This window comes from Streptomyces sp. NPDC107528 (assembly GCF_055639295.1).
This window is the reverse complement of sequence record NZ_JBVKAV010000002.1, coordinates 41,365-97,396: the sequence shown is the minus strand read 5'-3', so window position 1 is coordinate 97,396 and position 56,032 is coordinate 41,365. Positions and strand designations below refer to the sequence as shown.

Below are 56,032 nucleotides of genomic sequence, written 5' to 3'. Positions count from 1 at the left end.
TGCTGGTGACGGTGCTCTGCCTGAACATCCTCTCCGAGGGCGTCTCGGACGCGTGGGCGGCGCCCTCGGCTCGCGAGGTCGACGTACGGAAGCACGACGACCGCCTCGAAGCGCCGGAGCCGGGCAGCGGTGAGGTACTGCAGCTGCCGGGGCTGACGGAGGCCGCGGCGCGGCTGCGGGCACGGGCGCGGCCGTTGCCGCAGGGGCAGCTGCCGGTGCTCGCGGTGGAGCACCTGGCGATCGGGTTCGAGGGCCGGCACGACGGCGTGGACATCGTCGACGGCATCAGCTTCGAGGTGCAGCCGGGTGAGGTGCTGGGGCTGGTCGGCGAGTCGGGCTGCGGCAAGTCGCTCACCGCCCTCGCGGTGATGGGCCTGGAGCCGAAGGGCACCCGGGTGCGCGGCCATGTCCGGTTCAACCAGCGGCAGTTGGTGGGCGAGCCGATGCGGGTGCGCCGCAAGCTGCTGGGCCACGAGATGGCGATGATCTACCAGGACGCCCTGTCGTCCCTGAACCCGGCGATGACGATCCGCTCCCAGCTCAAGCAGGTCGTACGCCGCGGAGGCCACCGCAGCCCCCACGAACTCCTGGGGCTGGTCGGCCTCGACCCCGACCGCACCCTGCGCAGCTACCCGCACGAACTCTCCGGCGGTCAGCGCCAGCGCGTCCTGATCGCCATGGCCCTGTCCCGCGACCCCAAGCTGATCGTCGCCGACGAGCCGACGACCGCGCTGGACGTCACCGTGCAGGCGCAGATCATAGAGCTGCTGCTGAGGCTGCGGGAGGAACTGGGCTTCGCCCTGATCCTCGTCTCGCACGACCTCGCACTGATCGCGGACGTCACCGACCGGGTGGTCGTGATGTACGGCGGCCAGATCGTCGAGACCGGCGTGACCGCCGACCTGGTGGAGGCGCCGGCGCACCACTACACGCGGGGCCTGCTCGGCAGCGTGCTGTCGCTGGAGTCGGCACAGGAGCGGATGACACAGATCAAAGGCGTCGTCCCCTCCCCCGCCGACTTCCCGGCGGGCTGCCGTTTCGCGGACCGCTGTCCGCTGGCGAGCGAGGTGTGCCGGACGACGCCGCCCGACCTGGTGGGAACACCGACTCATACGGCGGCCTGCCATCACCCGGCGATCGTGCTGGCGCCGACAGACCGCTCGGGCTGCATTCTCCCGGGGGACAACCCCCGGACCCCCAGCAGAAAGGCAGGTCAGCTGGAATGACCGGCGCGAACTTCGCGACGCATGCCCATGTGAACGCGCTGGTGGAGCTCTCGGACGCGCACGTCGTGCACAAGGCGCGCAGCGGCGGGCTGTTCACCCGGGACAAGGTGTACGCCCTGACCGGCGCCGATCTCGTCATCGCGCCCGGCGAGACGGTGGGCGTGGTCGGCGAGTCGGGGTGCGGCAAGTCGACGCTGGCGAAGGTGCTGGTGGGGGTGCAGCGCCCGACGTCGGGCACGGTGTCCCTGCGGGGACGCGACCTGTGGACGATGTCACCGGCCGAACGCAGGACGGCGGTGGGCGCCGGCACCGGGATGATCTTCCAGGACCCGTCGACGGCACTGAACAGGCGCCTGACGGTCCGGCAGATCCTGCGGGACCCGCTGGACGTGCACGACCGGGGCACGAGGAGCGAACGCGAGGACCGGGTCAGGGAGCTGATGTCCCTGGTCGGCCTCCCGCGCGCCCTGACGGACGCCTTTCCCGGCCAGCTCTCCGGCGGCCAGCGCCAACGCGTGGCCATCGCCCGCGCCCTGGCCCTGGACCCCGACCTCGTGGTGGCGGACGAACCGACGAGCGCGCTGGACGTGTCGGTGCGGGCGCAGATCCTGAACCTCCTCCTCGACCTGAAGGAACGGCTGGGCCTCGCCCTGGTCTTCGTCTCGCACGACATCCAGACGGTACGCCGGATGAGCGACCGCGTGATCACGATGTACCTGGGCCGGATCGTCGAGGAGGCCCGGGCGACCGGCGTCACCGACGGTTCCCGGCACCCGTACACCCGCGCCCTCTTCTCGGCGACCCCGGGCCTGCTCGACCCCATCGACCCGATCCCGCTGGTCGGCCCGGTCCCCTCCGCGACGCGTCCGCCGAGCGGGTGCCCCTTCCGCACGCGATGCTGGAAGGCGGACGAGGTGTGCGCCGAGGCGATGCCGGACTTCTCGGCCGCGTCAACGCCCGAGCACCGTTACAGGTGCCACCATCCAGTGGAGGAGGGCGAGGCCACGCGCGACCTCGTACGACAGAGCCACAGTTCCAGGGAGCCTTGATCATGAACCCCACCCCGCTCACCGGTGTCATCCCGCCCGTCTGCACGCCCCTGACACCGGACCGCGAGGTGGACGTCCCGTCCCTGCTCAGGCTGGTCGACCACCTCATGGAGGCCGGGGTGCACGGCCTGTTCGTGCTCGGCTCGACGTCGGAGGCGGCGTATCTGACGGACACGCAGCGGCGGGTCGTGGTGGAGACGGTGGCCGGGCATGTCGAGGGCCGGCTCCCGGTGCTGGCCGGAGTGATCGACATGACCACGCCTCGGGTTCTGGACCACGTACGCGAGGTCACGCGGGCGGGTGCGGACGCGGTGGTCGCCACGGCGCCCTTCTACGCCCGGACCCACCCCGCCGAGATCGCCCGCCACTACCGCCTGATCGCCGCCGCGTGCCCCGTCCCCGTGGTGGCGTACGACCTCCCGGCCGCGGTCCACGCCAAACTCCCCGGCGACGTCATCCTGGACCTGGCCGCCGAGGGCGCCCTGGCCGGCCTGAAGGACTCCAGCGGCGACCTCGCCGCCTTCCGCGAGGTCGTCATCGGCGCCCGCACCCGGTCCGACATCACCGGCTTCAGCGTCCTGACCGGCTCGGAACTCATCGCCGACGCCGCGCTGGCGGTGGGGGCGGACGGGGCGGTGCCGGGGCTCGCGAACGTCGACCCGCGGGGGTACGTCCGCCTCTTCGAGCTGTGCCGGGCCGGGGACTGGGAGTTGGCCCGGGCCGAGCAGGAGCGGTTGTGCGGGCTGTTCGGGATGGTGACCGTCGGGGATCCCGGGCGGATGGGGGGTTCGTCGGCGGCGTTGGGGGCGTTCAAGGCGGCGCTGCATCTGCGGGGGGTGATCGACTGCGCGGCGACGGCGGAGCCGCAGGTGGCGTTGTCGCCGGAGGAGGTTGAGCGGGTGGGGAAGTTCTTGGCGGGGGCGGGGTTGCTGTAGGGAGTTCCTCGCCCCCGCCGCCCCTACCCGTCCCGTCCCTGGGGGCTGCCGCCCCCAGACCCCCGCTTCGGCCTGAACGGCCTCGTCCTCAAACGCCGGACGGGCTGAAAAACAGCCCCTCCGGCGTTTGAGGAGCGGGGGCGAAAAACCTACTCCAGCTCCGCCGTCGGCAACCTACGGAACTCGACCGTCTCGTAAGTCCCCTCCACCCCCGTCTCATACAGAATCCCGACCACCCGCCGCCCCAACGGCACCAGATCCGAGTACCCCGCCCGCTGCTGAGACAGCGTCAGCGCCTTCGTGAAGGTCGCCCCGCCATCCGCACTCCGCCACACGGCCATCGATTGGCGCACGGTGGGCACGGAGGGACCGGAGAACAGCAACGCGCCCCGAGAACCCGCGAGTTGGAGGACACTGCCCTCCACCACCGGCACCTCGTTCAACGCCGGCTGAACCGTGTACGGCCGGTCCAACGTCTCCCCACCGTCACTGGAGTGACTGTCGAGCCGATTCCCGGCACTCGTGCCGTGCTGGTCCCGGGCGTTGAAGTACAGCCTGCCGTCGGGAAGTTCGGCCGCGGTGGACTCGTTCGCGTTGCTGAAACCGTCGTACGAGTCGTCGACGAACCCCATCCGCCAGGAACGCCCGCCGTCGTCGCTGTAGATGGCATGCGCGCCGTAGTACTTGGGCTCCTGCCCGGTGTCCCCGGACCCCGGCGCCGGCGCAACCGAGTGGTTCGACGGGACGACCAGCCGCCCCGCGTGCGGACCGTGCCGCAGCGTGATCGCGTGACCGGGCCCCGTGGCGTACCAGCGCCAGTTCGACGGCTTCACCTGGCCCGTGATGTCCCGCGGGGAGGAGAAATGGCGGCCGTCGTCGGCGCTTCGCTGCACGAACACCCGCCGGCTCTGCTCCGGCGTCGCCTCGCCCCGCATGATCTGCGCCTCCGTCACATCCCCGCTGTTGTAGGAGGTGACCAGCACGACCGCGCCGGTGCGCGGGTCGACCACGGGAGCGGGATTGCCCCGCGTGTCCCCGTCCCCCGAGGCGACCACGGCCTGCGGGCCCCAGGTGCAGCCGCCGTCGAGGGAGCGTCTGAGGACGACATCGATGTCACCGGTGTCGCCCGCCCCGTCGTGCCGGCCCTCGGCGAAGGCCAGGACCGTGCCGCGCGGGGTCGTGACCGTCGCCGGGATGCGGTACGTGTCGTAGCCGCCCTCGCCCGAGACGTAGGGGACGGAGGACGTGCAGCCGGCCTCGCCCGCCGAGGCGTTGCCGGCCGTGACCAGTGGGGTGGTCAGGAGTACTGCGGTGACTAGGTACGTACGACTGAGTGTGCGCCTCAGGATGGCCATCGAGCTCCTTTGACGGAGGGTCAGACATTGCCCTGTCCGTCACAGGATCCCCGGTGTCACCATCCCTGACTCATAGGCCACGATGACCAACTGCGCCCGGTCCCGGGCGCCCAGCTTCCCCATGATGCGGCTGACGTGTGTCTTCGCCGTCAGCGGGCTGAGCCCCAATGCTTCCGCGATTTCCGTGTTGTTGAGCCCGCGGGCGACCAGCGTCAGCACTTCGCGTTCACGTTCGGACAGGCAATCGGGTCCGCCGGCGGTGGGCGCGGAAGGGCTGCGCAGGAACCGCTCGATCAGCCGTGCGGTCGGCCCCGGCGACAGCAGCGCCTCCCCCGCGGCCACCGTGCGGATGGCGTCGAGCAGTTCGGCCGGGCGAGTGTCCTTGACCAGGAATCCGGAGGCGCCGGCGCGCAGCGCGTCCACGATGTTCTCGTCGGTGTCGTAGGTGGTGAGGACCAGGACGCGCACCCCCGCCAGGTCCTCGTCGGCCGCGATGAGGCGGGTCGCCTCGATGCCGTCGAGGTCGGGCATGCGGATGTCCATCACGACGAGGTCGGCGCGGGTGCCACGGGCGAGTTCCGCGGCCTCCCTGCCGGTGGCCGCCTGACCGACGACCTCCATGTCGGGGGCCGACTCGACCAGCATGGCGAACGCCTCGCGCACGAGCGTCTGGTCGTCGGCGAGCAGGACGCGGATCATCTCTCTCCTCCCCGGTCGCTCCCGACAGGCAGTACGGCGCTCACCCGGAATCCCCCCTCGTCGCCCGGCCCGGCGTCGAGTGTGCCACCCACGCTGCGGGCCCGCTCCCGCATGCCTACGAGGCCGTAGCCGGGGACGGATGTGGTGGAGCCGGGGGCGGGGCGCCTCCCGTCGTCGGTGACCGACACGCGCAGGGCGCCCTGCTCCTCGTACAGCTCGACCCGTACGGCGGGTTCGGGACCCGCGTGCCGGACGACGTTCGTCAGCGCTTCCTGCACGATCCGGTACGCGGCCGCCCCGACGGCGGGCGGCGCCTCCCCCACCCGCACCTCCGACGCCACCCGTGCCCCGGCCAGCCGCGCCGCCGCCACCAGGTCCGGCACCCCGTCGATCCCGGGCAGCGGGCCGCGTGCCTCGCCCACCGCGCCCTGCTCGCGCAGGAGTTCCAGCGTCGTACGCAGCTCGCCGCGCGCCGTGCGGCAGGTCCCGGCGATGTCGTCGAGCGACTTGGCGATCGCCTCGCGGTTCAGCCGCTCGGGGTCGGCGGCCAGGACGTGCGCGGCCACCGATGTCTGCACGCCGATGAGCGTGATGCTGTGGGCGAGCAGGTCGTGCAGGTCACGGGCGATGCGCAGGCGTTCCTCGGCGACCCGGCGGCGGGCCTCCTCCTCGCGGGTGCGTTCGGCGCGCTCGGCGCGCTCGACGATGGCGGCGACGTACTGGCGGTAGTAGCGCACGTCGATGCCGCAGAAGAGGAACGCGAAGACCCAGCCGGAGATCCGCAGGATCTCCACCGTCCCGTCGGGGTTGGTGAGGGCGTTGAGGATCAGTGTCACGCCGAGGGCGGCGGCGCCGGTGAGCAGCGTGCGGCGCACCGTGCCGGTCGCCGCGACCGTGTACAGCACCACCATGGTCGCGAGGATGGGCGCGGCATGGTTGTTCTCCAGGGCGTGGTACGGGGCGATGCAGACCATCGCCGCCAGCAGGACCAGCAGCGGCCGGTGGCGCCGCCAGACCAGGGGCACGTGGGCGGCGAGCAGCAGGGTCCAGCCGAGCGCGTCGGGGCGCAGCCCCTTGTCGCCGAGCAGGGCCATGGCCGTGGCGAGAACGGCCCAGGCCACGGCCAGCAGCGCGTCGTTGCGTGTGCGGTGCGGGGCGGTGAGGGGGTCGCGGTTGATCGCCGCCATGACCCGCTCGCCGATGCGGGACCGGGCCGCTGTCGTGGTTGGCTGCACGGTGTTCATCTTCCGTGACGAGGGCGCCCCTCCGGCAGGGAGGGGCGCCGGTCGGTCAGGACACGGAGACGGCCACGTGCTCCGGTTCCTTCGGCGGGACCGGTGGCCGGGGTCCCTCGGGTGCGCGGGAGAGCCGGCCCGGCCACCACATCCTGCGCCCCAGTGCCACGCTCGCGCTGGTGACCAGGTAGGTGCGGACCAGGAAGGTGTCCAGCAGCACGCCGACGGCGATGACGAAGCCCAGCTCGACGAGTTGGACGAGCGGCATGCTGGTGAGCACCGCGAAGGTGGCGGCGAGGACGAGCCCGGCGGAGGCGATGACGCCGCCCGTGGTGCGCAGCGCGGTGAGCGCGGCCGACGCCGGTTCGGCGCCGTTCAGGCACTCCTCGCGCATCCGGTGCATCAGGAAGATGCCGTAGTCGACGCCGAGGGCCACCAGGAACACGAACGAGAGCAGCCCGAGTCCGGGATCGGTGCCTTCGAAGCCGAAGAGCGGCCCGAAGACGAGCCCGCCGATGCCGAGCGCCGCGCCCCACACGGCGACCACGGCCGCCACCAGGATCAGCGGCGCGACCAGCGAGCGCAGCAGGGCGACCAGGATCAGCAGCACGGACAGCAGCACGATCGGTACGACGACCAGACGGTCGCGGGCGTTGGTGTCCTTCAGGTCGATCTGCTCGGCGCTCGGCCCGCCGACGTAGGAGCCGTCGAGCTTGTCGCGCAGGGCCTCGATGGTGGCGGTCTCCCCGGCGGACTGGGGTGTCGCGGTGGCGAGGACGGAGATCTCCGTCCAGCCGTTTCCGGTACGGCCTTCCTGCGCGCTGTCGACGCCTTCGGTGCCGCGGACCGACGCGAGCGTCCCGGCGGCGCGGCCCTCCCGCGTGATGACGGTGATGGGCTGGGTGCCGCGCTCGGGGTAGGCCTTGCCGAGCGTCTCCATGGCGGCGACCGCGTCGGGCTTGCTGGTGAAGGAGTCCTCCTGCTTGAGGGTGCCGGGCAGGTTCAGGGCGCCGAGCGCGAGCGCGCCGAGCAGGACCGCGCCGCCCGCGAGGACGGTCAGGGGCCGGCGTCCGGCGGAGCTGCCCATCGCCGTGAACAGGGACCGGCGGGCCTTGGGCATGCTGCCGTAGCGGGGCACGAGCGGCCAGAACACGCGCCGGCCGAGCAGCACGAGGATCGCGGGCAGCAGCGTCAGCATGGCGGCCAGCGCGCACAGCACGCCGACGGTGCCGAGCGGGCCCATGCCGCGGCTGGAGTTGAGGTCGGCGGCGAGCAGGCACAGCAGTCCGGCGGCGACGGTGCCGGAGGAGGCGAGCACGGCGGGCCCGCAGCCCTTGAGCGCGGCCACCATGGCGTCGTAGGGCCGCTCGATCCGCCGTAGTTCTTCCCGGTACCGGGAGACGAGCAGCAGCGCGTAGTCGGTGCCCGCCCCGAACACGAGGATCGTCATGATCCCGGAGCTCTGGCCGGAAACGGACGTTCCGAACCCCTGGTTGAGGCCGTAGGCGACGCCCATCGACAGATAGTCGGCCATGCCCGCGACGGCGAGCGGGACGAGCCACAGGAACGGGCTGCGGTAGATGAGGATCAGCAGCAGCGCGACCACGGCGGCCGTGGTGTACAGCAGGGGTCCGTCGAGCGAGTTGTAGACCTCGCTCGCGTCCGTGGCGAGCGCGCCCGCCCCGCCGACGTCGACGTTCAGCCCGTCGCTGCCCTTCGCGATGTCCCGCACGGAGTTGACCAGTGCGTCCCGGGCGTCCTCGTCCTGCCCCGGTTCGGTGCTGGCGACCGGGTACATCAGGGTGCTGCCGTCCTGGGACGGAATGCCTTCGGGTTTCCCGGTGAGCCGATGGACCCCCGCGATCCGCTCGATCTGATCGGCGGCGCTCGCCCTGTCCCCCGCGCTCAGCCCGCCGTCCCGGTGATAGACGACCACCATCTCGGTGGCCTCGCCACCCGGCAGCCGGTCCTCGATCTTCGCCACCTGCGTGGAGTCGGCGCTCGCCGGCAGGTAGTCGACGGCACGGTCCCGCTGCACGTCCGCCAGCTTCGACGCGAACGGCGACGCCAGCGCCAGCACCGCGATCCACAACCCGAGCACGAGCCAGGGCACGGCCCGCCGCCGTCGTGCACTTGTCCTTGCGGCCCCCATGAGACGGGCCTCCCTCCGGATCGGGTGTCTGGGTCGCTTCCAGACTCCCGGCGCGGGAAGGCCGATTCGTCGGGCGGGAGGGCGAGTTGGGGCCTACTGCCGCGGGCGGCACGACGGGGCGATTACTCCCTGGGGAGTACCGCGGAACACCACGCCTGAGCATCCGTACTCAGGTGCCGGCCCTGCTCTCGGGCCATGCTGACCCTCATGACCGCCCCTGTCGGCCTCCCGCACTTCCGCGGTGCCGACGTGCCGCCCCCGCCCACCGGACGCCGACAGCTGCCCGTCGCGGCGGACATCGCCCTGGCGGCCGGGCTGCTGGTCCTCGACGTCATCGGGGCAGTCGCGGCCTTCCTGGCAGGCATCGACGTCAGCGGCGACTGGAGGCCGTTCGACCCGGGCGCGGACAACTCCGACGTCACGTTCGGGTTCACCTGGCTCTACGTGGGCGTCGCCGGCGGCGTCGTGCTGTTGACGGCCGCACCGCTCCTCCGGCTCCGCGCCGTCGTCAGCGCCGGACTACAGGTGCTCGTGGCCACGGCCGTGCTGGTCGTCGCCGTGAGTGGCGCCCGGTTCGACGACGGTCGTGACGCCGGGGGCTACGACGGCGTCCGGGCCGCCGCTGCCAGCAGCCTCGTCACGTCCTCGGCGCAGATGGTGAGGGCGGAGCCGACCGTCGCGAGGACGTCTCGTTCGGCGGGGGTGTAGGGGCCGTCGGCCAGGGCGATGCGGGCGCCCTGGAGGAGGATCGATTCGCGGCCGGGCGGCGCGAGGTGGGGGGCCAGCGGGTCCAGGGCCTCGTGGAGCTCTATGGCCAGACCGGCACCGCAGGGCTCGGAGAAGACCCGCCCGGTGTCCGCGGCCAGGGCCTCGACCAGGGCGTTGAGCTGCTCCTCCGTGCAGTCGTCGAAGCCGGCCGCCCGCACCGTGGCCGCGGCGGCCTCCAGGGACGGACGGGCACAGGTGCCGCCGGCGGCCAGCACCGCGAGGGCGACGGTGTGGACGGCGTCCCGGAGCATCGCTGAGAAGCGGGTGGTGGTGGGGTGGTCGAGGACGTCGGTGCCGAAGTGACGTTGGCAGGCCGCACACTCCACGACCGGGGCGGTCTCGCCGCGCGGCAGGACCGGCACACCGAGCAGGGTGAAGCGGCGGTGCCCGGTCAGCCGCTGGTAGTTGCGGTCACCCCCGCAGCCCGGGCAGAAGAACTCGCCGTCACCGACGGCCGACCATGCGGTGCGGGTGCCCAGAATGCGCGCAAGCCTGGCGGCACGGCCGTCTTGTCCCCGTCCTGGCAGCACGTCGCACCTCCGTAACCCCGCGGCAACATCGCCGCGCTTGCGTGATGTTAGCCACATCATGGAGGCAGAGTCAGCACCCCGGACGAGACCTTTCCGTGACCTGCACAGGTCAATGGCCGAAAACGGACGGACCCCGCCCACCCGAAAAGAGTGAACGGGGGCCTCTGAACGCCGGGCGCGACAACGCCCTCAAGGGGCGCGGGGAACTGCGCGACAAGCCACGACGGCGCGGCAGCCGATCGACAACCCCTCGCGGCACTTCCTACTGCGGCACCCCCGCGGAGCGCCCCGCCCGGTTGACGGCCGACACGACCGCCTTCAGCGACGCACGCGTGGTGTTCGCGTCGATGCCGATCCCCCACAGGACCTTGCCGTCGATCGCGCACTCGATGTACGACGCGGCCTGCGCCGACGCACCCTCGCTCATCGTGTGCTCCTGGTAGTCCAGCAGCCGTACGTCGATGCCGATGGACTGCAGGGCGTCGAAGAAGGCCGAGATCGGACCGTTGCCGGTACCGGACAGGACCGTGTCGACGCCGTCGACCGTCGCCTCCACCTTCAGCGTGTCCACGCCGTCCGTGTCCGTCGTCGACTGACCGTTCTTGACCTGGATCCGACCCCACGGGTTCTCCGGGTTCGGCAGGTACTCGTCCTGGAACACCGACCAGATGTCACCGCCGGTGACCTCGCCGCCCTCGGCGTCCGTCTTGGCCTGGATCAGCTTGGAGAACTCGATCTGCATCCGGCGCGGCAGGTCCAGCTTGTGGTCGTTCTTCAGGACGTAGGCGATACCGCCCTTGCCGGACTGCGAGTTGACGCGGATGACGGCCTCGTAGGAGCGGCCGACGTCCTTCGGGTCGATCGGCAGGTACGGCACGGCCCACTCGATGTCGTCGACGGTGACGCCCTTCGCGGCCGCGTCGGCCTCCATGGCGTCGAAGCCCTTCTTGATGGCGTCCTGGTGGGAGCCGGAGAAGGACGTGTAGACCAGGTCGCCCACGTACGGGTGGCGCGGGTGGACCTCCATCTGGTTGCAGTACTCCCACGTGCGACGGATCTCGTCGATGTCGGAGAAGTCGATCTGCGGGTCGACGCCCTGCGAGAACAGGTTCATGCCCAGGGTGACCAGGTCGACGTTGCCGGTGCGCTCGCCCTGCCCGAACAGACAGCCCTCGATGCGGTCGGCGCCGGCCATCAGCGCCAGCTCGGCGGCGGCCACGGCCGTACCCCGGTCGTTGTGCGGGTGGACCGACAGGCAGACGTACTCGCGGCGGGACAGGTTGCGGCCCATCCACTCGAACCGGTCCGCGTGGGTGGACGGTGTCGAACGCTCCACCGTGGCGGGCAGGTTGAGGATGATCTCGCGGCCCGGACCGGGCTGGTAGACGTCCATCACCGCCTCGCAGACCTCCAGGGCGAAGTCCAGCTCGGTGTCGGTGAAGATCTCGGGGCTGTACTGGTAGCCGAACTCCGTCTCCGGGCCCAGCAGCTTCTCCGCGTACTCGACGACCAGCCGCGTGCCGTCGACGGCGATCTGCTTGATGTCGTCCTTGGAGCCGCGGAACACCACCCGGCGGAAGACGGGGGCGGTGGCGTTGTACAGGTGGACGGTGGCCCGCTTGGCGCCCTTCAGGGACTCCACGGTCCGCTCGATCAGGTCCTCGCGGGCCTGGGTCAGTACGGAGATGGTGACGTCGTCGGGGATCGCCTCGGGGTCCTCGATGATCGACCGCACGAAGTCGAAGTCCGTCTGGCCCGACGCCGGGAAGCCGACCTCGATCTCCTTGTAGCCCATCTTGACCAGCTGGTCGAACATCCGGCGCTTGCGCTCGGGCGACATCGGGTCGATCAGGGCCTGGTTGCCGTCACGCAGATCGGTGGAGAGCCAGCGGGGGGCGGCGGTGACACGCTTCTGGGGCCAGGTGCGGTCCGGGATGTCGACCTGCTCGTAGCGGCCGTACTTGTGGATCGGCATGGAACTGGGCTGCTGGCGATTCGCCATAATGCTTCGGGCTCCTCAGGATGTCCGGAAGGACGGCCGACGACGCAACGCCAAGCTCCGCGGGGAGGGAGTCGACCTGGACTACAGGCCCTCGCCGCGGCAGCTAAGAAGAAGCAGCCCGAAACGCATGATGCGAAGCATGCTAGCCGAGCCGCTCCCCGTGCGGGGCGTCGTATCAGTATGCGGGACCCGGGGGACGAATAGGACAAAAAGTGCGCCATACCACTTCGTCACGGAGCGTGCTGCTCCCTATCCGCATATTTCACCAATCACGGTTGCGACTAGTGACAGCCCGCTAACGCAGTGCAATGGTGCCGGACATGACGACCAACGGGGGCTTCGAGCCCGTCTTCTGCACCGTCGTACCGCCGCACGTCCTCGACAAGCTGGCCCGGAACGACGACCCCGCACTCTCCGGCCCCGCCCGCCGGACCCTGATGCGCGACAGCGAGCTGCGCGGCAGGCGTCGCGTCACGACCGAGTTCGCCCTCGCGGCCGCCCCGGCGGAGAAGGCACCGTCGGACCAGCCGCTGCGCACCATCTACGACGCCCAGCACCGGACCTCCCTGCCCGGCACCAAGGTCCGCGGAGAGGGCGCGGACCCCGGTCAGGACGCCACGGTCAACCGCGCATACTCCGGCCTCGGCGCCACCTTCGAGCTCTTCCTCAAGGCGTACGCCCGCCACTCGATCGACGGCGACGGGCTGCCCCTGGACGCCACCGTCCACTACGACGAGAACTACAACAACGCCTTCTGGAACGGCGAGCAGATGGTGTTCGGCGACGGGGACGGCGAGATCTTCCTCGACTTCACCATCCCGATCGACGTCATCGGCCACGAGCTCAGCCACGGCGTCACCCAGTACACGGCCAACCTGACCTACTACGGCCAGCCGGGCGCCCTGAACGAGTCCATGTCGGACGTCTTCGGCGCGCTGATCAAGCAGTACACGCTCGGCCAGACCGCCGCCGAGGCCGACTGGCTGATCGGCGCGGGCCTGCTGGCGCCCAGCGTCTCCGGCAAGGCCCTGCGCTCCATGAAGGAGCCGGGCAGCGCGTACGACGACGACGTCCTCGGCAAGGACCCGCAGCCCGCGACCATGGACGACTACGTCCGCACCGGCCGCGACAACGGCGGCGTCCACATCAACTCCGGCATCCCCAACCACGCCTTCTACCTGGCCGCCACCGCGCTCGGCGGCAACGCCTGGGAGAAGGCGGGACAGGTCTGGTACGACGTCCTGACCGGCGGCGAGCTGTCGGAGCGGGCCATGTTCACCGACTTCGCCAAGCTGACCGTCAAGGCCGCCCGCGAGCGCTTCGGCGAGGGCGGCGAGGAGCTCCAGGCCGTGTCGAAGGCGTGGGAGCAGGTCGGGGTGCGGATCCAGTAAGTCCGTACTAGACAGGGACCCATGCGGATTTTGGTACGGCGCACGGGTGGATTCGCGGGCATCGAGCGGCACGCCGAGGTGGACACCTCGGGGCGGCCCGACGCCCAGGAGTGGCACGCCCTGGCCGAGCGCGCGGTCGCGTCCGGCCGGGGCACGCCCCCCGTCGGGGTTCCGGACGGCTTCAGCTACCAGATCACCGTGGACGGCAAGACGGTGTACTGCTCGGATCCCCGGCTCACGGACGAACAGCGGAAGCTGATCTCGCGAGTACTGAAGGAGGGGGCCTGACCGGCGCTCACGGAGGGCCGTAACTGCTTCTTCACGCCTGGCCGTTGACTTCCGTTACCGCTGGTACGGATGATCCGGCGCATGGCGACTGATGCGCGCGGCGCGACGAACCCGATACCTCAGTTCCCGGCCGGCTTCCTGTGGGGCGTGTCCACCTCGGCCCATCAGATCGAGGGCGCGGCGGACGAGCGCGAGCCCTCCGTGTGGGACACCTTCACGGCCGAGCCGGGCCGGGTGAAGGACGGCTCCACCGCCGCGGTGGCCTGCGACCACTACCACCGCTACCCCGAGGACGTCGCCCTGCTGGCCGAGCTGGGCGTCGACGCGTACCGCTTCTCGATCTCGTGGCCGCGGGTGAACGCGCCGAAGGGCCTCGACTTCTACGACCGTCTGGTGGACGAGCTGTGCGAGGCGGGCGTGCGGCCGGTGCCGACACTCTTCCACTGGGATCTGCCGGTCGCGCTGGACTGGCTGGAGCGGGACACGGCGGCCCGTTTCGCCGAGTACGCGGCGGTGGTCGCCGAGCGCCTGGGCGACCGGGTGAAGAAGTGGATCACTCTCAACGAGCCCGCCGAGCACACCCTGCTGGGCCACGCCCTCGGCACCCACGCCCCCGGCAGGCAGCTCCTCTTCGACGCCCTCCCCGTCGCCCACCACCAGTTGCTGGCCCACGGTCTCGCCGTACGGGCGCTGCGCGCGGCCGGCGCGAGGGACATCGGCATCGCCAACTCGCACGGGCCGACATGGCCGACGTCGCAGGAACAGGCGGACATGGAGGCGGCGGACTTCTACGACGTACTCCTCAACCGGCTGTTCGCGGACCCGCTGCTGCTCGGCCGATACCCGGACGGTATCGGCGAGTTGATGCCGGGCGACGTCGAGGCCGACCTGAAGGTCATCGCCGAGCCGCTCGACTTCTACGGCGTCAACTACTACGCGCCGACCCGCGTGGGCGCCCCGCAGGGCACCGAGATCGAGTTCGGCGGGATCAGCATGCCCGCGGAACTGCCCTTCTCCGTACGGGAGATCGAGGGCGTGCCGACGACGGACTTCGGCTGGCCGGTGGTGCCCGAGGGCCTCACCGAACTGCTCACCGGCTTCCGGGAGCGGTACGGCGACCGGCTGCCGCCCGTCGTCATCACCGAGAACGGCTGCAGTTACGAGGGCATCGACGACCAGGAGCGGATCGCCTACCTGGACGGCCACATCCGCGCGCTGCACCGGGCGGTGGAGGCGGGCGTGGACGTACGCGGGTACTTCGTCTGGTCGCTGCTCGACAACTTCGAGTGGGCCGAGGGGTACGCGCGGCGGTTCGGGCTGGTGCACACGGACTACGAGACGCTCACCAGGACTCCCAAGGCGTCCTACGGCTGGCTGCGGGACGTGCTCCGGGCCCAGAGGTGACGTCCACCCGGCCCCCGGGTGCCCTGGCCGAGCCCGTCGACCGGGTCGGCCGGGGCTGGACGGCGGCGCTGTCGCTGGCCAACGTGGCGATCTGGGTGGGCTGGTACGGACCGTTGCAGATACTGCTGGCCCAGCAGGCGGAGGACTTCGCGCCCGGCACCGGGATGTCGAAGGAGACGCTGCTGGCATGGGTGACCGGCGCGGGCGCGGTCGTGTCGCTGGCGGCGAACCCGTTCTTCGGCGCGCTGTCGGACCGCACCACGGCCCGCTGGGGTCGCCGTACGCCGTGGATCGTGGCCGGCGCGGCGGGCGGCGCGCTGTCGCTGCTGCTGCTCGCCGGGGCGGGCGGGCTGTGGGCGATGGCGGTCGCCTGGTGTCTGGTCCAGCTGACGCTGAACGCGTCCTTCGCGGCGGTGACGGCGGCGGTGCCGGACCGGGTGCCTCGGCTGCAACGGGGCGTGGTGGGCGGCTGGTTGGGGGCCGCGCAGATCCTCGGGGCGGTCGTCGGCACCGGGCTTGCGACGGCGGCGGGCGGGATCGCGGCGGGGTATGCGGCCTGCGCGGTGTTCGCGGTGGCGGGGGTGCTGCCGTACGTCCTGCGGTACCGGGATCTGCGGCTGGCGGTCACGGACCGGCCGGCGTGGTCCTGGCGTTCGTTCACACGCGGCTTCTGGCTGAGCCCGCGCCGCTACCCCGACTTCGGCTGGGCCTGGCTGACCCGCTTCCTGATCAACCTCAGCAACGCACTGGTGATCCTGTACCTCCTCTACTACCTGCGGGACCGCCTGCACCACGACGACCCCGAGCAGGGCGTCCTGATCCTCACCGCGGTGAACAGCGTGACCCTGGTGGCGACGGTCGTGGTGGGCGGCGCCTGGTCGGACCGGGTGGGCCGCCGCAAGCCGTTCGTGATGTGGTCCGGGGTGCTGATGGCGGCGGCCACGGGCCTGCTGGCCGGCTGGCAGACCTGGCCGAGCGCGATCGTCGTGGCGGCGCTGCTGGGCCTGGGCCTCGGGGTGTTCATGTCGGTCGACTTCGCGCTGATGACGGACGTCCTGCCGAAGGCCCTCGACCGCGGCAAGGACCTCGGCGTCATCAACGTGGCGAACGCCCTCCCCCAGGTGGCGGCCCCCGCCCTGGCCGCCCCGATCGTCACCCACCTCGGCGGCTACCGGGTGCTGTACCTGGTGGCGGCGGTGGCGGGGCTGGCCGGGGCGGTGCTGGTGGCACGGATCAGGGGTGTGGACTAGGGGCGGGGCGGGCGGCGATCAGCTCAGCATTCGCGGCCCCACCGTGCGCTGTGCAGGGTGACGGGGCCCTCGAAGGTCACCATGTTGGTGTCGTTCGGGTAGTGCAGGCAGCCCTTGAAGTTGCCGCCGTTCTCCGGCGTGGTGGTGAGGTTGTACCAGATGTGGTCGGCGCCCGGCCGGCGCACACCGTTGTTGACGATGGTCACCCCGTTTTCCGAGTGCAGGTCGTACAGATTCCCCTTCGACTTCCACGTCGGCTTGCCCGACGCCGTGTCGTTGTTCCACACGCAGACGTACTCCCGGGGGCAGTCCGCCGGGGCGGCCGCCGCCGAGGGCGCCGCAGCCACCCCCATGGCGGCCGTCATCAGCACTGCTGCCACACCCATGCCGGCCTTCTCGCGCAACCGTGTCTTCATCATGTCGCCCCTCCGTTTTGCGGTCACTCGGGGCAGCCGTGGTCAGTTGGGCCGCCCCCGAGTGACCCAGCATCGCGCGTGGTTCAGGGCGCCGGTCCCTGACATCTGTCAGGGAACCGGAGGCCGGTCACAGCGCTCCGGCCTCCCGGGCCGCGTAAACCGACGGAAACAGTGGCCGATACCCCAGCTCCCGCCGGATCCGCTCGGTGGACATGACCGCCAGCCACGGGTCGGGGTCCGTGCGGGCATACATCTCCTCGGGGATCTCGACCCCGTTCAGCTGATGCAACTCGACCGCCGTCACAGGCACGTCGTCGGCGATGTTGTACGCACAGCCCGCGATCCCAGGCGCGTACAGCAACCGCAGCAACCCCTGGGCGACGTCCGCATGGTGCCCCATGTGCAGCCGCTGAGTCGCCGCCCAGTCCTTGGCCCACATGAGGGACTGGGCGAGATGCGGATCCCCCTCGCCGTAGACGAAGGGGAGCCGGCCGACACGTACGTCCATGCCCTCCAGCGCGAGCAACTCCCGCTCGGCCGCCGCCTTGGACTCCGGGTAGGCACCCCACATCGCTCCGCCGGGCCGGCTCTCGTCGTCCTCGGTGAGCGGGCGGCCGCGTCCGGTGCCGTACACCAGCCCCGTGCTGACCTGCACGAAGCGCCGCACCCCGGCAGCCAGCGCGGCACGCCCCAGTTCCACGGCCGCGTCCCGGTTGACGGCCCGCGCCTCCTCGTCGGGGACCCCGCGGAAGGAGGCCGCGACGTTCACGACCGCGTCGACCCCGGCGACCGCCTTGCCGAGCGTCCCGGTGTCCCGCAGATCGCCGACCACGACCTCGGCGCCCAGCTCCGCGAACGGCTCGCCCCGCGCCTCGTCCCGCACCAGCACCCGTACCTGCTCTCCCGCCCGGGACTGCGCGAGCAGCCTCGGCACGAAGCGCCGGCCGACCTGCCCTGTCGTACCCGTCACCAACGTCAGCATGTTCTGCTCCTCTCGTCACCGACCAGCCTCGGGCCGGGCCGGCGCGGACGGGAGAGACCTGTTGATCAGGGGATCGGCAGTCCCTGGCTAAGCCGGCCGCGCTGCCGCAGGCTGGAGTGGTGAACCGAGCCGAACTCGCCGACTTCCTGCGCCGTGGCCGCGCCCGGCTGACCCCGTCGGACGTGGGACTGACCCCGGGCACCCGGCGCCGCACACCGGGCCTGCGCCGCGAGGAGGTGGCGCAGCTGGCGGGGATGTCGGTGGACTACTACACCCGGCTGGAACAGTCCCGTGGCCCGCGCCCGTCCCGCCAGATGCTGACGGCGCTGGCCCGCGCGCTGCGCCTGACCGCCGTCGAGAGCGACCACCTGTTCCACCTGGCCGGCGAGGAGCCCCCGCGCCGCGAGACGACGTCGGCGCATGTCCGGCCCGGGCTGCTGCTGATCCTGGACCGGCTGCACGACACCCCGGCCCAGGTGGTGAACGACTGCGGCGAGGTGCTCGCGCAGAACGCGATGGCCCGGGCGCTGATCGGTGATGTGATGTCCCGGCCGCGGCGCGAGCGCAATCTCGCCCGGCTCTACTTCCTGGACCCGGCCGCGCGCTCGCTCTTCCCGCAGGAGGACCTCGCGGGTCACGCGCGCGCCCATGTGGCCACCCTGCGCGCGGTGGCCGCGGCCCGTCCCGACGACCCGGAACCGGCCGCGCTGGTCGCCGAACTCCGGTCGTCCAGCGAGGAGTTCGCCCGGTTGTGGGAGGAACACGAGGTGTCGCAGCGCAACCGTGCCACCAAGCGTTTCCTGCACCCGGTGGTCGGCCTCCTGGAACTGGACTGCGAGGTCATGGTCAGTCACGAACACCACCACCTGCTGGTCGTGCACTCGGCCCGGCCCGGGACCGAGGCCTACGAGCGCCTGCAACTCCTGCGGGTAGTGGGCCTGCAGGACATGTCGCCCAGCACGGCCTGATCCGGTAGCTGACCTTCCGGTAATGGAGGCCGGAAATCACCCTTGCCGACCCTCGCCCCACGCGCATCAATGGAAACGGCGGTTCCGACGGACCGTCAGATTCAGCTCTCCACGCAGTGTGTCCGCATCCACCTGCCGAACAGTTCCCCCGCCCCCCACACAAGGAACTCCCCCACCCTTGAAAGGGACTGAATCCCCATGAGACGCATGCGCATTGGAGCAGGTGCCGCGCTGGTGGCCGGGACCCTCGCGGTCACCGGGCTGGCCTTCGCACCCGCCGCCCTCGCGGTCGCCCCCGGCTCGGCGACGATCACCGCCGACTGCGGCAGCTTCGGCGGTGGCGAGGCCACCCTCACGGCGACGCAGGACGGCACCGCCGCCACCATCACCGTCAACTCCTCCGCGATCACGGCGCCGATCGCGCTCGGCGAGGACTCCATCTCCTCGACGCTCACCCTGGTGAAGGCGAGCGGCGGCACCACCGCCTTCACCGGCACGGAGAACCCGGCGATGGCCGCCGGCGACCCCGTCCAGGTCGGCCCGCTCAGCGGCACCGTCGCCTCCGGGGACAGCCTGGAGGCCTTCGGCGGCTCGCTGACCATGACCGTCTTCGGCATCACCATCACGTGCACGGCGACCGGGCCGCAGTCGCCGGGCCCGTTCGTGTTCGACTGAGCCGCGTGACGCACTGACGCACTGACGCTCTGACGTGCTGATGTGCTGATGTGCTGAAAGGGACGCGGTCCCGGCGCTGTTACGGCTTCACAGTGCGTCGGGGCCGCGTTCGCCCGTCCGTACCCGTACGACCGTCTCGACCGGCAGCGCCCAGACCTTGCCGTCGCCGATCTTGCCGGTGTGTGCGGCCTTCACGATGGCGTCGATGACGTCCTCGGACAGCGCGTCCTCGACGACGACCTCGATGCGGACCTTCGGCACCAGGTCGACCTGGTACTCCGCGCCCCGGTACACCTCGGTGTGGCCGCGCTGCCGGCCGTACCCGCTCGCCTCGGTCACGGTCAGGCCGTGCACGCCGAGTTCCTGGAGGGCGGTCTTGACCTCGTCGAGCCGGTACGGCTTGACGATCGCGGTGATCAGCTTCATGCCTGCTTCTTGACCTTCTGCGCGGCGGGGAGGGAGGAGGAGACGGACGAGGCGAGGGACGCCGTGACCGGGGCGCCGTGCCCCAGGACCCCGTGATCGTAGGCGGTCTCGGCGTGCACCGTAAGGTCCAGGCCGGTGTGCTCCTGCTCCTCGCTCGCCCGGAAGCCCAGCACCCTGTCGATCAGCTTGGCGATGCCGTAGGTGGCGAGGAAGGCGTACGCGCCCACGGCCACGATCGCCACCGCCTGCTTGCCGAGCTGCGCGAGCCCGCCGCCGTAGAGGAGGCCCTCGGCCCCGCCGGTCATCGTGGCCGTCGCGAAGACGCCGATCAGCAGGGTGCCGATGACACCGCCGACGAGGTGGACGCCGACGACGTCCAGGGAGTCGTCGTAGTCGAACTTGAACTTCCAGCCGACGGCGTACGAGCAGACGACGCCGGCGGCGAGGCCGATGACGAGCGCGCCGAGCAGCGAGACCGAGCCGCAGGAGGGCGTGATGGCCACCAGTCCGGCGACCGCGCCGGAGGCCGCGCCCAGCGTCGTCGGGTGACCGTCGCGCTTCTGCTCGACGAAGAGCCAGCCGAGCAGGCCGGTGCAGCCGGCGGCGAGGGTGTTGAGGAAGGCGGCGGCCGCGAGGCCGTTGGCGCCGAGGGCGGAGCCGGCGTTGAAGCCGAACCAGCCGAACCACAGGAGACCGGCGCCGATCACGACCATCGGCAGGTTGTGCGGCCGCATGGCGTCCTTCTTGAACCCGAGCCGCGGACCCAGGACCAGAGCCAGCGCGAGGCCGGAGGCGCCGGAGGTGATCTCGACGGGGAGGCCGCCGGCGAAGTCGAGGGCGCCGAGCCGGTCGAGGATCCAGCCGCCGGGGCCCCAGGTCCAGTGGGCCACGGGAACGTATACGAGCAGCGCCCACACCGGCACGAACACGACCCACGCCCCGAACTTCGCCCGGTCCGCGATCGCGCCGCTGATCAGCGCGGCCGTGATGATCGCGAAGGTGAGCTGGAAGGTGGCGAAGAGGACGGTGGGGACGGTCCCCTGGACGCTATCCGGTCCGAGCCCGGCCATACCGGCGTGGTCGAGCCCGCCGATGAGGCCGCCGAGGGTGTCCTCCCCGAACGCGAGCGAGTAGCCGCAGACCAGCCACACGACGGTGACCAGGGCGATGGACACGAAGCTCATCATCAGCATGTTCAGGACGCTCTTCGTGCGGACCATGCCGCCGTAGAAGAGGGCCAGGCCCGGGGTCATCAGCAGGACGAGGGCGGTGGCGGCGAGCAGCCAGGCGGTGTCGCCGGTGTCGACGCTTGCGGCGGCGAGGGTCACGGTCGTCTCCAACGGTGCGGGGGCTCGTCAGAGGTTCACCGCTGTGCGTTTCCGGTCGTGCACGGCTGTGTTTCCGCGACGTTTCGTTGCGCGGGGGTTTCCGGAAGCTCACCGGACGGCCGGCGGTCGGTCTGTTGTGCGGCGAGGGTCTGTGGATCAGGGAGAATGGGCGCCATGAGCGTTCGCAGCCAGTCATCCGAGCCGTCCGAGGCCCCCCACCGCGCCGGCTTCGCCTGCTTCGTGGGCCGTCCCAACGCGGGCAAGTCCACCCTTACGAACGCTCTGGTCGGCCAGAAGGTGGCGATCACCGCCAACCAGCCCCAGACGACGCGGCACACGGTACGCGGGATCGTGCACCGGGAGGACGCCCAGCTGATCCTGGTCGACACCCCTGGGCTGCACAAGCCGCGCACGCTGCTCGGCGAGCGCCTCAACGACATCGTCCGTACGACCTGGGCCGAGGTCGACGTGATCGGCTTCTGTCTGCCGGCGAACGAGAAGCTCGGCCCCGGTGACCGTTTCATCGCGAAGGAGCTGGCGTCGATCAAGAAGACGCCGAAGATCGCGATCGTCACGAAGACCGACCTCGTGGACAGCAAGACGCTGGCCGAACAGCTCATCGCGATCGACCAGCTCGGCAAGGAACTCGGCTTCGAGTGGGCCGAGATCGTCCCCGTCTCCGCGGTCGGTGACCAGCAGGTGGGCCTGCTGGCCGACCTGCTGGTCCCGCTCCTGCCCGAGGGGCCGGCGCTCTACCCCGAGGGCGACCTCACCGACGAGCCCGAGCAGGTCATGATCGCGGAACTGATCCGCGAGGCCGCGCTGGAGGGCGTCCGGGACGAGCTGCCCCACTCCATCGCGGTCGTGGTGGAGGAGATGCTTCCCCGTGAGGACCGCCCCGCCGACAAGCCGCTCCTCGACATCCACGCCTTCGTCTACATCGAGCGCCCCAGCCAGAAGGGCATCATCATCGGCCCCAAGGGCAAGCGCCTCAAGGACGTCGGCATCAAGTCCCGCAAGCAGATCGAGGCCCTGCTGGGGACGCCGGTGTTCCTGGACCTGCACGTCAAGGTCGCGAAGGACTGGCAGCGCGACCCGCGCCAGCTGCGGAAGCTGGGTTTCTGAGCCGAGGGATCACTTGCGGGGGCGAAAACCCGACCCGGGGTGACGGCGGGCGTACCCGACGTGCACGGATGGGGACCGTGGGGAAAAGGCCTACGGCCTTGTCAGTCCCCCGGCGTACTCTGGAAATCGCCAGGCCGCCCACGTGGCGGGCGAGTCGTTTCGAGGAGGACGAGCAAGGCCTACGAGCCGGCCCATGACTCAGACACCCACAGCTCACACACCCGCGCAGGGGCAGGCGAGAGCACAGTTCACCGTCCCCGCCCAGCACCCCATGGTGACCGTGCTGGGGTCCGGCGACTCCCTGCTGCGCGTGATCGAGAAGGCCTTCCCGGCGGCCGACATCCACGTCCGGGGCAATGAGATCAGCGCGGTCGGCGATGCCGCTGAAGTCGCCCTCATCCAGCGCCTGTTCGACGAGATGATGCTGGTGCTCCGCACCGGACAGCCGATGACGGAGGACGCAGTGGAACGCTCGATCGCCATGCTCAGAGCGAGTGAGAACGGCGAGGGCCCGGAGGAGACCCCGGCCGAGGTCCTCACCCAGAACATCCTCTCCTCGCGCGGCCGCACGATCCGCCCCAAGACCCTCAACCAGAAGCGGTACGTCGACGCGATCGACAAGCACACGATCGTCTTCGGCATCGGCCCCGCCGGTACCGGCAAGACCTACCTCGCCATGGCGAAGGCGGTGCAGGCCCTGCAGTCCAAGCAGGTCAACCGCATCATCCTGACCCGGCCGGCGGTCGAGGCGGGCGAGCGGCTCGGCTTCCTGCCGGGCACGCTGTACGAGAAGATCGACCCGTACCTGCGTCCGCTGTACGACGCGCTGCACGACATGCTCGACCCCGACTCCATCCCCCGGCTCATGGCCGCCGGGACCATCGAGGTCGCCCCGCTCGCGTACATGCGCGGTCGTACGCTCAACGACGCCTTCATCATCCTCGACGAGGCCCAGAACACCTCGCCCGAGCAGATGAAGATGTTCCTCACCCGTCTCGGCTTCGAGTCGAAGATAGTCATCACCGGTGACGTGACCCAGGTCGACCTCCCGGACGGCACCAAGTCCGGTCTGCGGCAGGTGCAGGACATCCTGGACGGCGTCGACGACGTGCACTTCTCCCGGCTGTCGTCCCAGGATGTCGTCCGGCACAAGCTGGTCGGCCGTATCGTCGACGCGTACGAGAAGTTCGACAACACGCACGGCACCCAGAACGGCACGCACAAGGGCCGCGGCGGCAAGGCCGGGCACAAGGGGAAGTAGAGAACACGCGCGACCATGTCGATCGACGTCAACAACGAGTCCGGAACCGAGGTCGACGAGCAGGCGATCCTCGACATCGCCCGCTACGCACTCGCGCGGATGCGCATCCACCCGCTCTCCGAGCTCTCGGTGATCGTCGTGGACGCCGACGCCATGGAGCAGCTGCACATCCAGTGGATGGACCTGCCCGGCCCGACGGATGTCATGTCCTTCCCGATGGACGAGCTGCGGCCGCCCTCGAAGGACGACGACGAGCCCCCGCAGGGGCTACTCGGTGACATCGTGCTGTGCCCCGAAGTCGCCGCGAAGCAGGGGACCGAGGCACCCACGCAGCACTCCATGGACGAGGAGCTCCAGTTGCTCACCGTCCATGGCGTGCTGCACCTGCTCGGGTACGACCACGAGGAGCCCGACGAGAAGGCCGAGATGTTCGGTCTGCAGGCCGCCATCGTGGACGGCTGGCGCACGGAGAAGGGCATGACCGGCCCCTCCCCGGCCCCGACCGTGTCATGAGCCTCGCCCTCGTCTCCGGCGCGATCGCCCTGGTGATCGTCGCCTGGCTCGCCGCCTGCGCCGAGGCCGGCATTGCGCGCGTCTCCAGCTTCCGCGCCGAGGAGGCCGTACGCAGCGGCCGTCGCGGCAGCGAGAAGCTGGCGCTCGTCGCCGCCGACCCGACCCGCTATCTGAACGTGTCGCTGCTGGTGCGCGTGGCCTGCGAGATGGCCGCCGCCGCACTCGTGACGTATGCCTGCCTCCAGGAGTTCGACAGCACCACCGAGGCCCTGCTGGTCGCGATAGCGGTCATGGTGCTGGTGTCGTACGTCGCCGTCGGGGTCTCCCCGCGCACCATCGGCCGCCAGCACCCGCTGAACACGGCGACGGCGGCGGCGTACGTCCTGCTGCCGCTCGCCCGGATCATGGGGCCGATCCCCTATCTGCTGATCCTCATCGGTAACGCGCTCACCCCCGGCAAGGGCTTCCGCCGCGGCCCGTTCGCCTCCGAGGCGGAGCTGCGGGCGCTGGTCGACCTCGCCGAGAAGGAGTCGCTGATCGAGGACGAGGAGCGCCGCATGGTGCACTCCGTCTTCGAACTGGGCGACACGCTGGTCCGCGAGGTCATGGTCCCGCGCACCGACCTGGTGGTGATCGAGCGCTACAAGACCATCCGCCAGGCCCTCACCCTCGCCCTGCGCTCCGGCTTCTCCCGCATCCCCGTCGTCGGGGAGAGCGAGGACGACGTGGTCGGGATGGTGTATCTCAAGGACCTGGCCCGCAAGACGCACATCTCCCGGGAAGCGGAGAGCGAGCTGGTGTCGACGGCGATGCGGCCCGCCGTCTTCGTACCGGACACCAAGAACGCCGGTGACCTGCTGCGCGAGATGCAGAAGGAGCGCAACCACGTCGCCGTCGTCATCGACGAGTACGGCGGCACCGCCGGCATCGTCACCATCGAGGACATCCTCGAGGAGATCGTCGGCGAGATCACCGACGAGTACGACCGTGAACTGCCGCCGGTGGAGGAGCTCGGCGAGGACCGCTACCGCGTCACCGCCCGTCTGGACATCACCGACCTCGGCGAGCTGTACGGCCTCGACGAGTACGACGACGAGGACGTCGAGACGGTCGGCGGGCTGCTGGCGAAGGCACTCGGCCGCGTCCCGATCGCCGGGGCGTCGTCCCTGGTCGAGCTCCCGGACACCCGGGAACTCCGCCTGACCGCGGAGGCGGCGGCCGGCCGCCGGAACAAGATCGTGACCGTGCTCGTGGAGCCGGTGGGTCCGGTCGGGCCCCTGGGCGAGGAGACGAAGGCCGAGTGACGGAGTGAGGGAGTGACGGAGTGAACCCTCAGGAGCTGCGCGCGTTCTGCCTTTCCTTCAACGCGACCGTTGAGGACTTCCCGTTCAACCCGGACACGTCGGTCTTCAAGGTGCTGGGCAAGCTGTTCGCCCTGACGAACCTGGACGCGCGGCCCCTGACGGTCAACCTCAAGTGCGACCCGGAGGACGCGGTCCGTCTGCGCGGCGAGTATCCGGGGCTCATCGTCCCCGGCTATCACATGAACAAGCGGCACTGGAACACGGTGACCGTCGACGGCGAGCTCCCGGACCGCTTCGTCCGGGAGCTCGTCGAGGACTCGTACGACCTGGTCGTGGCCGGCCTGCCGAGAGCCGACCGGCTCCGCCTCGACCGCCCCTGAGCCGCTCGGACCTAGTCGTCCCTTGATCCGGCCGTCCGTCCGGTCCGCAGGCCGACGGCGATCAGGGCCGCCGCGGCCAGGACGATCGCCGCGTCGAGCGCCAGGACCGTGCGGGTGCCGGAGAGCAGGTCGCCGGAGGTCGTCGCGAGGACGCCAAGCAGCGGGATGCCGATCGTGATGCCGACCTGCTGGGTCGAGGTGACCAGGCCGGTGGCCAGGCCCTGCTCCTCGTCGGGGACGCCGGAGGTCACGGTCAGGCCGTAGGAGATGATCGCGCCCAGGTGGAACATGCTCGCCAGCGCGAGGGCGGCCGTGACGAGCCAGACGGACCAGGACTGCGCGTTCAGGAACAGCAGGGCGACACCGAAGGCGCCCTGGCCGGCGAGCGAGAGAACCAGAATGCGGCGGGCGCCGAGACGGCTGATGAACCTCGGGGTGAGCGAGCCGGCGATCACCGACATGACGCCCTGCACACCGAAGACCAGGCCCGTCTCCCAGGCCGACAGACCGAGCACTTCCTGCAGGTACAGGGTGAGGACGAAGACCACCGTCGACATCATCGAGAAGGTGACCAGACCGCCCAGGTTGCCCCACGCCACCGTGCGGCGGCGCAGCATGGGCAGGGAGACCAGCGGCGACTCGGTGCGGGACTCGACGACCGCGAAGGCCGCCAGGAGCGCGAGACCCGCGATCAGGGTCGCGATGACGTCGACGCGGGCGAAGCCGTCGTCGGCGGCCGTCGTGAGGGCGTAGATCAGGGACAGCAGACCGCCGGTGACGGTGATCGCGCCGGGCACGTCCAGGTGCGGGCGCTGCGGGGTGCGGGACTCGGGCAGCAGGCCGGGCGCGAGCGGCAGCACGACCAGGGCGAAGACGGCGAGCAGGCCCATCGTGGAGCGCCAGCCGAGGGCGTCGGTCAGGACGCCGCCCGCGACCACGCCGATGGTGAAGCCGAGGGACATCAGCGTCCCGGAGATGCCGAGGGCGCGGTCCCGGGCGGGGCCCTCGGCGAAGGTGGTGGTCAGCAGGGACATGCCCGTCGGGACGATGACCGCGGCACCGAGGCCCTGCAGGACCCGTCCCGCGAGGAACGACGCCGGGTCCCAGGCGAACGTCGCGAGCACCGAGGCCGCGGCGAACAGGGCGAGTCCGGTGAGGAAGAGCTTGCGGCGGCCGTACAGGTCGCCGATGCGGCCGAAGAGGAGCAGGAAGCCGCCGGACGGCAACGCGAACGCCGTCACCGCCCACTGCAGCGCCGACTGGCTCATGCCGAGGTCGGCGCCGAGGACGGGGAGGGCGACGTTCAGGACGGAGAAGTCGAGGGCGACCATGAACTGGGCCGCGCACAGGACGAACAGGACGAGTTTGTCGCGCGTCGACATCCGGGGGGACCGGGGGGTGCCGAGCGGTGGGGTGGTGGGGGCGGGAGCGGATGTGGTGGTGTCGATCGCCATGGGTAAGAGCCTGCGTGCATCGGAATAGCCGTGGGGAGCGGGAAGTTGTCCTGGTGGTGGCACCACCAGTCACCGGGATGAGGGGGATCCTTACGTGTCCGATGTGTCCGTGTCCGACGTGTCCGGTACCTCGCTGAAGAGTCATCGGCGGCGCGAGCTGCGCGAGTTCCTGATGAGCAGGCGGGCCCGGGTGACACCGGGCGAGGCCGGGCTGCCGGACGGCGGTGCGCGGCGCCGTACACCGGGGCTGCGGCGCGAGGAGGTCGCCGTGCTCGCCGGAGTGGGCGCGTCCTGGTACCAGTGGCTGGAGCAGGGGCGGGACATCTCGGTGTCGCCGCAGGTGCTGGACTCGGTGGGCCGGGTGCTGCGGCTGAGCAACGCCGAGCGGCGGCATCTGTATCTGCTGGCGGGGCTGAACCCGCCGGTCCGCGAAGTGGCGCCCGAGAAGCAGGACATGTGCGACGGGCTGCGGCGGCTGATCGACGCGTGGATGCCGTATCCGGCGCACATCATGGACCGGTACTACAACGGCGTGCTCTACAACGACGCCGCCGCGACCGTGCTCGGGATGCGGCCCGGCAAGCGGTGGAACTGCCTGATCGACTTCTTCACGGACCCGATGTACCGGTCGCGTTCGAGGAGTTGGGAGCAGAATGCCCGGACGGTCGTGGCGCAGTTCCGTGCGCTGTGCTCGGCCTCTCCCGACGACGACGGCTTCCAGTCCGTGCTGGCCGAGGCGAAGGCCTCCAGCCCGGAGTTCACCGAGCTGTGGGAGCGGCGGGACATCGAGGATGCCGGGCAGATCCGCAAGGAGCTGAACCATCCGCTCGTCGGGCTGCTGTGCATGGAGTCGAGCGTGATGCAGATGCCGGTGCGGCCCGACCTGTCGATCGTCCTGCACACGCCGCTGGACGAGGCGAACACCGCGGCGAAACTGGAGTGGCTGGCCTCCCCGGAAGGGCGGCGCGGGGCCATGTACCCCGTGGCCGGTTAGCGCGGGCGCCGCTACGTATGCTCAGGTCATGACCGACAACAGCGCGCTCGACCCCGAGGACCGCAAGATCGTCACCCTGGCACGTTCCGCACGGGCCCGCAACGGTGTGCCCGAGGGTGCGGCCGTACGGGACGAGACCGGCCGTACCTATGTCGCCGGGACGGTCGCCCTGGACTCCCTGAAGCTGAGCGCGCTGCGCACGGCGGTGGCGATGGCGGTGGCGTCGGGGGCGAAGTCGCTGGAGGCGGCAGCGGTCGTGACGGACGCCGAGGGCGCCTCGGACGAGGACCGCGCGGCGGTACGGGACCTCGGCGGCCCGCAGACGCCGGTGCTGGTGGCGGGGCCGGACGGGGCGGTACGTACGACGGTGACGGCGGGCTGAGACTCAGGGGCCCCGACCCGTGGAGTCGCAGGAGACCCTCGGTCGCCCGGGAGTTCAGGTCCTGGCCGCCGGTGTGATGTGGCTGAGGACGCAGCGCCAGCGGTCGTCCAGCCGTACGAAGACGTCGGTCGTCCACTCGTCTGCGTCGAAGCGCTCGCCCTTGTAGTGGGCGGTGTTCGTGATGCGTGCCGTCACGACCGCCGAGTCGCCGTGCATGCGGATCCTCGGCTCGCCGACGAGTCGGAACGACGAGTGGGTCAGCTCGCCGGACTCGACGAACGACAGAAACTGCTCCCTGGTCGAGATGCCCGACTCGGAGACGATGGCCCAGTCGTCGGCCATGAAGTCGGCGATCCGTGCGGGGTCGTTGGAGACCATCGCCGCCGCCCAGTCGTGCGCGACGGCGGCGAGGACCTGCCGGTCGTGAGGCGCGTCGTCGCTCATGGCCGGATCGTAACCAGAGCCGTGCGGCACGGCACCCCGTCGGGCCACGACGGGCGGTTGTCAGTACCGGGTGTCACGCTGAGGTCATAGCGGATCTGCGAAGGGAATCGCCATGATCACCACTGACCTCGCTCCCGGCTCCCCCTGCTGGATCGACCTCGGCGCCCCTGACGTCCGGGCCGCCGCGGCCTTCTACGGCACGGTGCTCGGCTGGGAGTACGAGTCCATGGGCGAGGGCGGCGACATGGAAGGCGGGATGTTCAAGAAGGACGGCAAGACCGTCGCCGGGCTCGGCAAGCTCACCGAGGAGGGCGCCCGCTCGGCCTGGATGATCTACTACGCCGTCACCGACGCGGACGCCACGACCCAGGCCGTGGAGCGCGCGGGCGGCACGGTGCGGGTGCCGCCGCGGGACCTCGACGACTGGGGGCGCATGGCGCAGTACGACGACCCGCTGGGCGGCCAGTTCGCCGTCTGGCAGCCCGGGAAGCAGGGTGCTTTCGAGCTGGCGGACGAGACGGGTTCGCTGTCGTGGACGGAGCTGTACACGACGGACGCCGCGGGCGCGAAGGAGTTCTACAGCGGTGTCTTCGGCTGGCAGTTCAGCGACATGCCGATGCCGGGCGGCGGGGGCGCGTACACCCTGATCACCCCGGCCGGGCAGCCCGAGGAGCGTATGCAGGGCGGCCTCATGGAGCTCCCCGTGGAGAACCTCGTACTGGCGGGCGGGCGGCCATACTGGCACCCGGTTTTCAACGTCACTGACTGCGATGCCGCGGTCGCCAAGGTCACCGGGAACGGCGGCAGTGTGCAGATGGGTCCGGACGACGCGGAGGGCGTCGGCCGGCTGGCGGTGTGCGTGGACCCGTCCAACGCGGACTTCGTGGTGCTGACGCCGGCCACGCCCAGCTGACCCGGTCGCGGGAGGGACACCCACGGGAGGCGGCGGCGGTCCTGGTCGTCGTCGGCTCCTGGTCGTCGGTCCTGGTCGTCGTCGGTCCTGGTCGTCGGTCCTGGTCGTCGTCGGTCCTGGTCATGCCGACCGGCGGAACCCGATCGTCGGTACCGCTCGCCGCAGCGGCCAGGGTCTGCCCTGATCCTGCGGCACCAGGTCGGCCAGGAACGCGTACCGGCGCAGGGCCTCGGGGTCCTGCCGGTCGAGGGACTGCACCCGGCGCCACCAGGCGCCGATCTCGGCCCAGCCGGGGGCCGACAGGGAGCCGCCGAACTCCTGGACGGACAGGGCGGCGGTGAGGCCGGCGAAGGCCAGCCGGTCGGCCAGCGGCCAGTCGGCCAGGGTGCCGGCGACGAAGCCGGCCACGAAGACGTCGCCGGCGCCCGTCGGGTCCAGGGCCTCCACGGCGATCGCGGGGACCACGGCCGTCTCCCCGGTCCTGCTGTCCACCGCGTACGCGCCCTCCGCGCCGAGGGTGACCACCGCGACCGGGACGTGCTCGGTCAGGGCGTGGGCCGCCTCGCGCGGGCAGTCGGCGCCGGTGTACCGCATGGCCTCCTGCGCGTTCGGCAGGAACGCCTCGCAGTGCTCCAGGTCGGCCAGCCCCGCCAGGTCCCACGCCCCCGTGTCGTCCCAGCCGACGTCGGCGAAGATCCGGGCGCCCTTGCGCGCGGCCTGCGCGATCCAGGGTGCGCGCGTGCCCGGCACCAGGGAGGCCACGGCGGCCCGCGCCCGGGGCGGGCAGTCCGGCGCCGGTTCCTCCGGGGGCGGCTCGTGGCCGTGGGAGACCATCGTGCGCTCCCCCTCGTACGCCATCGAGACCGTCACCGGCGAGTGCCAGCCCGGCACCGTGCGCGAGGGTGAGAGGTCGATGCCCTCGCCGTGCTCCAGCGCGTCCCAGCAGTACTCGCCGTAGTGGTCGTCGCCGAAGGCCGCCGCGAGCGATGTCTTCAGGCCGAGGCGGGCCAGGGCGGTGGCCATGTTCGCCACGCCGCCGGGGCTGGAGCCCATCCCGCGCGCCCAGGACTCCGTCCCGCGCACGGGGGCGGAGTCGAGGCCGGTGAAGATGATGTCGAGGAAGACCGTGCCCGTCAGATACACGTCCCACGGCGGGTCGGCGGCCGTGCGCAGGCCGACGAGGGGGTCGACCTGGGCCCGGCGATACAGACCCCCTGCTCTGGACGACGGCCTCTGGGGCGAGGCTCCCTTTCCGGTCGGCGCGGTGGGCGTGGTCACGGTGCGCTCCCTGACGTGGTGCTGATCTGGCCAGTCTGCACCACGTCACTGACAACGCCACCGCGATCTTGCCCGAGCCCCTACCAGCGGGGCACCGAAGGCGTGACCCAGCCCGGCTCGGCGATCCGCATCGCGGCAGCGTCGTCGCGGTCCCGCAGCGAGCCGTCGTCATCGAGCCACCGCCGGTGCAGCTCCGCGAGCCGGTCGCGGTCCAGTTCGACGCCCAGGCCGGGCGCGTCCGACACGGCGACCTTGCCGCCCTCGAAGGTGAGGCGCTCGGTGAGGACGTCCTCGGACTGCCAGGGGTAGTGGGAGTCGCAGGCGTGGTGGAGGTTCGGGACGGTGGACGCCACGTGGGTCATCGCGGCCAGAGAGATACCCAGATGGGTGTTGGAGTGCATGGACACCCCGACGCCGAAGGTGCGGCAGATCGCCGCCAGTTGCTGGGTGTTGCGCAGCCCGCCCCAGTAGTGGTGGTCGGAGAGCACGACCTGCACGGCGTCCTTCGTGAAGGCCTCCTTGATCTCCGCGAACGTCGTCACGCACATGTTCGTCGCCAGCGGCACCCCGCTCCGCGCGGCGACCTCCGCCATCCCTGCGGTACCCAGCGTCGGATCCTCCAGGTACTCCAGGACGTCCCCCAGCTCCCGTGCCACCTTCAGCGAGGTCTCCACGGACCAGGCCCCGTTGGGGTCGAGGCGCAGGGGGTGCCCGGGAAAGGCCTCCGCGAGCGCTCGTACGGCGGCGATCTCCTCGTCCGGCGGGAAGACGCCGCCCTTGAGCTTGAAGGAGGTGAACCCGTACCGCTCCGTGAACGTCCGCGCCTGCTCGACCACCCCGGCCGGGTCGACGGCGGCGCCCCAGTCGTCCTTCTCGGCCGCGACGCCCGCCGGATGACCGGCCCACTTGTAGAAGAGATACGCGCTGTACTCGACCGCGTCCCGCACCCTGCCGCCGAGCAGCGCGTGCACGGGCAGCCCGAGCGCCTTGCCGAGGGCGTCGAGGCAGGCGACCTCGATTCCGGAGACGACGGACAGCCGCAGCTTGTCGGCGGTCTGGACACCGCGCAGCCCGCCGACGTCGACCTGTCCGGACAGCCGGGACCGGTCGACGGACACCTCGTCCGCGACAACGAACAGCCCGTTGAGATCCTCGACTTGACGACCGATCAGCTTCTGCGCGAACGGCCGGGCGAGCTCCAGGTACTTGGTGTCGCCGTACGTCTCGCCGACCCCCGTGACCCCGTCGGCCGTCACGACCTCCACGATCAGGCGGGGTGTGTACGGCTGGTGGACGCCCTGGGTGTTCAGCAGCGGCGGGTCGGCGACCAGGATGGGCGTCAGACGGACCTCGGTGATCGTGAGGTTCACAGAGCGGCTCCTACGAGGTCGAGTCCGGTGGCGAGGAGTATGCGCAGGTCTGCCAGGTCACCGGCCGACGGGTCGGTGAGCGGGGCGCGTACGGGGCCGACGGGGCGGCCGCGCAGCCGGGCCGCCGCCTTCACCAGGGACACGGCGTATCCGGGCACCCGGTCGCGGAGCTCGACGAGCGGGACGTAGAAGTCTCGCAGCAGCTTGTCGACGGTGTCGTGCTCGCCGCCCTGGAGTGCGGCGAAGAAGGCGTTCGCGATCTCGGGGGCGAAGGCGTGGACGGCGGAGGAGTAGGCCGGTACGCCGACGGCGGCGTACGCGCGGGCCTGGACCTCGGCGGTGGCGGCACCGTTGAAGAAGAGGAAGCCCTCGGGGGCGGCGAGGGTGAGGCGCTGGAGCCGGTCGAGATCGCTGTGGCCGTCCTTGAGGCCGATGACGTTCGGGATGCGCGCGACCCGCTGCAACGAGTCGGCGGTGAAGGCGACTTGACCGCGCTGGTAGGCGATGAGCGGGAGCCGGGTGCGGGAGGCGATCCGCTCCAGCTGGGCGACCAGTCCGTCCTGCGGGGCGGCGACGAGGTAGTGCGGCAGGACGAGGAGGGCGTCGGCGCCGGCCTCCTCGGCGATCCGGGCGAACCTCGTGGCCTGCGCCCAGCCGTACCCGACCCCGGCGACGACCGGCACCCGTCCGCCCGCCTCCTCGACGGCGATCGACACGACCTGCCGGTACTCGTCCTCGTCCAGCGAGAAGAACTCGCCGGTGCCGCAGGCGGGGAAGACCGCGCCGGGGCCGGTGGCGACCTGGGCGGCGACATGGGTACGGAGGCCGTCCGGGTCCAGCGAGCCGTCCTCGTGGAAGCTCGTGAGGGGGAACGACAGCACCCCTTGCGCCATGCCGTCCCGCAGCCGCCGGGTCGTGTCGGTATCGAGGCTCACCCTCGCCATCTCCCCATGTAGACGTTATCCACGTATGAGAATTGAGATTAGATACGCGAACCGCGACCGTCAACGCCGCGGTCGGCCCGAGGTGCATTGCGAGGCGCTTTGCGAGGCGCGTTCCGAGGCGCTCCGATTACCATCGCCCCATGTCAGAGACAGGCGGCGTCCGCGAGGTGAAGTCCGCGGCGCGCACGGTGGAGTTGCTGGAGCTCCTCGCCGTGCGCGGCGATCGCCCCGCGCGCCTCCAGGAGCTGGCCGACGCGCTGGACGTGCCGCGCAGCTCGATGTACGCCCTGCTGCAGACCCTGATCGCGCGGGGCTGGGTGCGTACGGACGTGACCGGCTCCCTGTACGGCATCGGCATCCACGCCCTGCTCACCGGCACCAGCTACCTCGACTCCGACCCGCGCGTGCGTGCCGTACGCCCATATCTGGACGAGGCGTCGGAGGCCCTGGGCGAGACGATCCACATGGCGCGGCTGGACGGCCGGGACGTGGCGTATCTGGCGACGCGCGAGTCGCACGAGTACCTGCGGACGATCAGCCGGGTCGGGCGACGGCTCCCCGCTCACGTGGGAGCACTGGGCAAAACGCTGCTCGCCGAGCGCCCGGACGACACTCTCCCCGAGGGGCCGTACGAGCCTTTCACCTCCCACACCCACACCACCCGGGACTCCCTCGCCGCCGACCTCGCCGAGGTGCGGGCGCGCGGCTACTCGGTCGACCGCGAGGAGGGCGTCCCCGGCATCGTCGGCTTCGGCTTCGCCCTGCGCTACGACTCACCGGCCCAGGACGCGATCAGCTGCTCGGTGCCGGTGGCCCGGCTGTCGGCGGGGCACGAGGAGCGGATCGTCGCCGTGATGCGGGAGGTCAGGGCGAAGATCGAGGCGACGGCGCCTGCGGCGGGCGGGTCGGTGCACTGGCGTTAACGCCGGCGCGCGCGGCATCCGGCGCCTTCAGGAAAGCCCTCGTTTACCCGGCCTTCCCCACCCCAAACGCAACGTGCGCCAGATCACACCCCCCGCGCTTCTTCTCCGAACCATGTGCTTGATACAAATTCTCCGCGCGTTCCTGTCCGTCGACGGCCTGCGCTCCTCCCCCTCTTGAGCCGCTCCTTTCGCATGCCCTGGGAACGCCCGTGTTCGCCCCTCGCACCACTACCTGGCCCCTCGTCGCCCTTTTCACGGCCGGGTACCTCGCTCCGTTTCTGCTGCCGACGGTCGTCGGCAGGCTCGACTCCGGACTTCCGCTCTCCTCCACCCAAGCGGGCGCCGTCGGCAGCGCACTGCTGCTGAGTTCGGCGTCGGCCGGCTTCCTGCTGGCCTCGCGCGTCGAACGGATCGGCGCGCGCAGGCTGGCCCGTATCGGCCTCACGCTCGCCGTCCTCGGCTACGGCGTGGCAGCGCTCGCGCACGCCGTACCGTCCGTCGTCCTGGGCGTCCTGGTCGGCGGCTTCGGATCCGGTACGGCCACCGCGGTCGCCGCCACCCGCATAGCCGCCCAGCCCGACCCGCACCGGGCCACCACCCTCGGCCTCCTCGGCGTCTCCGCCCTCGCGGGCGGCGTCTATCTGACGGTGCCGCACCTCGGTCCTGGCCACGGCCAGCCGCTGGCCGCGATCGCGCTCACCGCCCTCGCCGTATGGCCGCTCACGGGCCGGCTCCCGGCCGCCCCGGCCACCTCGCACCAGCCCGGCTGGGACAGCTCCGGCCTCCCCCACCTGCGCCACGGCCTGACCCTCGCCGCCTGCATGCTGTGCTGGTCGCTCGCCCAGAACTCCCTGTGGGGCGTCAGCGGCCGAATAGGCCTGACGCAGGCGCAGTTGACCGAGACCACGGTCGGCGCGGTGTTCGCGGTGGGGCTCGGCGCGGGCCTGCTGGGCGTGACCGGGGCGGGTGCGCTCGGCCCGCGCCTGGGCCGGGCACTGCCCATCGGCGCCGGTACGGGCATCATCGCGGCGTGCATCGCGCTCAGCGCGTCCGCCACCGATCTGACGACCTTCGCGACCGGCGAGATCGCCTGGAACACCTTCTACCCGATCGTCCTGTCGTACCTCATCGGTCTCGCCGCCTCCCTCGACACCCGCGGCCGCTGGGCCGTCCTCGTCGGCTCGGCGTCGTCGCTGGGCACGGCTGCGGGCCCGCTGACCGGGAGCGTCCTGTCGGCGCAGGCCGGGTTCCCGGTCATGGGCGCGGTCCTCGCGGTCGGACTGCTGATCGTCGCCGTACCGATGACGGCGGTGGCACTGGGCCGCCGGAGCCGGCGGACGGTCGAGGTCGTGGAGCACGTCGAAGTCGTCGAGATCCCCCTGGACACCGCCGAGGCCAACCCGGCAGTCCCCGACCGCCTCACCGCGGCGACCTAGCCTCGGCGGCTACCCGAACTCGTAGGCCTCGACCTCGGCCAGGTAGCGCGCCCGCAGTTCCTCGTCGTCCTCCAGGAAGGAGGCGAGGAAGGAGTTGCGGGCGAGTTCCCGGAGCCGGTCGTCGGTGAGGCCGAGGGCCTGGCGTACGGCGTCGAAGTTGTCGCCGGCGTAGCCGCCGAAGTAGGCCGGGTCGTCGGAGTTGACCGTGCAGTGGAGCCCGGCGTCGAGCATGGCGGGCAGCGGGTGGTCGGCGAGGACGTCGACGGTGCGCAGCCGTACGTTCGACAGCGGACACAGCGTCAGCGGCACCCGCTCCCGCACCAGCCGCTCGACCAGCGCCGGGTCCTCCATGCACCGCAGCCCGTGGTCGACGCGCTCGACGCCGAGGACGTCGAGGGCCTCGGTGATGTAGGCGGGCGGGCCTTCCTCGCCGGCGTGGGCGACGCGCCGCAGACCGAGCGCGGCGGCGGCCTCGTAGACCTCGCGGAACTTCACCGGCGGGTGGCCGACCTCGGCCGAGTCGAGGCCCACGCCGGTGATCCGGTCGAGGTACGGCTCGGCGGCCCGGAGCGTGTCCATGGCCGACTCGGCGGAGTCGTCGCGCAGGAAGCACATGATCAGCCGGGTGGAGACCCCGTGGTTCGCCTCGCTGCTCCCCAGCGCCCGCCACAGCCCCTCGACGACCGTGCCCAGCTCCAGGCCCCGCTTGGTGTGCGCCTGCGGGTCGAAGAAGATCTCCGCGTGCCGCACGCCCTGGGCGGCTGCCCGGGCGAGATAGGCGTTCGCGAGGTCCTCGAAGTCCCGCTCGGTGCGCAGGACGGCCATGAGCTCGTAGTACAGGTTCAGAAAGGACTGGAGGTCCTCGAACTGATAGGCCTTGCGGATCTCGTCGGTGTCCAGGTACGGCAGCTCGACGCCATTGCGTGCGGCCAGCTCGAAGGCGAGCTCGGGTTCGAGGGTGCCTTCGATGTGGAGGTGCAGTTCAGCTTTGGGGAGGGGCATCGAAGCATCGTACGGGGGTGCTACCGCCGTTTCGGAAGTGGCACCCGCAGCAGGTCGTGCGCGACGGTCAGCTCCCCCTCGAACCCGGCGGCCCGCGCCTGCCGCTCGAATTCGTCCGGCTCGGTGTAGCGCTGGCTGAAGTGGGTGAGCACGAGATGCCGTACGCCGCAGTCGAGCGCGACCCGGGCGGCCTGACCGGCGGTCAGGTGACCGTGCTCGACCGCGAGGTGCTCGTCCTCGTCCAGGAAGGTGGACTCGATGACGAGCATGTCGCAGCCGTCGGCGAGGGTGTACACGCCGTCACACAGCCGCGTGTCCATGACGAAGGCGAACCGCTGGCCCCGCCGGACCTCGCTGACGTCGTCGAGCGAGACCCCGTCCAGCACGCCCTCCCGCTGGATCCGTCCGACGTCCGGCCCCTTGATGCCGTGCAGGGCGAGGCGTTCGGGCAGCATGCGGCGGCCGTCGGGCTCGACGAGGCGGTAGCCGTACGACTCGACGGGGTGCGAGAGCCGGGCGGCCTCCAGGGTGTGGCCGCCGGTGGCGGCGATGAAGCCGTCCTCGCTGATCGGGGCCTCGGCGATGTCGACGGTCTCGCGGTAGGCGGTCGCGTACCGCAGCCGGTTGAAGAAGCGCTGCCCGGAGCGCGGGTAGTGGGCGGTGACGGGATGCGGAACCTTGTCGAGGTTGATCCGCTGGATGACCCCGGCCAGTCCCAGCGAGTGGTCCCCGTGGAAGTGGGTGATGCAGATCCGGTTCAGGTCGTGCGCGGCCACGCCGGCCCGCAGCATCTGCCGCTGCGTGCCCTCGCCGGGATCGAACAGGATTCCCTGTCCGTCCCACCGCAGCAGATACCCGTTGTGGTTCCGGTGCCGGGTGGGGACCTGGCTCGCGGTGCCGAGGACCACCAATTCACGTACGGACACGGCTGCTTCGACCTATCCGGGGGGCCACTGCATACCGCGGCCGCCCAGGACGTGGGCGTGGGCGTGCCAGACCGTCTGGCCGGCGCCGGCGCCGGTGTTGAAGACGATGCGGTGGCTCTCCAGCTTCTCGTCGTCGGCGACGGCGCCGGCCTCCCGCAGGACGTCCGCGGCGAGGGCCGGTTCGGCGGTGGCGAGGGCGGCGGCGTCCTTGTAGTGCGCCTTGGGAATGACCAGGACGTGCGTGGGCGCCTGGGGGTTGATGTCCCGGAACGCGACGGTCGTCTCCGTCTCCCGGACGATCGTCGCCGGGACGTGCCCCTCGACAATCTTGCAGAACAGACAGTCGTCCTGCGGCTCGCCTGCCATGCGGGTTCCCTCCGGGAGTGGGGCGCGTCGTTACGGTGGGCATCGTATCGTCGTCGGCCGCGGGTGATCGGTTTCCGGTCACGGGAGTTGCTTCTCGGTGCCGACCGCTGAGGCGGACAGGAGCGTCGCGGCCCCGAGGCTGCCCCACAGGGCGGCCGGGCCGTGGGGTGCGAGCGCGGTGATGACGGCCGGGGAGACGGCGAGGCCGAGGCCCGTGGAGAGCTCGAAGCGGGCGAGGGCGCGCCCCATGGCATGGGCCGGCGCGAGGGCGGTGACGAGCGCGGTGGCGCTGCCCGCGTAGATGATCTCGCCGATGGTGCAGACGACGGACACCGCGGCGACGGCCGGGGCGCCCCAGCCGTCCCCGAGTGAGGTGGCCACGAGGAAGCCGAGGTAGGACGCGGTGAGCACCACCCCGGCCAGGGCGAGCACGGTCCGCCGGGAGTAGCGGGACAGCAGGACGGTGACCGGCACCTGCAGGGTGACCACCAGCACCGTGTTGGCCACGAAGATGGCCGCCGACCACACCGGGGATGCGTGCAGCTGCGTCACCAGGATCAAGGGGAGCGCGATCTCGGGGACGTTGAGGCAGAAGACGTAGACCACGTTGGCGGCCAGCAGCGCGCGCATCCGGGGTGCGGGCCCGTCGTCCGCGTCGTCGGCCGGGGTGGCGGCCGGATGCGCGCGAAGGTGGACCGACCACGCAAGGGCCGCCGCGGTGAGATAGGCGAGCCCGGTGACGGCTGCCAGCGCCTGCAACGCGGTGGCGCCGCCCGTCAGGGCCGCGGTGGCGAGGAGCGCGCCGATGCCCAGGCCGGCGTTGCGCAGGGCGCGGCCCGCCGCGAGAGCCGCGTCGCGTTCCCGGCCGTGGGCGACGGTGGCGACGAGAGCCGCGTGGGCGGCGGGCCATGCCTGGTTGCCGACGCCGAGGAACAGCGCCGCCGTCGCGAACAGCCAGACGTGCCCCGTCGGGGTGGCGAGCAGAAGCACCACGCCCAGCACCCGCACCAGCATCGACGCCGCCACGACCGTGCTGCGTGCGCCCCGGTCCAGCCATCGGCCCACCGCGGGCATGCACACCAGGCCCACGACGACGCCGGCCGTCATGGCGATGCCGGTGGCCGGCGCGGACAGCCTCAGCACGGTCACTCCGTAGAGCAGCAGGAAGGGCCGCAGCAGGCCGGTGCCGAGTGCGTCCACGGCCAGGGCGACGGCGTAGCGGGGGCCGCCGGAGGAACGGACGAGGGCGCGGGGCCGGATCTTGCCGGTGGTTGCCATGGCGCCAACGGTGCGGACGGCCGCCGGGCCGGCCACGTCGGTTGACGAACACCGTCAACCGACGCCGGCGCAGGCCGCCTTGTCGGCGATGCTGACCGGTCCGTGATGATGAGGCGGTGACGTTGAGGATCGACATCAGCGGCCTGCCGCCCGAGCGGCTGCGGTTCGCCGCCTCCCCGCTGGCCGAGCTGACCGCGATGCTGCACGTGCTGGCCGAACCCGGGCATCATCCGCAGCACGCCGACTGGGCCGGGGACGTCCGGGCCGGACTGCGGCCCGAACCGGCCGAGCGGCTCCGGGAGGCGGAGTTCCTCTGGCGTTCCTCACAGGCCGACTTCCTGCTTCCCGCCCGGCCCCGGCCGACCCTCGCCGAGGAGTTGGACGACGTGGACCGGATCGACGACGAGACGTATGTGACGGCCGCGCTGGTCACCACGTGCGGCGGCAACCGGGCCCGCTTCGCGGCGCCGTCCCCGCTGACCGACGCCACCGCGCGCGAGCGGGCCCTGGATCTGGCCCAGGCGCGCGGCCCGCGGCAGGAGGCCTTCGCGCAGCGGCTGCTCGCGGACCCGGCCGGTGTGCGGGCACGAGTGCGCGGCACCCTGGAACAGTGCGCCGAGGCCTTCTTCGACGCCGCCTGGGCGGGCGTCGCCGTGCAGCTCGCCGGCGACCTGCGCCTGAAGCACGACCTGCTGAAGCACCAGGGCGTCGGGGCGGCACTCGCGTCGGTTTCGAGCGCGGTCACCCTGTCACCGGACGGCGAGTGCATAGTCGTCGACAAACTGCAGGACAAGGCGACCTCCGCCCACGGCACCGGGGTCACCTTCATCCCCAGTGTCTTCGGCCGCCCGCACCTGGTGGCGGTCCACGCGCCGGGCTGGCAGCCGGTGGTGCAGTACCCCGTGGCCGAGCCGAGTCCGGCGGAGCAGCCGCTGTCGCTGGAGACGGTCACGCTACGGCTGGAGGCGCTCGCACACCCGGTACGGCTGCGACTGCTGCGCACCCTGGCCCGCGGCCCCCACACCACCGGCGAGCTGGCGCACACCTGGGAGCTGTCGCCCCCGGAGGTCTCCCGCCACCTCGCCGTCCTGCGCCGCGCGGGCCTGATCACGGCCCGGCGGCACGGCCGCTACATCCGCCACACCCTCAACCTGCCCGATCTGACGGCCCTGGGCACCGACGTGCTGGCGGCCGTCCTGCGCTGAGCGGCCACGGCCCGCCGGCACCCCGCCCGCCTCAGGTCGGCAGACTCGGCGGTGTCTTCGCCGGCCGTTCCTCCAGCCCCGCCAGCGCGATCCGGATCGCCTCGTCCAGCTGGGCGTCCCGCCCCGCCGCCCAGTCCTGCGGGCGCTGGAGCACCTCCACGTCCGGGTCCACGCCGTGGTTCTCCACGTCCCAGCCGTAGCCCTCCAGCCAGATGGCGTACTTCGGCTGGGTGATCAGCGTGCCGTCGACCAGGCGGTAGCGGCTGTCGATACCGATGACACCGCCCCACGTCCGCGTGCCCACCACCGGGCCGAGCCCCAGCGCCTTGATGGCCGCGTTGACGATGTCCCCGTCGGACCCGGAGAACTCGTTCGCCACCGCCACGACGGGTCCGCGCGGGGCGTCCGCGGGATAGCTGTACGGCCGCATCCCGCGCGGCAGTTCCCAGCCCACGATCCGCCGGGCCAGCTTCTCGACGACGAGCTGCGAGGTGTGCCCGCCGCCGTTCTCCCGGACGTCCACGACGAGCCCTTCGCGTGCCACCTCGACGCGCAGGTCACGGTGGATCTGGGCCCACCCGGGCGCCTGCATGTCCGGCACATGGAGGTAGCCGAGCCGGCCGCCGGACTTCTCGTGGACGTACGCCCGCCGGTCCGCCACCCAGGCGTGGTACCGCAGGGGCTGCTCGTCGGAGATCGGGACCACGACCGCATGCCGTACGTCTCCGCCGCCGGCCGGCGAGATCGTCAGCTCCACCGCCTTGCCCGCCGTGCCGACGAGCAGCGGGCCGGGCCCGGTCACCGGGTCCACCGGCGCGCCGGCCACCGCCACGATCGCGTCCCCGGCCCGCACGGCGACCCCGGGCGCGGCCAGCGGGGCCCGCGCGTCGGGGTCGGAGGTCTCCGAGGGCAGGATCCGGTCGATCCGCCAACTCCCCTCGGCGTGACGGGAGATGTCGGCGCCGAGCAGGCCCTGCCGGGCCCCGCTGCCGTACCCGCCGCGCGGGGCGACATAGGCGTGCGAGGTGCCGAGCTCGCCCTGCACCTCCCACAGCAGGTCCATCAGGTCGTCGTGGGTGGCCACCCGGTCGAGCAGCGGGCGGTAGCGGTCCAGCACCCCGGACCAGTCCACCCCGTTCATGTCCGGCCGCCAGAAGTGGTCCCGCATGATGCGGCCGGTCTCCTCGAACATCTGGCGCCACTCGGCCGACGGGTCGACCGTCTGCCGTACGCGGGTCAGGTCGACGGTGATGTTCGTGTCACCGTCGTCGTCGCCGGAGGCCCGCCGGTCGCTCGGTACGACCTTCAGCCGTCCGTCGGCCCACAGCAGCACCCGCTTGCCGTCGCCGCTGACCTCGAAGTCGTCGGCGTCGTCGGCGAGATGCTCCACGCGCCGCTGGACGAGGTCGTAGCGCTCCAGCTCGGTCTTGGGCTCGGGGTCGTCGGGCGTGGCCCGGGAGGCACCGAGGGCGCCGCGCACGGGGTGCCGCAGCCACAGCACGCCGTCCTTGGCGGTCCGCAGCGTGCTGTAACGGGCGGCCTCGACCGGGAACGGCACGATCCGGTCGGCGAGGCCTTCGAGGTCGATGCGCGTGGTCGGGGTGCCCTCGCTGTCGGGCGTCTCGTCCTTGTCGGGCGCGTCGAAGGGGCGGCCGTGCCGCTGCGGCCCGAAGGGGGACGGGGTGGTCGCGGCGAGGGTGATCAGGTGCGGGCGGGAGCCGACCACGAAGGCGAGGTCGAAGACGTGCTCGTCGTAGACCGGGTCGAAGGCGCGGGTCGACAGGAACACCAGGTGCTTGCCGTCCTGCGTGAACGCCGGTGCGTAGTCCTGGAAGCGCAGCGGGGTCGCCTCGGACACCGACAGGTCGGTGGTGTTGGCGAGCTTGAGCTGGGACAGCGGGCGCGGGCCGGGGTGCGACCAGGCGAGCCAGGCGGAGTCGGGCGAGAAGACCAGCCCCGAGACGTCCCCGTCCGCGCTGCGGTCCACCTCGCGCACCTCGCCGGTCTCCCGCTCGACGAACAGCACGCGGCCGTCGTGCGCGGCGACCGCGGCCCGGCTCCCGTCGGGCGCCATGGCGAGTTCCAGTACGCGGCCCAGCTGCCCGGCGCCGAGCCTGCGCGGGGTGGCTCCCGGCGCGAGCCCGGTCGCGGGCGCGAACTCCAGCGCGTCGTCGCCCTCCGCGTCCGTCACCCACACCACCCACTCCTCGCCGTCCGCGCGGAAGGTGCGCGGCAGCCGGGCCCGTACGCCCGGTTCGGCGGCGAGTGCACGGGCGGGGCCGGAGCGGTGGGTGACCCAGTGCACGGCGCCCCGCACGGAGACGGCGCTGCCGCGCGCGGTGTGGTCGGGCGCCGCCTCACCGAACGCGCGGGCGGCGTTCAACGGGTACGTCTGCCGGTCGGTGCGCTGCCCGCCGAGCCGGATGTCGAGCCGGCGCGGCTCGGCGCCGTCGAGGTCGTCCAGGAGCCACAGTTCACCGGCGGAGGTGTGGACGACCCGGGTGCCGTCGCTCGCGGCGTGCCGGGCGTAGAAGCCGTCGACAGCGGTGTGCCGTCGCAGGTCGGACCCGTCGGCGAGGGACGAGTACACGGCCCCCGCGCCCTCGTGATCGGACAGGAAGGCGACCCGCTCCCCCACCCACATGGGGTACTCGATGTTCCCGTCCAGCTCCTCATGCAGCCGTACGAAGTCCCCGTCGCCGTCACGCTCGATCCACAGCTTGCCCGCCGTGCCGCCCCGGTAGCGCTTCCACCGGGCCGCCTCCAGCCCCATGGGTGCGGACGCGAGCAGCAGCCGGGGTCCGTGGACGACGTCGGCGACGGGGCCGTACGGCAGCGTGGTGGCCGGTCCGCCGTCGAGCGGGACCGTGTGGGCCCAGGTGCGGCGGCTGCCCGCCTGCCCCCGGCTGCTGATCGCGAGGACCTGGCCGTCGGGGGTCCAGCCGCGCACCCGGGTCTGCGCGCTGCCCCAGTGGGTGAGGCGCCTGGAGGGGCCGCCGTCGACCGGCGCGATGTGCACCTCGGGGGCGCCGTCGCGGGTGGAGGTCCAGGCGACGGTCGTACCGTCGGGCGAGATGCGCGGCAGGGAGACCGGCACGTTGTCGGCGCTGATCCGCCAGGCCCTGCCGCCGTCGAGGGGGGCGAGCCATACGTCGTCCTCGGCGGTGAAGGCGACCAGGTCGCCGTGCAGGTGCGGATACCGCAGATACGACGGCGCGGGGACGGGGGCCAAAGTCGAAGCTGGCGTCGCGGACTGTGTCACCCGATCACCCTAGGCAACCGCGGCGTCCGCGGACAGGCCTTTGGATCACTTGCCCCAACTCCCGCCAGGACACGGTCACTTGCCCTCCGGCCAGCAGTTCGGGTGTTGCTTGCAGTAGACGGTCTTGGTGACCGTCACCGTGACCGTGGGGCCGGGCTCCTGTCCGCCCCCGGACGGGTTGACGGGCGAGGGCGTGGCGTCGCACTTGCCCAGCCCGTTCACGTGGAACCATTCCTTGCCGTCGATCTTGGCGACCAGGTCCCCGCGCACACAGGAACCGCTGACGGCCCGGGTGATCCGGCCGGTGACGACGATGTCCTTGCCGTCCTTGGTCTCGCCCTCGCAGTCGACCTTGACGACGGTGTTCTCACTCGCGGTCGGCGAACTGCCGTTCTGGCCGCCGTCGTACGAGCCCGTGCAGTTGAGCCATTGCACGTCGGCCTTCTGCCGCTCCAGCTCCTCGGTCACGGTCTGATCGGTCGTGAACGCCACGGTCGCCGAGCTCAGTCCACCCGGATCGCAGCCGGTCACCGAGCCGACGGCGACGACCGCGAGCCCCGCCACGCCGGCCACCCGCGCCCCGCGCATACGACGCCCAGCACGCCGGTCCGCGCGAGGCCAGACCCTCCTGAATGCCCCCATGGGACCGCAGCCTGCCACTGTCCCGGCCGCCGCGGTAGAGCGCATACGGCCACTCCCTGCTCGCGCAGTTCACGGCGGGAGGCAGTCGATCCTCAGGAGCGCAGGAGCAGCCACTCCTGAAGCTCGACCAGGTTGCCCTCGGGGTCCTTGAGGTGGGCGACGCGCATGCGGTCGGTCATCGGGGCGGGGTCGTGCAGGAGGGTCGCGCCGCGTGCGGTGATCTGTTCGCAGTAGGTGTCCAGATCGTCGACGCGCAGGACCACCAGTGAGCGGTGGCCCTTGGCCTCGTCGCCGAGTTCGCCGACGATCGCGGCCATCATCGCCCGGTCCTGGAGGGCGACGCCCGCCGAACCGGTGGCGGGGCTGAACTTCTCGTAGGGCCCGTTCGTCGCGCCCGACTGCGGCTTGAGGCCGAGGACATCGGCGTAGAAGCGGTAGCAGGCGGCGAAGTCGCCGACCAGCAGCCGTACTTGGGCGAGTTCCACGGGGGGACGTCCCTCCTGCTGTCAGGACCAGCGGCCGGTGCGGCCGAGGAGCAGTGCCGTCGCCGCGGTTCCGGCGGTGGAGGTGCGCAGGACGGTACGGCCCAGACGGTACGCCTTCACGCCCGCCTCCTCGAAGAGGGCGAGTTCCTCGGGGGCCACGCCACCCTCGGGGCCGACGACGAGCACGATCTCGCCCTCGGCGGGCAGTTCGGCCGTCGCGAGCGGCTCGCTGCCGTAGTCGCGCTCCTCGTGCAGTACGGCGGCGAAGTCGGCGTCGGCGAGCAGCGCGGCGACCTGCTTGGTCGTGGCCGCCTCAGCGACCTCCGGGAAGCGCACCCGGCGCGACTGCTTGCCGGCCTCGCGGGCGGTGGCCCGCCACTTGCCGAGGGCCTTCGCCCCCCGCTCGCCCTTCCACTGGGTGATGCACCGGGCAGCCGCCCACGGCACGATCGCGTCGACGCCGGTCTCGGTCATGGTCTCGACGGCCAGTTCACCGCGGTCGCCCTTGGGGAGGGCCTGGACGACGGTGATACGAGGCTGCTGCGCCGGCTCCTCGGCCACCGCACCCACGCCCACGACCAGCCGGTCCTTGCCCTCGGCAGCCTTGACGACGCCCTCGACCCAGCGCCCGAGCCCGTCGGTGAGGACGACCTCCTCGCCGGCCCGCAGCCGCTTCACGGAGACAGCGTGCCGTCCCTCGGGGCCGTCGAGAACGTACTCGCCGCCGGCGAGGTGGCCCCGCTCCAGCGACTCGACGACGAACACCGGCGCCGTCATCCGACCGCACCCCCCTCGCGCGCCGCCGACAACGCTGTCGCCGCGGCGGCCAGCTCGGCGGCCAGTACCTCCACCAGCTGCCCGGCCGGCAGGTCGCGTGCCATGCGGTGCCCCTGCCCGGCCCACAGGGCCATGCCCTGCGCGTCACCGGACGCTGCGGCCTTCTTACGCAGGGGTGAGGTCAGGTGGTGGACCTCGGGGTAGGCGGCGGGGGCGTACGGCCCGTGCTCGCGCATGAAGCGGTTGACCAGGCCGCGGGCGGGCCGGCCGGAGAACGCGCGCGTCAACTCGGTCCGTGCGAACAGGGGGTTGGTCAGCGCCTGCTTGTGCAGGGCGTTGGCGCCGGACTCCTGGGTGGCGAGGAAGGCGGTGCCGAGCTGGGCGGCAGCGGCCCCGGCCGCGAGGACGGCGGCGATCTGGCTGCCGCGCATGATGCCGCCGGCGGCGACGATGGGCAGGCTCACGGTCTCCCGGACCTGCGCGATGAGGGCGAGCAGTCCGATGCCCGACCGATCCGTCTCCGGGTTGTCCCGATGCGTCCCCTGATGCCCGCCGGCCTCCACTCCCTGCACGATCACGGCATCGGCACCGGCCTGCTGTACGGCGAGGGCCTCGTCCGGTGCGGTCACGGTGACGAGGGTGAAGGTGCCGGCGCGGCGCAGGGACTCCAGCACATCCGGCTTCGGCACCCCGAAGTGGAACGAGACGACCGGCACCGGGTTGTCGAGCAGCACGGCCAGCTTGGCGTCGTACCCGTCGTCCCGCCCGCTGTCCGGGTCCCCCAGCTCGGTCTCGTACCAGGCGGCCTCACCGGCGAGCTGATGCGCGTAGACGTCCACGGCCGCGGCGTCGGCATACTCGGGCTGCGGCATGAACAGGTTGACCCCGAAGGGCCGGCCCGTCAGACTCCGCAGCTGCTTGATCTCCTGGTACATCCCGTCGGCGGTCTTGTACCCGGCGGCGAGGAACCCCAGCCCACCTGCCTCGGACACGGCAGCGGCGAGCTGCGGCACGGAGACGCCGCCCGCCATGGGGGCCTGCACGATCGGATGGGGGAAGAGACCGGTCAGCGCGGAGGACATGACGGCATGTTGTCACGTCCTCCGAACAAGTCCGAATCGGCCCTGTGCCGTGCAATGTACGGGGACTGGCCCGCCGGACTCAGCGCCCGTTGAACGCGTCCTTCAACCGCGAGAACAACCCCTGCTGCCCCGGCTGACTGTGCTTGCCCGGGGGCCGACCCCCGGACCCCCAGCACCACCTCACAGCTCACGTCAACGCCCGTTGAACGCGTCCTTCAACCGCGACAACAACCCCTGCTGCCCCGGCTGACTGTGCCCGCCCGGGGGCCGACCCCCGGACCCCCAGCACCACCTCACAGCTCACGTCAACGCCCGTTGAACGCGTCCTTCAACCGCGAGAACAACCCCTGCTGCCCCGGCTGGAACTGCCCCGTCGGCCGCTCCTCGCCGCGCAGCTTGGCCAGCTCGCGCAGCAGCCGCTCCTGCTCGGGGTCCAGCTTGGTCGGCGTGGTGACCTCGACGTGCACGATGAGGTCGCCGCGCCCGCCGCCCCGCAGATGCGTCACACCGCGTCCGTGCAACGGAATCGACTGACCGGACTGGGTGCCGGGCCGGATGTCGACCTCCTCCAGGCCGTCTAGCGTCTCCAGCGGCACCTTCGTGCCGAGGGACGCCGCGGTCATCGGGATCGTCACCGTGCAGTGCAGGTCGTCGCCCCGCCGCTGGAAGGTCGAGTGCGGCAGCTCGTGGATCTCGACGTACAGGTCACCGGCGGGACCGCCACCGGGCCCGACCTCGCCCTCGCCGGCGAGCTGGATCCGGGTGCCGTTGTCGACACCGGCCGGGATCTTGACCGTGAGCGTCCGACGGGACCGCACGCGTCCGTCGCCCGCGCACTCGGGACACGGCGTGGGAACCACCGTGCCGAATCCCTGGCACTGCGGGCAGGGCCGCGACGTCATGACCTGGCCCAGGAAGGACCGCGTCACCTGCGAGACCTCACCGCGACCGCGGCACATGTCACACGTCTGGGCGGAGGTGCCGGGGGCAGCCCCCTCACCGTTGCAGGTGTTGCAGACGACGGCCGTGTCGACCTGGATGTCCTTCGTCGTACCGAAGGCCGCCTCGTCGAGCTCGACCTCCAGCCGGATCATCGCGTCCTGGCCCCGACGGGTGCGCGAGCGCGGGCCGCGCTGGGACGCCGTACCGAAGAAGGCGTCCATGATGTCCGAGAAGTTGCCGAAGCCACCCGCACCGAAGCCGCCCGCGCCCGCGCCGCCCGCCTGGGACAGCGGGTCGCCGCCGAGGTCGTAGACCTGCTTCTTCTGCGGGTCCGACAGCACCTCGTAAGCGGCGTTGATCTCCTTGAACCGCTCCTGGGTCTTCGGATCCGGGTTGACGTCCGGGTGCAGCTCGCGCGCGAGCCGCCGGAAGGCCTTCTTGATCTCTTCCTGCGACGCGTCGCGGCGCACGCCGAGAACGGCGTAGTAGTCCGTGGCCACTTACGACTCCGCCAGGATCTGTCCGACGTACCGTGCCACTGCGCGTACCGCTCCCATCGTTCCCGGGTAATCCATGCGGGTCGGTCCGACCACGCCGAGCTTGGCTACTGCCTCACCGCCCGAACCGTAGCCGACCGACACGACAGACGTTGAGTTGAGTCCCTCGTAGGCGTTCTCGTGACCGATGCGTACGGTCATGCCCGAATCCCCTGCCTCGCCAAGGAGCTTGAGGAGCACGACATGCTCCTCCAGGGCCTCCAGGACGGGCCGGATGGTGAGGGGGAAGTCATGTCCGAAGCGGGTGAGATTGGCGGTGCCGCCGATCATCAGCCGCTCTTCGTTCTCCTCGACGAGTGTCTCCAGCAGGGTGGAGAGCACGGCCGAGACGGTGCCGCGGTCCTCTATGTCGAAGGCCTCTGCGAGGTCCTCGACGAGCCTTGGCACATCGGTGAAGCGCCGCCCCGCGACCCGGCTGTTCAGCCGCGCGCGCAGATCCGCGAGCGAGGCCTCACCGAAGGGCGCGGGACAGTCGATCATCCGCTGCTCGACCCGACCGGTGTCCGTGATCAGCACGAGCATCACGCGCGCGGGCGCGAGCGAGAGCAGCTCGACATGCCGGACGGTGGACCGGGTCAGCGACGGGTACTGCACGACGGCGACCTGCCGTGTGAGCTGCGCGAGCAGCCGTACGGTGCGCGCCACGACGTCGTCGAGGTCGACGGCGCCGTCGAGGAAGTTCTGGATGGCGCGCCGCTCCGGCGGGGTCATCGGCTTGACGCCGGCGAGCTTGTCGACGAACAGCCGGTAGCCCTTGTCGGTCGGGATGCGCCCCGCGCTGGTATGCGGCTGGGCGATGAATCCCTCGTCCTCCAGGGCGGCCATGTCATTGCGGACGGTCGCCGGGGAGACCCCGAGGTTGTGCCGCTCGGTCAGCGCCTTCGATCCGACCGGCTCCTCGGTCCCGACATAGTCCTGGACGATGGCGCGCAACACCTGAAGCCTGCGTTCACTCAGCAACCGCGCACACCTCCAGAAGTCGTCCCCTTGACATCTCGCCTGGCACTCTGCGCTGGTGAGTGCCAACCGTCCCCGGCCAGTGTACGGCGGTGGGGTACGCCCCGGGCAAGGCCGGTCCGGCACCACCATGCCCGACGGTGCTGTCTTGGTTAGCGTCGCCGTATGACGGTGACTTGGGAAGAGCTCGGGTGGGAACGGCTGGCGGCCGGGGTGGGCAGATGCCGGCTTCCGGGCTGGGACTGCACCGTGGGGCTGGTCGTGGGCCGGGAAACGGCGCTCGTGATCGACGCCGGGTCAAGCCTCGGGGAGGGCGCGCGGTTGCGGACGCAGGCGCAGTGGCTCGCGGGTCACCGTGTGACTCATCTCGCGCTGACGCATCCGCACTTCGATCATGTCTTCGGGGCTGCGGCGTTCGCCGGGGCGGAGGTGTACGGCCCGGTGGGCATGGACACGGTGTCCGCACACGCGCGTGCGGAACTGCGCTCGGACGCCGTCGGCAACGGCCTGGACCCGGACGCGGCGGACGAGGCGATCGACGCCCTGGTCCGTCCCCGCCACCAGGTGAGCGGCGAGTGGACCCTCGACCTGGACGGCGGCCGGCAGGTCCTGCTGGCGAACGTGGGCCCGGCCCACACCGCCCACGATCTGGCCGTGCTCGTGCCGGGCGGGGCCTCGGGCGACCGGGAGGTCGTCTTCTGCGGCGATCTGGTGGAGGAGTCCGGCGAACCCCAGGCGGGCCCCGACGCCGTACCGTCGCGGTGGCCGGCCGCCCTGGACCGCCTGCTGGACCTGGGCGGCGAGGACGCGCTGTACGTGCCCGGTCACGGAGCGGTGGTGGATGCGGAGTTCGTACGACAGCAGCGGGACGCCTTGGCGGCCCGCTTCGGCGTGTCGCCCTGATCCGCGAGACGTACCCGCAGGGCTTCTCCTATCGTCATCCGAATGCGCCAGTACTCCCCGGACCTGACCCCGCCCTGGAAGAAGCCCAAGCCCGCCCCCGAGGTACCGGCGGACCCGGGCCTGGTCGTGGAGGAGCCGGGCACGGGTTTCTGCGGCGCGGTGATCCGCTGCGAGGCGGGCACGGTGACGCTGGAGGACCGCTTCGGCAAGCACCGGGTGTTCCCGCTGGAGCCGCGGGGGTTCCTGCTGGAGGGCAAGGTGGTGACGCTCGTACGCCCGTCGTCCTCGGCTCCCGCCCGTCCCCGCCGTACGGCGTCCGGTTCGGTCGCCGTCCCCGGCGCACGCGCGCGCGTGGCCCGCGCCGGCCGTATCTACGTGGAGGGCCGCCACGACGCCGAGCTGGTCGAGAAGGTCTGGGGCGACGACCTGCGCATCGAGGGCGTGGTCGTGGAGTACCTGGAGGGCGTCGACGACCTGCCGTCCATCGTGACCGAATTCGCTCCGGGCCCGGACGCCCGCCTCGGCGTCCTGGTGGACCACCTGGTCCCCGGCACGAAGGAGTGGCGCATCGCCGAGGCGGTGACCAGCGAACACGCCCTGGTCGTGGGCCACCCGTACATCGACATCTGGGAGGCGGTGAAGCCGTCGGCCCTGGGCATCGAGTCCTGGCCACGCGTCCCGCACGGGCAGGACTGGAAGACGGGGGTGTGCCGGGCGCTGGGGTGGCCGTCGGAGAACACCGGCGCGGTGTGGCAGGCGATCCTGAAGCGGGTGGGGTCCTACAAGGACCTGGAGCCGGAGTTGCTGGGGCGGGTGGAGGAGCTGATCGACTTCGTTACGGGTAGCGGTGGGGCCTGACGTTGGGGAACGTTCCGAACTCGCTGGTGTCCAGTTCGACGCCCAGAACCTCCAGTGACACCAGGTCACCGAACTTGGTGATCTGCTGCGTCAGATAGTTGGCGTCCTCGCCGTCGCCCTCAGGCCTCGTCAGTAGGACGCACTGCGCCATGATCGGATCGAGAATGAGATACGCAGGCACCTTGCCCGCCGCGTAGATCGACCTCTTGACCACGTAGTCCTGATGAACGCTGGACTTGGAGACGACCTCGACAACCATGGTGACCAGCTGGGACGGCAGCAGATGCCCCGAGGCAGGCAGTACGTCCGGAGCCGCCACGACCAGATCCGGGATGGGCACGCTCGCCTCGCCGATGATGTCGACATCCTGGGTCTGGATGGGATACCAGCGGTCCATGGGAATCTGCCGCAGTGTGTGCATCACGATCAGGTTGTGCACCAGATCTGGGCTGGCCATCATCACGATTACCCCCCGGAGGAGCTCAGCCTTGACGCCCTCGGGAGGCTCGAACTTGTCGAGGTAATTGGCCATTCCACGCTCGTCCACAGCGGTCATCTCCATGGCCTCCCATCCGCCGCGTCCTTTTGGCGGCAGCCTAGGAATTCAGGTTAGGGACCGAACCGACGTTCCGCACCGATTCACTCGCCCGAGTGATCAGTCCACCAGATCCCTGACCACGGCATCCGCCAGCAACCGCCCCCGAAGCGTCAGCACCGCACGCCCCTCCTCGTACGGACCGCTCTGCAGGAGCCCCTCTGCGAGGGCTCGGCGCGAGGCAGCGAGCCCCTGGTCCCGCAGCAACCCCAGCGGCACCCCCTCCCGAAGCCGCAGCTCCAGCAGGATCCGCTCGACACGCCGGTCCTCCTCCGACAGCAGCTCCCGCCCGGCCCCCGGTGACCGCCCCGCCGCCAGGGCCGCCGCGTACGCGCCCGGATGCTTCACGTTCCACCAGCGCACGCCGCCCACGTGCGAGTGGGCGCCCGGGCCCGCGCCCCACCAGTCGGCGCCCCGCCAGTACAGCTCGTTGTGCAGGCAGCGGCCCGCCTGGGAGGTCGCCCAGTTGGAGACCTCGTACCAGTCGAAGCCCGCCTCCGACAGCACCGACTCCGCGATCAGGTACCGGTCCGCGTGGACGTCGTCGTCCGTCATCGGGACCTCGCCCCGGCGGATGCGGCGGGCCAGCTGGGTGCCCTCCTCGACGATCAGGGCGTAGGCGGACACATGGTCCGGGCCGGCGCCGATCGCCGCCTCCAGCGAGGCCCGCCAGTCGTCGTCCGACTCGCCCGGTGTGCCGTAGATCAGGTCCAGGTTGACGTGCTCGAAGCCCGCCGCGCGGGCCTCCGCCACGCACGCCTCGGGACGGCCCGGCGTGTGCGTGCGGTCCAGGACCTTCAGCACGTGCTGCTTCGCGCTCTGCATGCCGAAGGACAGCCGGTTGAAGCCGCCCTCGCGCAGGATGGTCAGATACGCCGGGTCCACCGACTCCGGGTTCGCCTCCGTCGTGATCTCCGCGTCCGGTGCCAGCCCGAACTCGTCGCGGATCGCCCCCAGCATCCGTACGAGATCGTCGGCGGCCAGCAGCGTGGGCGTTCCGCCGCCGACGAAGACCGTGCGGACCTCGCGCGGGTCGTCGCCGAGGACCTTGCGGGCGAGGCGGATCTCGTCGACGAGGGTCTCGGCGTAGTTGTCGCGGGACGCCAGCACTCCCCCCGTCCCGCGCAGCTCGGTCGCCGTGTAGGTGTTGAAGTCGCAGTAGCCGCAGCGGGTCGCGCAGTACGGGACGTGCAGGTAGAAGCCGAGGGGGCGGTCGGCGGACCCGGCGAGGGCGGACGCGGGGAGCGAGCCGTCGTCGGGGACGGGCTCGCCGTCGGGGAGTGCGGAAGGCATGGGTTCCATTGTCCAGCACGCGCGCGTGCCCGCCGGAACCGAGACAACCGCTACTCGGCCTGGAGCACCAGCAACGCCAGATCGTCCTCCGGCGGACGGCCGCTGAACTCGTGCACGAGCCTGCGGATCCGCTCCGCGATCAGCTCGGCGTTCAGCCCCGCGCACCCCGCGAGCGCGGTCGCGAGGCCGTCGCCGTCGTCGAACTGGCGGGCGCCGCTGCGCCGCTCCGTCACCCCGTCGGTCACGCACAGCAGGGTGTCGCCGGAGCGCAGCTCGAAGGTCTCGCTGGTGTACGTGGCGTCCTCGACGACCCCGAGGAGGGTCTGCGGGTGCGCGGCGGTGTGGACCTCGCCGCCCGCGCCCAGCAGCAGCGGCAGCGGGTGTCCGGCGGAGGCGAGGGTGCAGCGGATGCCGCCGTCGAAGGGGGTGAGTTCGCCGTAGAGGAGGGACAGGAAGCGGGTCTGCGGGCCGTCGCCGGGCGCCGGCGGGACCGGGCCGACGAGGGCGCGCGCGGCGGCGTCGGCGGCCTCCGTGGCGTCGTCGAGGAGGAGCTGGTTGAGGCGGTCGAGGACGTCGGCGACCCGGTAGCCCTCCCGCGCGAGGAGCCGCAGCCACGGGCGTGCGATGCCGATAACCACGGCCGCCTCGGGGCCCTTGCCCTGGACGTCCCCGATGGCGAAGCACCAGCGGCCGTCGCCGGCCGGGAAGAGGTCGTAGAAGTCGCCGCTCGGGCCGCCCTTGTCGCACGGCTCGTACACCAGCGCGCTGGCCACGCCGGGAATCTCAGCGACGGCGCCGGGCAGCAGTCCGCGTTGCAGAACCCTGCTGATGGTGGCCTGCCGGGCGTACTGGCGGGCCGCGCCGATGGCGAGGGCCACCCGGCGGGCGAGGTCCTCGACGAGCCCGGTGACCTCGTCGGGGAAGCGCACGAGGTCGGCCCGCCCGATGACCAGCGTGCCCAGCGGGCGGCCCCCGGCGATCAGGCGGTACGCGAGCGCCGTGCCGCGCACCCCGCGTGCGCCGAGCGCCTCACCGGGCCAGGGGTAGGCGACCGGGCCGGTGCGGTGGTCGTCGGCCGGAAGCGGCGGCTCCTTCTCCAGGGCCTGGCGGAGCTCCTCGATGAGGTTCTCGGAGCCGTGCCAGACGCGGGCCAGCCGCGGCCCGGTCCCGGCGGCGCCCTCCGCCGCCCAGCCCGCCCCGGCGCCGGCTTCGCCCGATCGTGGGTATCCCCAGCGCCCGGCGACCTCGTCCTCCAGCCACACCGCACACCAGTCCGCCAGCCGCGGCACGATCAGCTGGCCTGCGAGCGCGGCGACCAGGTTCTCGTCGAGCTGCCCGGCGAGCAGGTCGGAGGCCTCGGCGAGGAAGGACAGGGCACCGCGGTTGAGCCAGTCCCGCTCCCGCTCGGCGCGCTGGGGCTCGGGAGCGAGGATCTCGGCCACGCGCAGCCCGCGCTCAAGCGCGCGCTCCTCGGCGTACGCCTCGATGTCGTCCTTGGCCGCCACGGGGTCCTCGGCGGGCAGCCGCGCCCACACGGTCTTGGCGCCGGCGCGATAGGTGACGCCCCAGGACTCGGCGAGCCGCGACACCAGCCGCAGGCCGCGGCCGTACTCCGGTGTCTCGTACGGCGCCTCGACCTCACCGTCGCGCGGGGCGCGCGAGGGGTGGTGGTCCAGGACCTCGACGAGAAGGGCGCCGGTGTCCTCCAGGCGGCAGGTGAGCTCCAGGTCGGTGCCGGCGTGCACGACGGCGTTGGTGACCAGCTCGCTGACGGCCACGACGGCGTCGTCGACGAGGCGGGCGCTGAGGTGCTCGGTGCCGGGGAGCCCGGAGGCGGCCCATTCCGTGAGGGCGTTGCGCACGAGGGTGCGGGCGGAACCCGGGGAGATCGGACTGCCGGGGAGGACGGCGCGGGTTTCGGCGCCCACGCCCCCCTGCGCAGGCGCATCAGAGGCACGGGAAACGGTCTCCCGTTGCGCCGGAATGGCCCCCATCTACAGCTCCCCGAACGGTTCGGACGAATACGCCTCAGTCGACGCCGACAGAGTGACAGACTGGCCACGCCCATAAGCACCGAGTTACCGAAGTGGGCCGCCATGAGTGAGAACCGTGCTACGCGTGTGCTCGAAGACGGACAGAAAGACGGTCAAATTCGAGCATCGGAACTGCGCCCCCTGCTCGCCGCGATGACCGCGGCGCGGGACGGCGACTTCCGGAGGCTCCCGGAGACCGGTGACGGAGTGGTGGCCGAGCTGACGGCGGTCTTCAACCAGATCATGGACCGGAGCACGCACTTCAACCGTGAAGTGCAGCGGGTCAAGCGGGAGTTGGTCCGGCACGGGAGGCTCGACGAGCGGCTCTCGGCGAGCCCGGGCCCGGGTGACTGGACGACCCGCGTCAACGACGTCAACCAGGTGCTCGACGCCCTGGTCGCCCCGGCGGCGAACGCGACGCGCGTGCTCGACGCGGTGGCCGGCGGCGACCTGACCCAGCGCGTCGATCTGCACGACGGGAGCCGCCAGTTACGCGGCGACCTGCGGCGCCTCGGCCGGGCCGTGAACAAGATGGTCGACCAGCTCTCCCTGTTCACCGGCGAGGTGACCCGCGTGGCCCGTGAGGTCGGCACCGAGGGCCGGCTCGGCGGCCGGGCCAAGGTGACCGGGTTGTCCGGCAGTTGGCGGGACGTGACCGAGGCCGTCAACACGATGGCGTCCCGGCTGACGGCGCAGGTGCGCGACATCGCCCTGGTGACCACGGCGGTGGCCCGCGGCGACCTGACCCGCACGGTCACCGTCGAGGCGACCGGCGAACTGCTCGAACTCAAGCTGACCGTCAACACGATGGTGGACCAGCTGTCCGCCTTCGCCGACGAGGTGACGAGGGTCGCCCGCGAGGTGGGGACGGAAGGGCAGCTGGGCGGACGCGCGCAGGTGCGCGGCGTCTCCGGCGTGTGGAAGGACCTCACCGACAACGTCAACTTCATGGCGTCGAACCTGACCTCGCAGGTCCGCAACATCGCCCAGGTCACCACGGCCGTCGCCAACGGCGACCTGAGCCAGAAGATCACCGTCGACGCCCAGGGCGAGATCCTGGAGCTGAAGT

Annotated in this window: 53 protein-coding genes (1 of these 53 cut by a window edge); 24 read left to right on the top strand and 29 right to left on the bottom strand. The window is 71.6% G+C overall.

The window, feature by feature from the left end; translation table 11 throughout:
* The 3 genes in view from ACZ7L5_RS05505 to ACZ7L5_RS05495 are tightly spaced (at most 29 nt apart) and all read left to right on the top strand, a layout consistent with a single transcriptional unit that may run on beyond the window.
* Positions 1-1,226: the 3' portion of a dipeptide/oligopeptide/nickel ABC transporter permease/ATP-binding protein gene (locus ACZ7L5_RS05505; RefSeq protein WP_471514642.1), read on the top strand. Its footprint begins 805 nt before the window's first position; the window shows 1,226 of its 2,031 coding nt (coding positions 806-2,031); its start codon lies beyond the left edge, outside the window; its stop codon occupies positions 1,224-1,226.
* A gap of 29 nt (positions 1,227-1,255) precedes the next feature.
* Entirely contained in the window at positions 1,256-2,275 is a 1,020-nt protein-coding gene (locus tag ACZ7L5_RS05500) for an oligopeptide/dipeptide ABC transporter ATP-binding protein (RefSeq protein WP_471515809.1), read from the top strand.
* The gene (locus tag ACZ7L5_RS05495) at positions 2,275-3,210 is read left to right on the top strand and encodes a dihydrodipicolinate synthase family protein (RefSeq protein ID WP_471515807.1); all 936 of its coding nucleotides are present in this window, start codon (positions 2,275-2,277) and stop codon (positions 3,208-3,210) included. The genes ACZ7L5_RS05500 and ACZ7L5_RS05495 overlap by 1 nt, the downstream gene beginning before the upstream one ends.
* Before the next feature lie 149 nt (positions 3,211-3,359).
* Here the strand turns inward: ACZ7L5_RS05495 and ACZ7L5_RS05490 are convergent, their stop codons facing one another.
* From ACZ7L5_RS05490 to ACZ7L5_RS05475, 4 genes are read right to left on the bottom strand one after another with little or no spacing between them, the layout of a single operon-like run.
* The gene (locus tag ACZ7L5_RS05490; protein WP_471514640.1) at positions 3,360-4,565 is read right to left on the bottom strand and encodes a sialidase family protein; all 1,206 of its coding nucleotides are present in this window, start codon (positions 4,563-4,565) and stop codon (positions 3,360-3,362) included.
* Positions 4,566-4,604: 39 nt separating this feature from the next.
* Entirely contained in the window at positions 4,605-5,264 is a 660-nt protein-coding gene (locus tag ACZ7L5_RS05485; RefSeq protein ID WP_328881749.1) for a response regulator transcription factor, read from the bottom strand.
* Positions 5,261-6,508: a sensor histidine kinase gene (locus tag ACZ7L5_RS05480; RefSeq protein WP_471514637.1), complete on the bottom strand. Its 1,248-nt coding sequence runs from the start codon at positions 6,506-6,508 to the stop codon at positions 5,261-5,263. The genes ACZ7L5_RS05485 and ACZ7L5_RS05480 overlap by 4 nt, the downstream gene beginning before the upstream one ends.
* Before the next feature lie 46 nt (positions 6,509-6,554).
* Positions 6,555-8,651 (bottom strand): MMPL family transporter, encoded by a 2,097-nt coding sequence (locus tag ACZ7L5_RS05475; protein ID WP_471514635.1) that lies wholly within the window; start codon positions 8,649-8,651, stop codon positions 6,555-6,557.
* 207 nt (positions 8,652-8,858) lie between these two features.
* On the opposite strand from ACZ7L5_RS05475, the gene ACZ7L5_RS05470 reads away from it, so the two are divergent.
* On the top strand, positions 8,859-9,359 hold the full coding sequence (locus ACZ7L5_RS05470) for a DUF6234 family protein (RefSeq protein WP_471514633.1): 501 nt from the start codon (positions 8,859-8,861) through the stop codon (positions 9,357-9,359).
* Here ACZ7L5_RS05470 and ACZ7L5_RS05465 read toward each other — a convergent pair.
* Together ACZ7L5_RS05465 and leuA are read right to left on the bottom strand one after the other, a co-directional pair.
* Complete coding sequence (locus ACZ7L5_RS05465) at positions 9,251-9,949, bottom strand: TerB family tellurite resistance protein (RefSeq protein ID WP_328881746.1); 699 nt, start codon at positions 9,947-9,949, stop codon at positions 9,251-9,253. The two genes, ACZ7L5_RS05470 and ACZ7L5_RS05465, sit on opposite strands and share 109 nt — an antisense overlap.
* A gap of 262 nt (positions 9,950-10,211) precedes the next feature.
* Complete coding sequence (gene leuA / locus ACZ7L5_RS05460; RefSeq protein ID WP_363044055.1) at positions 10,212-11,951, bottom strand: 2-isopropylmalate synthase; 1,740 nt, start codon at positions 11,949-11,951, stop codon at positions 10,212-10,214.
* Between the two features lie 320 nt (positions 11,952-12,271).
* Here leuA and ACZ7L5_RS05455 point away from each other — a divergent pair, with 320 nt between their 5' ends.
* From ACZ7L5_RS05455 to ACZ7L5_RS05440, 4 genes are all read left to right on the top strand, one after another.
* Positions 12,272-13,342, top strand: coding sequence for a M4 family metallopeptidase (locus tag ACZ7L5_RS05455; RefSeq protein WP_471514630.1), 1,071 nt, complete (start codon positions 12,272-12,274; stop codon positions 13,340-13,342).
* A 21-nt stretch (positions 13,343-13,363) separates the two neighbouring features.
* Positions 13,364-13,630, top strand: a complete 267-nt coding sequence (locus ACZ7L5_RS05450) for a protealysin inhibitor emfourin (protein WP_328427737.1) — start codon at positions 13,364-13,366, stop codon at positions 13,628-13,630.
* A 69-nt stretch (positions 13,631-13,699) separates the two neighbouring features.
* Positions 13,700-15,034 (top strand): GH1 family beta-glucosidase, encoded by a 1,335-nt coding sequence (locus ACZ7L5_RS05445; protein WP_471514628.1) that lies wholly within the window; start codon positions 13,700-13,702, stop codon positions 15,032-15,034.
* A complete protein-coding gene (locus ACZ7L5_RS05440; protein WP_471514626.1) occupies positions 15,031-16,284 on the top strand; it encodes an MFS transporter in 1,254 nt (417 codons plus the stop codon). The genes ACZ7L5_RS05445 and ACZ7L5_RS05440 overlap by 4 nt, the downstream gene beginning before the upstream one ends.
* Before the next feature lie 23 nt (positions 16,285-16,307).
* On the opposite strand, the gene ACZ7L5_RS05435 is transcribed toward ACZ7L5_RS05440, so the two are convergent.
* Both ACZ7L5_RS05435 and ACZ7L5_RS05430 read right to left on the bottom strand, forming a co-directional pair.
* Positions 16,308-16,703 carry a peptidase inhibitor family I36 protein gene (locus ACZ7L5_RS05435; protein ID WP_471514624.1) on the bottom strand — a complete coding sequence of 132 codons (396 nt, stop codon included), beginning with the start codon at positions 16,701-16,703 and terminating at the stop codon, positions 16,308-16,310.
* Positions 16,704-16,827: 124 nt separating this feature from the next.
* Entirely contained in the window at positions 16,828-17,682 is an 855-nt protein-coding gene (locus ACZ7L5_RS05430) for an NAD-dependent epimerase/dehydratase family protein (protein WP_471514622.1), read from the bottom strand.
* Positions 17,683-17,801: 119 nt separating this feature from the next.
* Between ACZ7L5_RS05430 and ACZ7L5_RS05425 the strand changes: the two genes are divergently transcribed.
* Positions 17,802-18,650: a helix-turn-helix transcriptional regulator gene (locus ACZ7L5_RS05425; protein WP_363038125.1), complete on the top strand. Its 849-nt coding sequence runs from the start codon at positions 17,802-17,804 to the stop codon at positions 18,648-18,650.
* A gap of 198 nt (positions 18,651-18,848) precedes the next feature.
* Positions 18,849-19,325 carry a hypothetical protein gene (locus ACZ7L5_RS05420; protein ID WP_328427733.1) on the top strand — a complete coding sequence of 159 codons (477 nt, stop codon included), beginning with the start codon at positions 18,849-18,851 and terminating at the stop codon, positions 19,323-19,325.
* An 87-nt stretch (positions 19,326-19,412) separates the two neighbouring features.
* On the opposite strand, the gene ACZ7L5_RS05415 is transcribed toward ACZ7L5_RS05420, so the two are convergent.
* A complete protein-coding gene (locus tag ACZ7L5_RS05415) occupies positions 19,413-19,751 on the bottom strand; it encodes a P-II family nitrogen regulator (RefSeq protein WP_328881738.1) in 339 nt (112 codons plus the stop codon).
* The gene (locus ACZ7L5_RS05410) at positions 19,748-21,079 is read right to left on the bottom strand and encodes an ammonium transporter (protein ID WP_471514619.1); all 1,332 of its coding nucleotides are present in this window, start codon (positions 21,077-21,079) and stop codon (positions 19,748-19,750) included. The genes ACZ7L5_RS05415 and ACZ7L5_RS05410 overlap by 4 nt, the downstream gene beginning before the upstream one ends.
* Positions 21,080-21,244: 165 nt before the next feature.
* Between ACZ7L5_RS05410 and era the strand changes: the two genes are divergently transcribed.
* The 5 genes from era to ACZ7L5_RS05385 all read left to right on the top strand — a co-directional run bounded on the left by era (position 21,245) and on the right by ACZ7L5_RS05385 (position 25,662).
* Positions 21,245-22,204: a GTPase Era gene (gene era, locus ACZ7L5_RS05405; protein WP_471514617.1), complete on the top strand. Its 960-nt coding sequence runs from the start codon at positions 21,245-21,247 to the stop codon at positions 22,202-22,204.
* Between the two features lie 193 nt (positions 22,205-22,397).
* Entirely contained in the window at positions 22,398-23,465 is a 1,068-nt protein-coding gene (locus ACZ7L5_RS05400; protein ID WP_328881736.1) for a PhoH family protein, read from the top strand.
* A 15-nt stretch (positions 23,466-23,480) separates the two neighbouring features.
* Positions 23,481-23,978: an rRNA maturation RNase YbeY gene (gene ybeY, locus ACZ7L5_RS05395; protein WP_328881735.1), complete on the top strand. Its 498-nt coding sequence runs from the start codon at positions 23,481-23,483 to the stop codon at positions 23,976-23,978.
* Positions 23,975-25,282 (top strand): hemolysin family protein, encoded by a 1,308-nt coding sequence (locus tag ACZ7L5_RS05390; RefSeq protein ID WP_471514614.1) that lies wholly within the window; start codon positions 23,975-23,977, stop codon positions 25,280-25,282. The genes ybeY and ACZ7L5_RS05390 overlap by 4 nt, the downstream gene beginning before the upstream one ends.
* Before the next feature lie 20 nt (positions 25,283-25,302).
* Positions 25,303-25,662, top strand: a complete 360-nt coding sequence (locus ACZ7L5_RS05385) for an MmcQ/YjbR family DNA-binding protein (RefSeq protein ID WP_471514612.1) — start codon at positions 25,303-25,305, stop codon at positions 25,660-25,662.
* 11 nt (positions 25,663-25,673) lie between these two features.
* Here the strand turns inward: ACZ7L5_RS05385 and ACZ7L5_RS05380 are convergent, their stop codons facing one another.
* Positions 25,674-27,116, bottom strand: a complete 1,443-nt coding sequence (locus ACZ7L5_RS05380) for an MFS transporter (RefSeq protein ID WP_471514610.1) — start codon at positions 27,114-27,116, stop codon at positions 25,674-25,676.
* Positions 27,117-27,288: 172 nt separating this feature from the next.
* Between ACZ7L5_RS05380 and ACZ7L5_RS05375 the strand changes: the two genes are divergently transcribed.
* Positions 27,289-28,110 carry a helix-turn-helix transcriptional regulator gene (locus tag ACZ7L5_RS05375; protein ID WP_471515805.1) on the top strand — a complete coding sequence of 274 codons (822 nt, stop codon included), beginning with the start codon at positions 27,289-27,291 and terminating at the stop codon, positions 28,108-28,110.
* A gap of 28 nt (positions 28,111-28,138) precedes the next feature.
* A complete protein-coding gene (locus ACZ7L5_RS05370; protein WP_328427725.1) occupies positions 28,139-28,492 on the top strand; it encodes a cytidine deaminase in 354 nt (117 codons plus the stop codon).
* Between the two features lie 54 nt (positions 28,493-28,546).
* Here ACZ7L5_RS05370 and ACZ7L5_RS05365 read toward each other — a convergent pair whose 3' ends face one another.
* Complete coding sequence (locus ACZ7L5_RS05365; protein ID WP_471514607.1) at positions 28,547-28,936, bottom strand: nuclear transport factor 2 family protein; 390 nt, start codon at positions 28,934-28,936, stop codon at positions 28,547-28,549.
* 112 nt (positions 28,937-29,048) lie between these two features.
* Here ACZ7L5_RS05365 and ACZ7L5_RS05360 point away from each other — a divergent pair, with 112 nt between their 5' ends.
* Positions 29,049-29,849, top strand: a complete 801-nt coding sequence (locus ACZ7L5_RS05360; protein ID WP_471514606.1) for a VOC family protein — start codon at positions 29,049-29,051, stop codon at positions 29,847-29,849.
* Between the two features lie 120 nt (positions 29,850-29,969).
* Here ACZ7L5_RS05360 and ACZ7L5_RS05355 read toward each other — a convergent pair whose 3' ends face one another.
* The 3 genes from ACZ7L5_RS05355 to ACZ7L5_RS05345 form a co-directional block, all read right to left on the bottom strand.
* Positions 29,970-31,127, bottom strand: coding sequence for a carbohydrate kinase family protein (locus ACZ7L5_RS05355; protein ID WP_471514604.1), 1,158 nt, complete (start codon positions 31,125-31,127; stop codon positions 29,970-29,972).
* Positions 31,128-31,207: 80 nt separating this feature from the next.
* Positions 31,208-32,497 carry a glucarate dehydratase family protein gene (locus ACZ7L5_RS05350; protein ID WP_471514602.1) on the bottom strand — a complete coding sequence of 430 codons (1,290 nt, stop codon included), beginning with the start codon at positions 32,495-32,497 and terminating at the stop codon, positions 31,208-31,210.
* Positions 32,494-33,441 (bottom strand): 5-dehydro-4-deoxyglucarate dehydratase, encoded by a 948-nt coding sequence (locus ACZ7L5_RS05345; protein ID WP_471514600.1) that lies wholly within the window; start codon positions 33,439-33,441, stop codon positions 32,494-32,496. Before ACZ7L5_RS05345 ends, ACZ7L5_RS05350 begins: the two co-directional genes overlap by 4 nt.
* Positions 33,442-33,581: 140 nt before the next feature.
* Between ACZ7L5_RS05345 and ACZ7L5_RS05340 the strand changes: the two genes are divergently transcribed.
* Positions 33,582-34,364, top strand: a complete 783-nt coding sequence (locus ACZ7L5_RS05340; RefSeq protein ID WP_471514598.1) for an IclR family transcriptional regulator — start codon at positions 33,582-33,584, stop codon at positions 34,362-34,364.
* Between the two features lie 209 nt (positions 34,365-34,573).
* Positions 34,574-35,800, top strand: coding sequence for an MFS transporter (locus ACZ7L5_RS05335; RefSeq protein WP_471514596.1), 1,227 nt, complete (start codon positions 34,574-34,576; stop codon positions 35,798-35,800).
* Between the two features lie 9 nt (positions 35,801-35,809).
* Here ACZ7L5_RS05335 and ACZ7L5_RS05330 read toward each other — a convergent pair whose 3' ends face one another.
* The 4 genes from ACZ7L5_RS05330 to ACZ7L5_RS05315 all read right to left on the bottom strand — a co-directional run bounded on the left by ACZ7L5_RS05330 (position 35,810) and on the right by ACZ7L5_RS05315 (position 39,372).
* Complete coding sequence (locus ACZ7L5_RS05330; protein WP_471514594.1) at positions 35,810-36,802, bottom strand: adenosine deaminase; 993 nt, start codon at positions 36,800-36,802, stop codon at positions 35,810-35,812.
* Positions 36,803-36,822: 20 nt separating this feature from the next.
* Positions 36,823-37,728 (bottom strand): ribonuclease Z, encoded by a 906-nt coding sequence (locus tag ACZ7L5_RS05325; protein ID WP_383235499.1) that lies wholly within the window; start codon positions 37,726-37,728, stop codon positions 36,823-36,825.
* Positions 37,729-37,740: 12 nt separating this feature from the next.
* Complete coding sequence (locus ACZ7L5_RS05320; RefSeq protein ID WP_328881722.1) at positions 37,741-38,094, bottom strand: HIT domain-containing protein; 354 nt, start codon at positions 38,092-38,094, stop codon at positions 37,741-37,743.
* 78 nt (positions 38,095-38,172) lie between these two features.
* Positions 38,173-39,372 carry an MFS transporter gene (locus tag ACZ7L5_RS05315; protein WP_471514592.1) on the bottom strand — a complete coding sequence of 400 codons (1,200 nt, stop codon included), beginning with the start codon at positions 39,370-39,372 and terminating at the stop codon, positions 38,173-38,175.
* Between the two features lie 116 nt (positions 39,373-39,488).
* Here ACZ7L5_RS05315 and ACZ7L5_RS05310 point away from each other — a divergent pair, with 116 nt between their 5' ends.
* Positions 39,489-40,577 carry a DUF5937 family protein gene (locus tag ACZ7L5_RS05310; RefSeq protein WP_471514590.1) on the top strand — a complete coding sequence of 363 codons (1,089 nt, stop codon included), beginning with the start codon at positions 39,489-39,491 and terminating at the stop codon, positions 40,575-40,577.
* A 31-nt stretch (positions 40,578-40,608) separates the two neighbouring features.
* On the opposite strand, the gene ACZ7L5_RS05305 is transcribed toward ACZ7L5_RS05310, so the two are convergent.
* The 7 genes from ACZ7L5_RS05305 to hrcA all read right to left on the bottom strand — a co-directional run bounded on the left by ACZ7L5_RS05305 (position 40,609) and on the right by hrcA (position 49,284).
* Complete coding sequence (locus ACZ7L5_RS05305; RefSeq protein ID WP_471514588.1) at positions 40,609-43,839, bottom strand: S41 family peptidase; 3,231 nt, start codon at positions 43,837-43,839, stop codon at positions 40,609-40,611.
* Between the two features lie 75 nt (positions 43,840-43,914).
* Entirely contained in the window at positions 43,915-44,427 is a 513-nt protein-coding gene (locus tag ACZ7L5_RS05300) for a hypothetical protein (protein ID WP_471514586.1), read from the bottom strand.
* A 146-nt stretch (positions 44,428-44,573) separates the two neighbouring features.
* Positions 44,574-44,966, bottom strand: coding sequence for a VOC family protein (locus ACZ7L5_RS05295; RefSeq protein ID WP_363038155.1), 393 nt, complete (start codon positions 44,964-44,966; stop codon positions 44,574-44,576).
* A gap of 21 nt (positions 44,967-44,987) precedes the next feature.
* Positions 44,988-45,743: a 16S rRNA (uracil(1498)-N(3))-methyltransferase gene (locus tag ACZ7L5_RS05290; protein WP_471514584.1), complete on the bottom strand. Its 756-nt coding sequence runs from the start codon at positions 45,741-45,743 to the stop codon at positions 44,988-44,990.
* Positions 45,740-46,825, bottom strand: coding sequence for a nitronate monooxygenase (locus tag ACZ7L5_RS05285; RefSeq protein ID WP_471514582.1), 1,086 nt, complete (start codon positions 46,823-46,825; stop codon positions 45,740-45,742). Before ACZ7L5_RS05285 ends, ACZ7L5_RS05290 begins: the two co-directional genes overlap by 4 nt.
* 305 nt (positions 46,826-47,130) lie before the next feature.
* Positions 47,131-48,267, bottom strand: coding sequence for a molecular chaperone DnaJ (gene dnaJ, locus ACZ7L5_RS05280; RefSeq protein ID WP_362382343.1), 1,137 nt, complete (start codon positions 48,265-48,267; stop codon positions 47,131-47,133).
* A complete protein-coding gene (gene hrcA / locus ACZ7L5_RS05275; protein ID WP_328881715.1) occupies positions 48,268-49,284 on the bottom strand; it encodes a heat-inducible transcriptional repressor HrcA in 1,017 nt (338 codons plus the stop codon). It lies immediately after the preceding gene.
* 162 nt (positions 49,285-49,446) lie between these two features.
* Here hrcA and ACZ7L5_RS05270 point away from each other — a divergent pair, with 162 nt between their 5' ends.
* Both ACZ7L5_RS05270 and ACZ7L5_RS05265 read left to right on the top strand, forming a co-directional pair.
* Positions 49,447-50,184 carry an MBL fold metallo-hydrolase gene (locus tag ACZ7L5_RS05270; RefSeq protein ID WP_471514579.1) on the top strand — a complete coding sequence of 246 codons (738 nt, stop codon included), beginning with the start codon at positions 49,447-49,449 and terminating at the stop codon, positions 50,182-50,184.
* 42 nt (positions 50,185-50,226) lie between these two features.
* Positions 50,227-51,042 (top strand): DUF3097 domain-containing protein, encoded by an 816-nt coding sequence (locus ACZ7L5_RS05265; RefSeq protein ID WP_471514577.1) that lies wholly within the window; start codon positions 50,227-50,229, stop codon positions 51,040-51,042.
* Here ACZ7L5_RS05265 and ACZ7L5_RS05260 read toward each other — a convergent pair.
* The 3 genes from ACZ7L5_RS05260 to ACZ7L5_RS05250 all read right to left on the bottom strand — a co-directional run bounded on the left by ACZ7L5_RS05260 (position 51,020) and on the right by ACZ7L5_RS05250 (position 54,924).
* Positions 51,020-51,598 (bottom strand): Uma2 family endonuclease, encoded by a 579-nt coding sequence (locus ACZ7L5_RS05260; protein WP_471515803.1) that lies wholly within the window; start codon positions 51,596-51,598, stop codon positions 51,020-51,022. The two genes, ACZ7L5_RS05265 and ACZ7L5_RS05260, sit on opposite strands and share 23 nt — an antisense overlap.
* Before the next feature lie 99 nt (positions 51,599-51,697).
* Positions 51,698-52,930, bottom strand: a complete 1,233-nt coding sequence (gene hemW, locus ACZ7L5_RS05255; RefSeq protein ID WP_471514575.1) for a radical SAM family heme chaperone HemW — start codon at positions 52,928-52,930, stop codon at positions 51,698-51,700.
* Positions 52,931-52,980: 50 nt separating this feature from the next.
* The gene (locus ACZ7L5_RS05250) at positions 52,981-54,924 is read right to left on the bottom strand and encodes a SpoIIE family protein phosphatase (protein ID WP_471514573.1); all 1,944 of its coding nucleotides are present in this window, start codon (positions 54,922-54,924) and stop codon (positions 52,981-52,983) included.
* Between the two features lie 102 nt (positions 54,925-55,026).
* On the opposite strand from ACZ7L5_RS05250, the gene ACZ7L5_RS05245 reads away from it, so the two are divergent.
* Positions 55,027-56,032, top strand: a 1,006-nt coding sequence (locus ACZ7L5_RS05245; RefSeq protein WP_471514571.1) for a HAMP domain-containing protein, incomplete at its 3' end; no start/stop codon positions are given.

Bases quoted from the DNA above. Each gene is read 5' to 3' on its own strand.
- ACZ7L5_RS05380 (WP_471514610.1), bottom strand. From the start codon at position 27,116: ATGGCGATCGACACCACCACATCCGCTCCCGCCCCCACCACCCCACCG.
- ACZ7L5_RS05455 (WP_471514630.1), top strand. From the start codon at position 12,272: ATGACGACCAACGGGGGCTTCGAGCCCGTCTTCTGCACCGTCGTACCG.
- ACZ7L5_RS05365 (WP_471514607.1), bottom strand. From the start codon at position 28,936: ATGAGCGACGACGCGCCTCACGACCGGCAGGTCCTCGCCGCCGTCGCG.
- leuA (WP_363044055.1), bottom strand. From the start codon at position 11,951: ATGGCGAATCGCCAGCAGCCCAGTTCCATGCCGATCCACAAGTACGGC.
- ACZ7L5_RS05330 (WP_471514594.1), bottom strand. From the start codon at position 36,802: ATGCCCCTCCCCAAAGCTGAACTGCACCTCCACATCGAAGGCACCCTC.
- ACZ7L5_RS05445 (WP_471514628.1), top strand. From the start codon at position 13,700: ATGATCCGGCGCATGGCGACTGATGCGCGCGGCGCGACGAACCCGATA.
- ACZ7L5_RS05290 (WP_471514584.1), bottom strand. From the start codon at position 45,743: ATGACGGCGCCGGTGTTCGTCGTCGAGTCGCTGGAGCGGGGCCACCTC.
- ACZ7L5_RS05390 (WP_471514614.1), top strand. From the start codon at position 23,975: ATGAGCCTCGCCCTCGTCTCCGGCGCGATCGCCCTGGTGATCGTCGCC.
- ACZ7L5_RS05260 (WP_471515803.1), bottom strand. From the start codon at position 51,598: ATGACCGCTGTGGACGAGCGTGGAATGGCCAATTACCTCGACAAGTTC.
- ACZ7L5_RS05370 (WP_328427725.1), top strand. From the start codon at position 28,139: ATGACCGACAACAGCGCGCTCGACCCCGAGGACCGCAAGATCGTCACC.
- ACZ7L5_RS05375 (WP_471515805.1), top strand. From the start codon at position 27,289: ATGAGCAGGCGGGCCCGGGTGACACCGGGCGAGGCCGGGCTGCCGGAC.
- ACZ7L5_RS05285 (WP_471514582.1), bottom strand. From the start codon at position 46,825: ATGTCCTCCGCGCTGACCGGTCTCTTCCCCCATCCGATCGTGCAGGCC.
- ACZ7L5_RS05315 (WP_471514592.1), bottom strand. From the start codon at position 39,372: ATGGCAACCACCGGCAAGATCCGGCCCCGCGCCCTCGTCCGTTCCTCC.
- ACZ7L5_RS05485 (WP_328881749.1), bottom strand. From the start codon at position 5,264: ATGATCCGCGTCCTGCTCGCCGACGACCAGACGCTCGTGCGCGAGGCG.
- ACZ7L5_RS05475 (WP_471514635.1), bottom strand. From the start codon at position 8,651: ATGGGGGCCGCAAGGACAAGTGCACGACGGCGGCGGGCCGTGCCCTGG.
- ACZ7L5_RS05470 (WP_471514633.1), top strand. From the start codon at position 8,859: ATGACCGCCCCTGTCGGCCTCCCGCACTTCCGCGGTGCCGACGTGCCG.
- ACZ7L5_RS05450 (WP_328427737.1), top strand. From the start codon at position 13,364: ATGCGGATTTTGGTACGGCGCACGGGTGGATTCGCGGGCATCGAGCGG.
- ACZ7L5_RS05360 (WP_471514606.1), top strand. From the start codon at position 29,049: ATGATCACCACTGACCTCGCTCCCGGCTCCCCCTGCTGGATCGACCTC.
- ACZ7L5_RS05400 (WP_328881736.1), top strand. From the start codon at position 22,398: ATGACTCAGACACCCACAGCTCACACACCCGCGCAGGGGCAGGCGAGA.
- ACZ7L5_RS05430 (WP_471514622.1), bottom strand. From the start codon at position 17,682: ATGCTGACGTTGGTGACGGGTACGACAGGGCAGGTCGGCCGGCGCTTC.
- ACZ7L5_RS05480 (WP_471514637.1), bottom strand. From the start codon at position 6,508: ATGAACACCGTGCAGCCAACCACGACAGCGGCCCGGTCCCGCATCGGC.
- ACZ7L5_RS05340 (WP_471514598.1), top strand. From the start codon at position 33,582: ATGTCAGAGACAGGCGGCGTCCGCGAGGTGAAGTCCGCGGCGCGCACG.
- ACZ7L5_RS05270 (WP_471514579.1), top strand. From the start codon at position 49,447: ATGACGGTGACTTGGGAAGAGCTCGGGTGGGAACGGCTGGCGGCCGGG.
- ACZ7L5_RS05320 (WP_328881722.1), bottom strand. From the start codon at position 38,094: ATGGCAGGCGAGCCGCAGGACGACTGTCTGTTCTGCAAGATTGTCGAG.
- ACZ7L5_RS05420 (WP_328427733.1), top strand. From the start codon at position 18,849: ATGAGACGCATGCGCATTGGAGCAGGTGCCGCGCTGGTGGCCGGGACC.
- ACZ7L5_RS05250 (WP_471514573.1), bottom strand. From the start codon at position 54,924: ATGGGGGCCATTCCGGCGCAACGGGAGACCGTTTCCCGTGCCTCTGAT.
- ACZ7L5_RS05490 (WP_471514640.1), bottom strand. From the start codon at position 4,565: ATGGCCATCCTGAGGCGCACACTCAGTCGTACGTACCTAGTCACCGCA.
- ACZ7L5_RS05415 (WP_328881738.1), bottom strand. From the start codon at position 19,751: ATGAAGCTGATCACCGCGATCGTCAAGCCGTACCGGCTCGACGAGGTC.
- era (WP_471514617.1), top strand. From the start codon at position 21,245: ATGGGCGCCATGAGCGTTCGCAGCCAGTCATCCGAGCCGTCCGAGGCC.
- ACZ7L5_RS05265 (WP_471514577.1), top strand. From the start codon at position 50,227: ATGCGCCAGTACTCCCCGGACCTGACCCCGCCCTGGAAGAAGCCCAAG.
- ACZ7L5_RS05300 (WP_471514586.1), bottom strand. From the start codon at position 44,427: ATGCGCGGGGCGCGGGTGGCCGGCGTGGCGGGGCTCGCGGTCGTCGCC.
- ybeY (WP_328881735.1), top strand. From the start codon at position 23,481: ATGTCGATCGACGTCAACAACGAGTCCGGAACCGAGGTCGACGAGCAG.
- ACZ7L5_RS05435 (WP_471514624.1), bottom strand. From the start codon at position 16,703: ATGATGAAGACACGGTTGCGCGAGAAGGCCGGCATGGGTGTGGCAGCA.
- hemW (WP_471514575.1), bottom strand. From the start codon at position 52,930: ATGCCTTCCGCACTCCCCGACGGCGAGCCCGTCCCCGACGACGGCTCG.
- ACZ7L5_RS05345 (WP_471514600.1), bottom strand. From the start codon at position 33,441: ATGGCGAGGGTGAGCCTCGATACCGACACGACCCGGCGGCTGCGGGAC.